The sequence below is a fragment of the Epilithonimonas zeae genome, assembly GCF_900141765.1.
GTDB classification, from domain to species: Bacteria; Bacteroidota; Bacteroidia; order Flavobacteriales; family Weeksellaceae; genus Epilithonimonas; species Epilithonimonas zeae.
The window spans coordinates 519,043-576,713 of sequence record NZ_FSRK01000001.1 but is presented as its reverse complement, the minus strand read 5'-3'; the positions used below and the strand labels follow the sequence as shown (position 1 = coordinate 576,713).

45 protein-coding genes (1 of these 45 running past the window's edge) are annotated in these 57,671 nt (G+C 36.6%); 8 read left to right on the top strand and 37 right to left on the bottom strand.

The genetic code is table 11. The features are described from left to right. Nucleotides 1–180: 180 nt before the first annotated feature. On the top strand, nucleotides 181–1,182 hold the full coding sequence (gene recA, locus BUR19_RS02530) for a recombinase RecA (protein WP_074233359.1): 1,002 nt from the start codon (nucleotides 181–183) through the stop codon (nucleotides 1,180–1,182). Nucleotides 1,183–1,218: 36 nt separating this feature from the next. Here the strand turns inward: recA and BUR19_RS02525 are convergent, their stop codons facing one another. From BUR19_RS02525 to BUR19_RS02490, 8 genes are all read right to left on the bottom strand, one after another. Then, a complete protein-coding gene (locus BUR19_RS02525) occupies nucleotides 1,219–1,878 on the bottom strand; it encodes a porin family protein (protein WP_074233358.1) in 660 nt (219 codons plus the stop codon). A gap of 107 nt (nucleotides 1,879–1,985) precedes the next feature. Beyond that, on the bottom strand, nucleotides 1,986–2,858 hold the full coding sequence (sucD, locus tag BUR19_RS02520; RefSeq protein ID WP_074233357.1) for a succinate--CoA ligase subunit alpha: 873 nt from the start codon (nucleotides 2,856–2,858) through the stop codon (nucleotides 1,986–1,988). 109 nt (nucleotides 2,859–2,967) lie between these two features. Next, complete coding sequence (locus BUR19_RS02515; RefSeq protein ID WP_074233356.1) at nucleotides 2,968–3,870, bottom strand: LpxD N-terminal domain-containing protein; 903 nt, start codon at nucleotides 3,868–3,870, stop codon at nucleotides 2,968–2,970. 223 nt (nucleotides 3,871–4,093) lie between these two features. Beyond that, nucleotides 4,094–4,657, bottom strand: coding sequence for an elongation factor P (gene efp / locus BUR19_RS02510; protein WP_027384968.1), 564 nt, complete (start codon nucleotides 4,655–4,657; stop codon nucleotides 4,094–4,096). Nucleotides 4,658–4,687: 30 nt separating this feature from the next. Next, nucleotides 4,688–5,476, bottom strand: a complete 789-nt coding sequence (gene lpxA / locus BUR19_RS02505; RefSeq protein WP_074233355.1) for an acyl-ACP--UDP-N-acetylglucosamine O-acyltransferase — start codon at nucleotides 5,474–5,476, stop codon at nucleotides 4,688–4,690. A gap of 3 nt (nucleotides 5,477–5,479) precedes the next feature. After that, nucleotides 5,480–6,874 (bottom strand): bifunctional UDP-3-O-[3-hydroxymyristoyl] N-acetylglucosamine deacetylase/3-hydroxyacyl-ACP dehydratase, encoded by a 1,395-nt coding sequence (locus tag BUR19_RS02500; protein ID WP_074233354.1) that lies wholly within the window; start codon nucleotides 6,872–6,874, stop codon nucleotides 5,480–5,482. 48 nt (nucleotides 6,875–6,922) lie between these two features. Beyond that, complete coding sequence (gene lpxD, locus BUR19_RS02495) at nucleotides 6,923–7,942, bottom strand: UDP-3-O-(3-hydroxymyristoyl)glucosamine N-acyltransferase (RefSeq protein WP_074233353.1); 1,020 nt, start codon at nucleotides 7,940–7,942, stop codon at nucleotides 6,923–6,925. Nucleotides 7,943–8,015: 73 nt separating this feature from the next. Beyond that, the gene (locus BUR19_RS02490; protein WP_074233352.1) at nucleotides 8,016–9,230 is read right to left on the bottom strand and encodes an HD domain-containing protein; all 1,215 of its coding nucleotides are present in this window, start codon (nucleotides 9,228–9,230) and stop codon (nucleotides 8,016–8,018) included. A 235-nt stretch (nucleotides 9,231–9,465) separates the two neighbouring features. Here BUR19_RS02490 and BUR19_RS02485 point away from each other — a divergent pair, with 235 nt between their 5' ends. Continuing rightward, entirely contained in the window at nucleotides 9,466–10,020 is a 555-nt protein-coding gene (locus BUR19_RS02485; RefSeq protein ID WP_074233351.1) for a hypothetical protein, read from the top strand. Nucleotides 10,021–10,023: 3 nt separating this feature from the next. On the opposite strand, the gene BUR19_RS02480 is transcribed toward BUR19_RS02485, so the two are convergent. The 4 genes from BUR19_RS02480 to gyrB form a co-directional block, all read right to left on the bottom strand. Then, on the bottom strand, nucleotides 10,024–10,872 hold the full coding sequence (locus BUR19_RS02480; protein ID WP_074233350.1) for a diacylglycerol/lipid kinase family protein: 849 nt from the start codon (nucleotides 10,870–10,872) through the stop codon (nucleotides 10,024–10,026). Nucleotides 10,873–11,062: 190 nt separating this feature from the next. Then, nucleotides 11,063–11,512: a DUF6526 family protein gene (locus tag BUR19_RS02475; RefSeq protein ID WP_074233349.1), complete on the bottom strand. Its 450-nt coding sequence runs from the start codon at nucleotides 11,510–11,512 to the stop codon at nucleotides 11,063–11,065. Between the two features lies 1 nt (nucleotide 11,513). Then, nucleotides 11,514–12,299 carry an RsiV family protein gene (locus BUR19_RS02470; RefSeq protein WP_074233348.1) on the bottom strand — a complete coding sequence of 262 codons (786 nt, stop codon included), beginning with the start codon at nucleotides 12,297–12,299 and terminating at the stop codon, nucleotides 11,514–11,516. A gap of 217 nt (nucleotides 12,300–12,516) precedes the next feature. Next, entirely contained in the window at nucleotides 12,517–14,451 is a 1,935-nt protein-coding gene (gyrB, locus tag BUR19_RS02465) for a DNA topoisomerase (ATP-hydrolyzing) subunit B (RefSeq protein ID WP_074233347.1), read from the bottom strand. A 420-nt stretch (nucleotides 14,452–14,871) separates the two neighbouring features. On the opposite strand from gyrB, the gene BUR19_RS02460 reads away from it, so the two are divergent. Next, entirely contained in the window at nucleotides 14,872–15,261 is a 390-nt protein-coding gene (locus tag BUR19_RS02460) for a hypothetical protein (protein ID WP_074233346.1), read from the top strand. Nucleotides 15,262–15,336: 75 nt separating this feature from the next. Here the strand turns inward: BUR19_RS02460 and BUR19_RS02455 are convergent, their stop codons facing one another. From BUR19_RS02455 to BUR19_RS02420, 8 genes are all read right to left on the bottom strand, one after another. Continuing rightward, nucleotides 15,337–16,770 (bottom strand): glutamate synthase subunit beta, encoded by a 1,434-nt coding sequence (locus BUR19_RS02455; RefSeq protein ID WP_074233345.1) that lies wholly within the window; start codon nucleotides 16,768–16,770, stop codon nucleotides 15,337–15,339. Next, a complete protein-coding gene (gene gltB / locus BUR19_RS02450) occupies nucleotides 16,770–21,302 on the bottom strand; it encodes a glutamate synthase large subunit (protein ID WP_074233344.1) in 4,533 nt (1,510 codons plus the stop codon). The genes BUR19_RS02455 and gltB overlap by 1 nt, the downstream gene beginning before the upstream one ends. A 543-nt stretch (nucleotides 21,303–21,845) precedes the next feature. Beyond that, a complete protein-coding gene (lysS, locus tag BUR19_RS02445; protein ID WP_074233343.1) occupies nucleotides 21,846–23,546 on the bottom strand; it encodes a lysine--tRNA ligase in 1,701 nt (566 codons plus the stop codon). Between the two features lie 70 nt (nucleotides 23,547–23,616). Then, entirely contained in the window at nucleotides 23,617–24,369 is a 753-nt protein-coding gene (locus tag BUR19_RS02440; RefSeq protein WP_074233342.1) for a hypothetical protein, read from the bottom strand. A gap of 5 nt (nucleotides 24,370–24,374) precedes the next feature. Continuing rightward, nucleotides 24,375–24,860 carry a T9SS type A sorting domain-containing protein gene (locus BUR19_RS02435; protein ID WP_074233341.1) on the bottom strand — a complete coding sequence of 162 codons (486 nt, stop codon included), beginning with the start codon at nucleotides 24,858–24,860 and terminating at the stop codon, nucleotides 24,375–24,377. 152 nt (nucleotides 24,861–25,012) lie between these two features. After that, nucleotides 25,013–25,936 (bottom strand): 23S rRNA (adenine(1618)-N(6))-methyltransferase RlmF, encoded by a 924-nt coding sequence (gene rlmF / locus BUR19_RS02430; RefSeq protein WP_074233340.1) that lies wholly within the window; start codon nucleotides 25,934–25,936, stop codon nucleotides 25,013–25,015. Further along, nucleotides 25,936–28,074 carry a glucoamylase family protein gene (locus tag BUR19_RS19090; RefSeq protein WP_074233339.1) on the bottom strand — a complete coding sequence of 713 codons (2,139 nt, stop codon included), beginning with the start codon at nucleotides 28,072–28,074 and terminating at the stop codon, nucleotides 25,936–25,938. The genes rlmF and BUR19_RS19090 overlap by 1 nt, the downstream gene beginning before the upstream one ends. Nucleotides 28,075–28,178: 104 nt before the next feature. Then, entirely contained in the window at nucleotides 28,179–28,556 is a 378-nt protein-coding gene (locus BUR19_RS02420; protein ID WP_074233338.1) for a c-type cytochrome, read from the bottom strand. Between the two features lie 85 nt (nucleotides 28,557–28,641). Here BUR19_RS02420 and dusB point away from each other — a divergent pair, with 85 nt between their 5' ends. The 5 genes from dusB (at nucleotide 28,642) to BUR19_RS02395 (ending at nucleotide 35,822) form a co-directional block, all read left to right on the top strand. After that, complete coding sequence (gene dusB, locus BUR19_RS02415; protein ID WP_074233337.1) at nucleotides 28,642–29,631, top strand: tRNA dihydrouridine synthase DusB; 990 nt, start codon at nucleotides 28,642–28,644, stop codon at nucleotides 29,629–29,631. 269 nt (nucleotides 29,632–29,900) lie between these two features. Beyond that, complete coding sequence (locus BUR19_RS02410; RefSeq protein WP_074233336.1) at nucleotides 29,901–31,526, top strand: M1 family metallopeptidase; 1,626 nt, start codon at nucleotides 29,901–29,903, stop codon at nucleotides 31,524–31,526. A gap of 23 nt (nucleotides 31,527–31,549) precedes the next feature. Then, the gene (locus BUR19_RS02405; RefSeq protein WP_074233335.1) at nucleotides 31,550–32,191 is read left to right on the top strand and encodes a GNAT family N-acetyltransferase; all 642 of its coding nucleotides are present in this window, start codon (nucleotides 31,550–31,552) and stop codon (nucleotides 32,189–32,191) included. Between the two features lie 94 nt (nucleotides 32,192–32,285). After that, complete coding sequence (locus tag BUR19_RS02400) at nucleotides 32,286–33,794, top strand: FMN-binding glutamate synthase family protein (protein WP_074233334.1); 1,509 nt, start codon at nucleotides 32,286–32,288, stop codon at nucleotides 33,792–33,794. 414 nt (nucleotides 33,795–34,208) lie between these two features. Beyond that, entirely contained in the window at nucleotides 34,209–35,822 is a 1,614-nt protein-coding gene (locus BUR19_RS02395) for a tetratricopeptide repeat protein (RefSeq protein ID WP_139297246.1), read from the top strand. Between the two features lie 62 nt (nucleotides 35,823–35,884). On the opposite strand, the gene guaA is transcribed toward BUR19_RS02395, so the two are convergent. The 17 genes from guaA to BUR19_RS02305 form a co-directional block, all read right to left on the bottom strand. Beyond that, nucleotides 35,885–37,414 carry a glutamine-hydrolyzing GMP synthase gene (gene guaA / locus BUR19_RS02390; protein WP_074233332.1) on the bottom strand — a complete coding sequence of 510 codons (1,530 nt, stop codon included), beginning with the start codon at nucleotides 37,412–37,414 and terminating at the stop codon, nucleotides 35,885–35,887. 19 nt (nucleotides 37,415–37,433) lie between these two features. Further along, nucleotides 37,434–38,198 carry a methyltransferase domain-containing protein gene (locus BUR19_RS02385; protein ID WP_074233331.1) on the bottom strand — a complete coding sequence of 255 codons (765 nt, stop codon included), beginning with the start codon at nucleotides 38,196–38,198 and terminating at the stop codon, nucleotides 37,434–37,436. Between the two features lie 315 nt (nucleotides 38,199–38,513). Beyond that, a complete protein-coding gene (gene purD, locus BUR19_RS02375; RefSeq protein ID WP_074233329.1) occupies nucleotides 38,514–39,752 on the bottom strand; it encodes a phosphoribosylamine--glycine ligase in 1,239 nt (412 codons plus the stop codon). Nucleotides 39,753–40,044: 292 nt separating this feature from the next. After that, complete coding sequence (locus BUR19_RS02370) at nucleotides 40,045–40,761, bottom strand: pirin family protein (RefSeq protein ID WP_074233328.1); 717 nt, start codon at nucleotides 40,759–40,761, stop codon at nucleotides 40,045–40,047. Nucleotides 40,762–40,963: 202 nt separating this feature from the next. Then, nucleotides 40,964–42,232 carry a threonine ammonia-lyase IlvA gene (gene ilvA, locus BUR19_RS02365; protein ID WP_074233327.1) on the bottom strand — a complete coding sequence of 423 codons (1,269 nt, stop codon included), beginning with the start codon at nucleotides 42,230–42,232 and terminating at the stop codon, nucleotides 40,964–40,966. 105 nt (nucleotides 42,233–42,337) lie between these two features. Next, entirely contained in the window at nucleotides 42,338–43,831 is a 1,494-nt protein-coding gene (locus BUR19_RS02360; protein ID WP_175565858.1) for an ATP-binding cassette domain-containing protein, read from the bottom strand. A gap of 300 nt (nucleotides 43,832–44,131) precedes the next feature. Then, the gene (gene ilvC, locus BUR19_RS02355; protein ID WP_074233326.1) at nucleotides 44,132–45,613 is read right to left on the bottom strand and encodes a ketol-acid reductoisomerase; all 1,482 of its coding nucleotides are present in this window, start codon (nucleotides 45,611–45,613) and stop codon (nucleotides 44,132–44,134) included. Between the two features lie 95 nt (nucleotides 45,614–45,708). Beyond that, nucleotides 45,709–46,299 (bottom strand): acetolactate synthase small subunit, encoded by a 591-nt coding sequence (gene ilvN, locus BUR19_RS02350; protein WP_074233325.1) that lies wholly within the window; start codon nucleotides 46,297–46,299, stop codon nucleotides 45,709–45,711. Between the two features lie 7 nt (nucleotides 46,300–46,306). Then, on the bottom strand, nucleotides 46,307–48,049 hold the full coding sequence (gene ilvB / locus BUR19_RS02345) for a biosynthetic-type acetolactate synthase large subunit (RefSeq protein WP_074233324.1): 1,743 nt from the start codon (nucleotides 48,047–48,049) through the stop codon (nucleotides 46,307–46,309). A 76-nt stretch (nucleotides 48,050–48,125) separates the two neighbouring features. Then, a complete protein-coding gene (gene ilvD / locus BUR19_RS02340; protein WP_074233323.1) occupies nucleotides 48,126–49,811 on the bottom strand; it encodes a dihydroxy-acid dehydratase in 1,686 nt (561 codons plus the stop codon). Next, on the bottom strand, nucleotides 49,804–50,706 hold the full coding sequence (locus BUR19_RS02335; protein ID WP_074233322.1) for a branched-chain amino acid transaminase: 903 nt from the start codon (nucleotides 50,704–50,706) through the stop codon (nucleotides 49,804–49,806). Before BUR19_RS02335 ends, ilvD begins: the two co-directional genes overlap by 8 nt. Before the next feature lie 704 nt (nucleotides 50,707–51,410). Then, nucleotides 51,411–52,790: an MFS transporter gene (locus tag BUR19_RS02330; RefSeq protein WP_074233321.1), complete on the bottom strand. Its 1,380-nt coding sequence runs from the start codon at nucleotides 52,788–52,790 to the stop codon at nucleotides 51,411–51,413. 21 nt (nucleotides 52,791–52,811) lie between these two features. Further along, nucleotides 52,812–53,330 carry a nuclear transport factor 2 family protein gene (locus tag BUR19_RS02325; RefSeq protein WP_074233320.1) on the bottom strand — a complete coding sequence of 173 codons (519 nt, stop codon included), beginning with the start codon at nucleotides 53,328–53,330 and terminating at the stop codon, nucleotides 52,812–52,814. 6 nt (nucleotides 53,331–53,336) lie between these two features. Next, nucleotides 53,337–53,810, bottom strand: a complete 474-nt coding sequence (locus tag BUR19_RS02320; protein WP_074233319.1) for a DUF1572 domain-containing protein — start codon at nucleotides 53,808–53,810, stop codon at nucleotides 53,337–53,339. Nucleotides 53,811–53,882: 72 nt separating this feature from the next. After that, the gene (locus tag BUR19_RS02315) at nucleotides 53,883–55,730 is read right to left on the bottom strand and encodes a glycoside hydrolase family 13 protein (protein ID WP_074233318.1); all 1,848 of its coding nucleotides are present in this window, start codon (nucleotides 55,728–55,730) and stop codon (nucleotides 53,883–53,885) included. Nucleotides 55,731–55,807: 77 nt separating this feature from the next. Next, on the bottom strand, nucleotides 55,808–56,803 hold the full coding sequence (locus tag BUR19_RS02310) for a bile acid:sodium symporter family protein (protein ID WP_074235512.1): 996 nt from the start codon (nucleotides 56,801–56,803) through the stop codon (nucleotides 55,808–55,810). Nucleotides 56,804–57,058: 255 nt separating this feature from the next. Continuing rightward, a protein-coding gene (locus BUR19_RS02305) for a glycoside hydrolase family 97 protein (protein WP_074233317.1) crosses the window boundary here: on the bottom strand, nucleotides 57,059–57,671 show its 3' end. It continues 1,544 nt past the right edge of the window; the window shows 613 of its 2,157 coding nt (coding positions 1,545–2,157); its start codon lies off the right edge, out of view — the gene reads right to left on this strand; its stop codon occupies nucleotides 57,059–57,061.

Here is a 57,671-nt window from a genome sequence, read left to right as displayed (position 1 = left end):
TAAAACTGTTTGTAGTTTCATCATCTTTTAAATTATTTTAGAAAAGTTGGAGGATTATCTAAGAATCACAAAAATTCAAATTTGCATTAAATTTTGATTGACAAATTAAAAGCATCGATCAAAATAATATTGGATTTTGATTTTAAAATTCCGTATTTTTGAGAATAATTTTTTGATATAATGAGTACAAACGACGATAAGAAAAAAGCACTGCAACTGGTGCTGGAAAAACTAGATAAAACCTACGGAAAAGGAACTGTAATGACTTTGGGTGAGGATTCTGTAGATACAACGATTGAAGTAATTCCTTCCGGATCTTTGGGGATCGACCTTGCTTTAGGTGTTGGTGGATATCCAAGAGGGAGAATCATCGAAATCTATGGGCCTGAATCTTCTGGTAAGACAACACTTACTCTTCATGCTATTGCAGAAGCTCAAAAGGCTGGGGGTATTGCTGCTTTTATAGATGCAGAGCACGCTTTCGACAGAAACTATGCTGCTAAATTGGGAATTGATCTTGAAAACTTAATCATTTCTCAACCTGATAATGGAGAGCAGGCTTTGGAAATTGCTGATAACCTGATCAGATCGGGGGCAATTGACATTGTTGTTATTGACTCTGTTGCTGCTTTGACTCCAAAAGCTGAGATCGAAGGTGAAATGGGAGATTCTAAAATGGGTCTTCATGCAAGATTGATGTCTCAGGCTTTAAGAAAATTGACTGCAACCATCAACAGAACAAAATGTACTGTAATTTTCATTAACCAACTTCGTGAGAAAATTGGAGTAATGTTTGGTAATCCTGAAACTACAACAGGTGGAAATGCACTTAAGTTCTACGCTTCTGTAAGGATCGACATCAGAAAAGCAAGTGCACCAATCAAAAATGGAGATGAAGCTGTAGGAAGCAGAGTAAAAGTGAAAGTTGTCAAAAACAAAGTAGCTCCTCCCTTCAAAATGGCAGAATTCGATATTATGTATGGAGAAGGTGTTTCTAAAGTTGGAGAAATTTTGGATACCGCAGTAGATTTGGCTGTAGTTAAAAAGAGTGGATCTTGGTTTAGTTATGAGGATACCAAATTAGGACAAGGCCGTGATGCTGTAAAAGAAGTCTTAAAAGATAATCCAGAATTATCCGAAGAGATTGAAAACAAAATCAAAGAGTTGATTAAACAGAAATAATACGAAAAAAGGCTGTGAAATATTCACAGCCTTTTTTTATTTGAATAAATAAGTCAATCCAAGACTTATAACTTGTTCTGATTTTTTCTTAGCGACGCTAGGATCTCTTGTAAGAATTTCTTCTGGAGAATTTTTCAAATCCGGATAAGCATCAGATAGTCCAATATCGTACTTAAGCGCAATTTCCAATTGACGTTTGTAGCTAAAACCTACACCAGCTCCCAAGCCTAAATTAAATGAATTAGCTTTTCCATAGCTATCAGTCTCATAAGAAACCTTTGCTGAATTTTTTATTTTCTGATTAACCAAGAAATTAAACCTTGGTCCCATCAATCCATAAAATTCAGATTCTGCTTCAGAAAAATAAACTTTAAAATTGATAGGAACACTTAAGTAATTATTAGCGTAGACTGCGTGTTCCCAACCTTTAGCATCTTCGTACTTTCTATCACCGCCTTCTCCTGCACCAACATACAAAGCTTCTGCCTGAATATAATATTGTTCACTAATACCAATTGGTACTTGAGCTGTAACACCTCCTAAAACAGAAATTCTGGCTCCTGAAGGATTGTGTGCATTTCTAACTCTGGAATAAGTACCTCCAGCCACAAGACCAAATTCAGTTGATCTGAAATCTATTTGAGCCTGAGAAAAAAATGACATTAAAAATAGAGATCCGAAAAGGATTTTTTTCATAATCGTGTGTTTATAAATTTTCTGTTTCAAATTTAGATAAAAAAAATGAGAAGCTCTACCCGAGCTTCTCAAAATATATTTTAATAAGTTAATCTTATCAATCCAGCCTATGCTAAAACCGTAGCAACAGTTTTACCGATTTCTGCAGGAGAATCTACAACGTGGATTCCATTTTCTCTCATAATCGCCATTTTTGCTTGTGCAGTATCATCATCTCCACCTACAATAGCTCCAGCGTGACCCATTGTTCTACCTTTTGGTGCAGTTTGTCCGGCAATGAAACCTACAACTGGTTTTGTAGAACCACTCGCTTTATACCATCTTGCAGCTTCAGCTTCCAAAGAACCTCCGATTTCTCCAATCATTACAACTGCTTCTGTTTCTGGGTCGTTGATGAACAATTCCAAAGCTTCTTTAGTAGTTGTTCCGATGATTGGGTCTCCACCAATTCCGATAGCTGTAGAAACTCCGAAACCAGCTTTCACCACTTGGTCAGCAGCTTCGTAAGTTAAAGTTCCGGATTTTGAAACGATACCTACTTTTCCTTTTTTGAAAACGAAACCTGGCATAATCCCGATTTTAGCTTCGTCAGAAGTGATGATACCAGGACAGTTTGGACCGATCAAACGAACATCTCTGTCTTGGATATAATCTTTTACCTTTACCATATCAGCAACAGGAATACCTTCTGTAATACAAACGATTACTTTGATACCAGCCTCAGCAGCTTCCATCACAGCATCTGCAGCAAATGCCGGCGGTACGAAGATAATACTCACATTAGCACCCGCTTTTTCTACAGCCTCTGAAACTGAATTGAAAACTGGCTTACCAAGATGCTCAGTTCCTCCTTTTCCGGGAGTTACGCCTCCAACTACGTTGGTGCCGTAATCGATCATCTGACCTGCGTGGAAAGTACCTTCGTTACCTGTAAATCCTTGTACGATAACTTTAGAATCTTTGTTTACTAATATTGACATTTTTTATTATAATTTATTGATTTTATAAACTTTTGTTACTCGCAAAAATAACGATAATAATTCAAAGATTTCTTGGAATTAGATATTTTTTGAAGATTTAAAATATGATTTACTTCAGATTTTTGATTTTTACTTCCTTTCTAAGATAATCTCTGAATTCTTCTGCAATTGGTCCAAAATAAGTTCCTTTTTTAAGATCTCTATTCACTCCTACCTTGGCAAGAAGAACAGTTCCTTTTTCGATTCTTACACCAGAAGCCATTCCCACTTGTCCCCAAATCGTCACTTCATCTTCAATTATACAGCAGCCTGCAATTCCGGTTTGAGAAGCGATCAGACATCTTTTACCAATAATTGTATCGTGACCAATCTGGATTTGATTATCCAGGACAGAACCTTCTCCAATGGTGGTAGAATCTGTCACACCTCTGTCAATCGTACAGCTGTTTCCAATTTCTACATTATTTTCTATGACAACGTTTCCTACAGAAATTAATCTATCAAAATTACCATTCAGTTTTCTGTAATAGAAAGCATCACCACCCAAAACCGTATTAGCCTGGATAATTACATTATCACCAATAATTGTTCTGTCGCCGATGACAACATTTGGGAAGATATGACAGTTTTTTCCAATTCTAACATCGTTTCCAATAACAGCAGACGGATGAATGGAAGTTCCGTCTCCTACTTCCAAATCGTGAAGTTCTTCTTTGAAATTGGAGATTCTTGTGAAATGTGTATTGATTTTGTTGAAATCTCTGAAAGGGTCATCAGAAACCAAAAGCGCTTTGCCTTCTGGACATTCTACTTCTTTGTCAATTAGAATGATGGTTGCAGCAGAATTAAGAGCTTTATCGTAATATTTGGGATGATTAACAAAAACAATTTCTCCCGGTTTTATCATATGGATCTCATTGGTTCCAAGAACCGGAAAATTCTCGTCTCCGACATATTTTGCGCCAATGATGTCTGCAATAACTTTGAGTGTTTGAGGTTGATTGAAAGTCATAACTAGATGTTATAATTTAAACATTTGATTTAAACTGCAATTCAGTTATTTTGAAATGACGAATTGCACGCAGTCCGACTTGAGCGGAAATCCTTTTTTGCTTGTACAAAAGTTCTATTGAATCTGAAATCTTATGCAAAAAAGATTGGGAGCGGAAGGCGGAAAAGCTGCCATAAAAAAACGAAAGCTGGAAAACTTAATGCTTCCAGCTTCCTGCTATAATTTATTTCACTCTTTCCAAGTAAGAGCCGTCTTCTGTACTGATTTTGATTTTGTCACCTGGTTCGATGAACAAAGGAACCATTACTCTCGCGCCTGTTTCTACGATGGCGTTTTTCAAAGCGTTGGTTGCTGTATTTCCTTTTACACCTGGGTCAGCTTCGATAACTTCTAAGTAAACCGACTGAGGAAGTTCTGCAGAAAGTGGCGTTTCGTCCGCTTCTTTCAGAATGATTGTTACTTCTTCTCCAGCTTTCATCAAGTTAGAGTTTTCAATCATTTCTTTGTTAAGATAAAGCTGAGAAAAATCTTCGTTGTTCATAAAGTGGAATCCATTCTCATCATCATAAAGATACTGGAATTTTCTTGTGATAACCTTTACTTCGTCGATTTTGTGACCAGCGGAGAACGTATTGTCCAATACTTTTCCATTGGTTACAGATTTTAATTTTGTTCTAACGAAAGCAGGACCTTTACCTGGTTTTACGTGTAGAAATTCGATTACTTTGAAAATATCGTTGCTGAATTCTATGCAAAGTCCTTTTCTGATATCGTTACTTGTTGCCATTAGTTATATATAAGCTTGTATTATTTTAAATTATTCTTTTCCGGAGCCGTATCCTTTTACGATACCTCTTGGAGAGTTTTGGATGAATGTTATGATCTCGTCTCTCTCTACTGTCGGAAGCATTTCTTTTTCGATGAATTCAATCGCTTGGGTTGTATTCATTTTCATTTGGAAAATTGCTCTATAGATTTTTTGGATTTCGAAGATTTTATCATTGGTAAAACCTCTTCTTCTCAATCCAACCGAATTGATACCTGCGTAAGAGATAGGTTCTCTAGCTACTTTTACATAAGGCGGAATGTCTTTTCTAATCAATGAACCACCGGACACCATTACATGTTTTCCGATTTTCCCGAATTGCTGAACTGCAGAAAGACCTCCCATTACTACGAAATCTCCAATTTCCACGTGACCTGCGATTCCGCAACCATTGGCGATGATAACATTATCTCCAACGATACAATCGTGTGCAATGTGGGAAGTCGCCATAATCAAACAATTATTACCAACTTTTGTATATCCTAAAGCCTTGGTTCCTCTGTTAATGGTAACACATTCTCTCAGTGTAGTTCCATCTCCAATAATTACCTGAGTATCTTCGCCATCAAACTTCAAATCTTGTGGAACAGCTCCAATCACAGTTCCCGGAAAAATTTTACAATTCTTACCAATCTTCACATTTTCCATAATGGTAACGTTGGGACCAATCCAGGTATCAGAACCAACGGTTACATTCGCTCCAATAGTTGTGAATGGTTCTATGGTTACGTTTTTACCAATTTTGGCACGCGGGTCTACCGCAGTAAGCTGGTGAATCATAAATTATATTTTAGTTTTTGCAACTTGTGCCATCAATTCGGCTTCTACAACTACACTGTCACCAACGTATCCGTAGCCTTGCATATGTACAATTCCTCTTCTGATTGGTTCTATCAATTCAATTTTGAAAATAACTTGATCTCCCGGAACTACTTTTTTCTTGAATTTAACATTGTCCATTTTTACAAAATAAGTAGAGTAATTTTCCGGATCCGGAACATTAGCCAAAACTAAAATTCCTCCTACCTGAGCCATTGCCTCGATTTGCAAAACACCTGGCATCACAGGTTCTTTCGGGAAATGTCCTACAAAGAAAGGCTCGTTCATAGAAACATTTTTAAGTCCAACAACATGCGTGTCGGACAATTCCAAAATCTTATCTACCAACAAAAACGGAGGTCTGTGTGGCAATAATCTCATAATTCCGTTGATATCGAAAACAGGCTCTGCTTTTAAATCGAAATCCGGAACGTTTTTTCTTTTTTGCAATTTGTATTGTCTGTTTAGTTTTTTTGCGAATTGTGTATTCACAAAATGTCCTGGTTTGTTAGCAATTACTCTTCCTTTGATTCTAACGCCAACCAAAGCCAAATCACCAATTACATCCAATAATTTGTGTCTGGCAGCCTCATTGGTAAAATTAAGGTTAAGATTATCAAGAATACCGTTTGGACGGATAGAAACTTCATCTTTACCAAAAGCAACTTTCAATTTTTCTAGAGTTTCTGGTGTTAATTCCTTATCAACATAGACAATAGCGTTGCTGATATCGCCTCCTTTAATCAGATTAGCATCCAAAAGCTGCTCTAGCTCGTGCAAGAAACTGAATGTTCTGGCAGGCGCAATCTCATCTTTGAATTCTGTAAGGTTTTTCATACTGGCATTCTGAGTTCCCAAAACTTTGGTTCCAAAATCTACCATTGTTGTGATTTCGTAATCATCAGCAGGAATTACAGTTAATTCAGAGCCAGTTGCAGGGTCTACGTAATTCATCACTTCTTTGACTACCAAATATTCTCTTGGCAAATCTTGCTCAGAAACCCCTACTTTTTCGATAGCTTCAACAAAGTATTTTGAAGAACCATCTAAAATTGGAGGTTCAGCGCTGTTCATTTCCAGAATAGCATTATCGATATCCATGCCAACTAGGGCTGCCAACAAATGTTCGCAAGTGTGAATTTTGACACCTAACTTCTCCAGAGTTGTTCCTCTTTCTGTGGTGGTTACATAATTAACGTCTGCTTCTACCTGCGGACGTCCCTCTAGGTCTGTTCTTACAAATACAAATCCGGTATTTTCTTTTGCCGGTTTGATTGTCAAATTAACCTCTTTTCCTGTGTGAAGACCTATTCCTGAAAGGTTGATATCTTCTTTGATTGTTTTTTGTTTGTCGCTCATTGTATTAGTTTTGAGGCGGGAAGAAATACTTCTTTAGTCCTGATACCTTTACTCTGATTTTTTATTTTCTAAATCGTTTATTCTTTTCACTATGTCCGTAAAATTACGGAAATGCACATAGTTTCTTCTATAATCGCTGTAATTAATTGCCGGAGAACCGTAAAGTGTATCGCCATCTTTTGCTGATGAATTCACACCACTCTGAGCCTGGATTTTCACTTGATTTCCAATCTTGATATGACCAACAATTCCTACCTGTCCACCAATCTGATTCCAATCTCCAATGACCGTAGAACCGGCAATTCCAGCCTGAGCAGCAATTACATTGTTCTCACCAATCTGAACATTATGAGCAATTTGGATTAAATTATCAATCTTGGTTCCTTTTCCAATCACCGTAGAACCGATAGTTGCACGGTCTATACTACAATTGGAACCAATTTCTACATCGTCTCCAATGATGACGTTTCCTAACTGAGGAATTTTCTTAAATCCTTCTGCCGTAGGTTGGAAGCCAAATCCATCACCGCCGACAACTGTATTGGAGTGAATCACACAATTATCACCTACAACGCAATAATCGTATATTCTTGCACCACTGTCAATTTTGCAATTCTTTCCGATTTCTACTCCTTTTCCAATATAAACGTGAGGGAAAATCTGAGTTCCATCGCCTATTTTAGCTTTTTCTGAAACATAAGTGAATGCGCCAATGTAAACATCCTCACCTACTTTTGCCGTTTCGTGGAAGAAAGAACCAGCTTCGATTCCTGTTTTTCTGCCTTGCATCTCCTGATAAAGATTCATCAGGATTTGAAAAGAAAGATAAGCATCTTCCACAGCAATAATCACAGGTTTGTAATCTCTGTTTTCCAAAATATTTTCAGAAACTATCAACACTGCACAATCTGTACTATCTATGTAATGTGAAAAGCGGCTTTGAGCAACAAAAGACAAATGTCCCTGCTGACCATTTTCTATCGGCGAAACTCCTGTAATAACTGTCTTTTCGTCGCCAATTATTTTCCCGTTTATTAATCCTGCAATTTGTTCTGCGCTAAATTCCATAGTTTGCAAAGATAAATATTTTATTAATTAAGTTTTAATTTTTTATGACGAATCAAAATCAGTTTTACTTTAATTATAAAATCTCTCGTGGAAAATAAATGATATATTTTTTGGTAGCATTCTCCATACATCCGAATAAAATCTGATTCTCAGATTCTTCCAGTTTGAATTTACTTCCAGTTTTATCCATCAGATAAATCGGCTGTTTTTCTGTATCATACGGCAAAAGCGAACGAGAAATCTGTCCCACTAATTCTTCTCCATTTTCAATCTTAAAGTATTGGTTGACTTTTTCGACTTTTTGTTTCAAAAAATCTTCAGAAAATGGTTTTGATGAAATAATACTTTTAGGAAACTCTCTGTAAATAACCGTTCTGCAAAGTTTCGACAAAACAAAATCCTCATTTTCCGTCCAAACTTTGATGGCCTGGAAAACATCCATATCGTCCAACATTGTAAATCTTCTGATATCTTCTTCCGTGGCTTCGTCAAATTTATTTTTAACTAAGAAGTATTTCAAATTAGAAGGCGCTTCCAAATCTACATTTTGAGAAACCAAATATTTGGCTCTATTAAGAATCTGAACCAAAATATGCTCAGCCAAAGCCGCCGTCTTATGATAATAAACCTGCCAATACATAAACATTCTGGCCGTCAGATAATTTTCTATAGAGTAAATTCCTTTTGCATCTATGACCAATTTTTCATCACTCACATTCATCATAGAAATGATTCGTTCGACATTTACGCTGCCTTCTGAAACGCCTGTGTAAAAACTGTCTCGTTTCAAATAATCCATTCTATCAACATCCAGCTGAGAAGAAATCAACTGATTGAAAAACGAACGATGGTATTTCCCTTGGAACATTTCTATCGCCAAATCCAACTTTCCTTTGAACTCTTTATTCAATCGGTTCATTAGCAAAATCGAAATTTTCTCGTGATGCCAATCGTCCATCAACATATTTTCCAAAGCGTGCGAGAACGGACCGTGCCCAATATCGTGAAGCAAAATCGCCAGCATCGCTGCTTTTTCTTCTTCTTTTGACACTTTCACACCTTTCAATTTCAAGGTTTCCAATGCTTTGAACATTAGATTCATTGCACCAAGAGCATGGTGAAATCTCGTATGTTTTGCGCCTGGAAATATGAGTGATAAAAGTCCGGTTTGGGAAATCCTTCTGAGTCTTTGGAAATAAGGATGTTCTATGATATCGAACAAAATCTCGTGAGGAATTTTGATAAAACCGTGAACAGGGTCGTTGATAATCTTTAGTTTATTCTGCACCTTTTATAATTGATGATTGATACAAAAATAGGTAAATTAAAATGGTTTTATGTAATAAATAATACAGCGGGAAATAATTTTCGGATAGTCATTCAGCGATTGAAAATTACGATACGTTTGTATATTTAACTTCAATCAGAGTTAGGTGTATTTTAAATTGGTATTTTTAAATTTAAAACTGAAGTACAATAAGTCTATCACGAAATAAGTTTTAAAATTATCAATTAAACAAAAAATGAAAAAAAGTTTATACCTCTTCTCTACATTATTTTGCATTTTCACAAACGCACAAATCACTCCACCAACATTTAAAACTTCATCTATTACAACATCAGGATTAAAATTAAATTCCAAAAAAAGCATTCTTCTAGAAAAGGAAATCGTTAATCTATCGAAATTCAAAGATTTGAATATTCAAAAAATTATAATGAAAGATGTTGCTGATAGCACAACCGAAACTTCGATAGGAATTATGATGGAGTATGAAACTTTTGACCGTATTTCAAAAAAGACTTTAACGGTTGAGAAAAATGAACTTTCAACTTTGATTCAATCTTTAGAAACTCTTGAACAAAAAGAGAATGAAAAAATCGGAGAATCCAGTAAGAAATACAAATTCACTTTAACAAATAATATTGAAATTGGCGCGGTTTATAAAGAAAATCAGAAAAACTGGGTCAACTATTTTATCTTCCCCACAGAATATTATAGCCACAGCGTGAGTGAATTCAGCAAGGATGAATTGAAAGATTTTATAAAAATTTTGAAAAAAGCTGAGAAGGAATTATAAATATTAAACCAAAATCCTCAAACTCTTCGGCAACACTTTAATTTTAATCGGCGACTTGATTTTCTTGAATTCACCATCAATATGCCATGTTTTCGTATTCACCTTGAATTCGATTTCTGAAACCGGAAGATAAGTGACATAATCATCATCTTTTAAACGTTTGGTGAACATTCTGAAAGCAAAAAACGGCGAATAAGTCAAAGGGAATTTCTTAACCAAAACCAAATCTACCAAACCATCACTTTTGCTCGCCATCGGCGCAATGTATGCGTTGTTTCCAAACTGACGAGTGTTGGCAATATTCAGCATCAGATATTTGCCGTTGTATTGTTTGTAATCTTCTTCTAAGAATTTGATTTTGATTGGCTTGTAATTAAAAAAAGTTTTGATAGAAACTTTGATATAATTCTTAAAACCACGGCTTGTTTTTTCAAATTCCTTTACTACTTTCCCGTCAAATCCAGTTCCTGAAACATTGATGGAAAAATTATCATTCACCATAAACGTGTCAATACTTCTGAATTTTTTCTGGTCTAATTTTTCTAAAAGAACCGAAATATTCTTGTTAAAATTGGTCTCATTGGAAAATCCATTTCCTGAACCTGCCGGAAAAACAGCTAGAATTTTATCTGTATTGATGAGCTTTTGCGCCACAACAGAAATAGTTCCGTCACCACCAACAGCCACAAAAACATCCACTTCATTCCAATATTTTCTGATGAAATCATCTGTATCCTCCAAGGATTTAGAAACGATATAGAGTGGATTTTCAACTTTCTTGGAAAGGCTATCCAAAAAAGGCTGGTAGTTTTTCTTTGCAGAATAAGGATTGATGATGAAAGCAAACTTCATTTTCCAAAAATAAAAATACTCTGAGGATTTCAGAGTATTTTTTTATGAATTATTTTTTATTTGTTGGGCTTCGAGAGCCTCAGCCTGACTGAGATAAAATGACTTCGAGAACTTCAACCTAACAACGTTCGTAATTAAACGTTCATTATTCGAGCTGTCATCCTGAGGCTCTCCAAGGATTTTAAAATTTCTAAATTCTTTTATCGTCCGCTTTCCAGTTTTTGATATTCTGTTTAATTGTTGATGATGACCAATCGTTCTGTGCCGTTTGATGCATCAATTCCATCAAATCTTCATCTTCTGCAAATCTCAAGGCAAAAATCTGAGCATCGGAAAATTGATAAGTTGAATTTTCCAATCTATTTCCAGTAAGAGCAAAATATCGGAATTTAAATTCATTAATAATAATTCTATCCTGAAGTCCCAAAGCATAATGCTGGCGAAGCATAAATGACAAAACAATCATCAAAACTACAACTGCTGAAATTACGCTCCAAATCATTACAAATGAACTGTTATGATTGATATTTTTGAAAACTTGAAATAAAGAAACTATTAACAGGACTAATGAAACAGGATAGAAAATAAAATGATGTAAAGGATAATACTTCCTGTGATTCTTCAAATTTTGATGACTCATTTTACTTGATGTTATATTGTTTGACGAACTCTGGTTTCAATTGGTCTTTGATGTCTTTGAAATTTAAAGTGATGTAAACCACACCCGCTGCATAAGCCGTAATCTCGTATTGATTGTATGCAAATGTGATTTTATTCTGGTCGAAAAAGAAATTATTATTCAGTTCTATTTTATCTACCAAAAGCATTTCTTTTTGCTCAGGTTCATCGAAATGATTTTTCAGAATTTTGTCCCAATTTGCATCTGTTGGATTTTTGAAAATATCAGCTTGAGAAATCACTTTATTATTTTTTAAATCGAAAGCTTTGTAAGCTTCAAAATAATAACCGTGTGCGCCACCAGAATAACCACTTCCGGAATATTGCAATGTCAAAATATCATTCTGATGAGAAATAACCTTCATAGCAGAAGCTTCTTCCCAAGTCTGTTTATATTCGGGCGTATAATCCTGCGATTCATCTTTTTTCAAAGATTCTGTTTTGAACTTTTCAAGAACTTGCGTCAAAGTTTTCTTGGAGTAATCTGCAGAAGTAATATTCGCTGGTTTATAAATACTGTCCAAAATCGTTTTGTTGGTAATACTCGGAAATATTAGAACTTGTTTTTCGAAAGACAAAGTCAATGTTTTTGCGACTTGTAAAGAATCCTGAACTTGGATAGAATCTATAACGAATTCTTTTTTGATTTGCGCACTGTCGGATTTTGAAGTTGAAGTTTCCTTAATTTCCTTCTTATTGCAAGAGAAAAGCAGAATTGCGAAAGATAGAATTGTGATTAGGTTTTTCATAGGTTTATTTTTATTGGTGGTTGTATTTAGTTTAAATTTTAATACAAAGTTCGCAAAGATTTTTTTTAAATCATTAGAAATATTTTAAGATATACAAAGACCTAAAATTGATCAGAGCTCGCAAAATAATTATAAATCTTTTAAAGTTTTAAAACACAATTGGGTACTTAACAAAAAACCTTCCAAAATTGGAAGGTTTGATTTTTATAAAAATGATTTAAACATCGATTCTTGCGTAAACCGCATTTTTCTCGATAAATTCTCTTCTCGGTGGAACTTCGTCGCCCATCAACATAGAGAAAGTAGAATCTGCTTCTACTGCATTATCAATCGTTACTTGTTTTAAAATTCTGTTTTCAGGGTTTAGAGTCGTTTCCCAAAGCTGTTCAGGGTTCATCTCTCCAAGACCTTTGTAACGCTGTACTTCTACTCCTTTTCCGTCCGGAGACATTTCCAAAGTGGTCTGCTCACGCTCTTTCTCGTTCCAAGCATAGACTTTTTTGTTTCCTTTTTTCAATAAGTATAATGGCGGAGAAGCGATATAAATGTATCCGTTCTCAATCAATTCTTTCATATATCTGAAGAAGAACGTCAGAATCAAAGTCGAAATGTGAGAACCATCGATATCCGCATCGGTCATAATAACGATTTTGTGATACCTTAGTTTTGCCAAATTCAAAGCTTTAGAATCTTCTTCTGTTCCTACAGAGACACCAAGTGCCGTGTAGATATTCTTGATCTCCTCGTTATCATAAACTTTATGAACCATAGATTTCTCAACATTCAAAATCTTACCTCTTAAAGGCAAAATCGCTTGGAAATGACGGTCACGACCTTGTTTAGCCGTCCCACCTGCGGAATCTCCCTCCACAAGGAATAATTCTGATTCAGCTGGGTCTTTTGAGGAACAATCGGACAGTTTTCCTGGCAAACCAGAGCCTCCCATTGGAGATTTTCTCTGAACCATCTCTCTTGCTTTCTTCGCTGCTTGTCTAGCTTTAGCAGCCAAAACAACTTTCTGAACGATGATCTTAGCTTCTGCAGGATTTTCTTCCAAGAAATTAGTCAACATTTCTCCAACGATTTTATCAACCGCTCCGGAAACTTCTGAGTTACCCAATTTTGTTTTGGTCTGACCTTCGAACTGAGGTTCCATTACTTTTACAGAAATCACAGCCGTCAAACCTTCACGGAAATCGTCTCCTGTAACTTCAACCTTTTCCTTTGCAGGAAGTCCTAATTCATCGGCATATTTCTTAAGAGTTCTTGTCAAAGCTCTTCTGAAACCTGCTAAATGCGTTCCTCCTTCGTGTGTATTGATATTATTAACATAAGAGTGGAGATTCTCGTTGAAAGACGTGTTATAACGCATCGCCACCTCAACCGGAATATCGTCACGCTCGCCTTCCATAAAGATCACATTCTCCATAATAGACTCACGGTTTCCGTCGATATACTCAACGAATTCTTTCAACCCGCCTTCCGAATGGAAAACTTCTGTTCTGAAAGTCCCATCTTCCAATTTTTCTCTTTCGTCCGTTAAAGTAATCGTGATCCCTTTATTAAGGTATGCCAACTCTCTAAGACGGTTTGCTAATGTATCGTAGTTATAAACTAATTCAGTAAAAATAGAATCATCCGGTTGGAAAAACTGTTTTGTTCCTCTTTTGTCGCTATTTCCGATTTCTTCAACGCCTGTTTGCGCTTTTCCTCTCGAATAAACCTGCTGATAAACGTTTCCGTCTCTGTAAACGGTAGTGATCATCTCGTTGGAAAGTGCATTAACACACGAAACACCAACTCCGTGAAGACCCCCGGAAACTTTGTAAGAATCCTTGTCAAATTTACCTCCAGCTCCGATTTTGGTCATTACAACCTCTAACGCAGATTTCTGCTCCTTCTCGTGAAAATCTACAGGAATACCACGTCCGTTATCCATAACTTCTACGGCGTTCCCTTCTTTTATCGCGACAGTAATCGTATCACAATATCCTGCCAAAGCCTCATCGATAGAGTTATCCACTACTTCATAAACCAAATGGTGGAGACCTCTGACTCCTACATCACCAATGTACATTGAAGGACGCATACGAACGTGCTCCATTCCTTCCAATGCCTGAATACTACTTGCTGTATATTGTTTTTGACTCATATTGTAAAAGATTCAAGATATAAAACTCAAATTTTCAAATAGTTAGCTTGAGAATTTTCCTTGTTATTTTTCTGTTAATTATTTTATTAAAGCTTACAAATATCGTTAAAATAATCGAGATATGAAAGGGTTGAAATGAGTCAAAAAAGATAAGTTTTTAACAGGGATGTAAAACTGGAAATTAAAAAATTTGATAAAAACTGAAATTATTTTTGAATAACAAATACAGCATTACTAATTTTTCATATTCAATCATAGATTAATACCATTACAATTTAAACAATAATTCTGTTTCAGATTGAACTAATTCATAATCAAAAATCACAGCAAAGAATCTGATTTACATTAATTTACCCATTAAACAGTAGGCCAGTTAAATAAAATAATTACTTTTATAAAACTAAACAAAAATCAATTTTCATGAAAAAATCAATTTTTATTTTGGGTGCTTTTGTAGCACTAACACTAAGCTCTTGTAAAAAAGAAGAAGCTAAAACGCCGGAAGCCGCTGCAACAGAAAAAGCCGCTGAAAAAGTAACTGATGTAGTTGAATCATCTGATGTTCCAAAATTCAGTGACCCTGAAATCACAAAATTCGCAGAGGAATACAACACTTATGTTAAAGATATGATAGCAGCAAGCAAAGCTCAAGATGCAAAGAAAATCCAAGAACTCTCTGCAAAAGCACAGGAATGGGCTACTAAATCACAAACAGCAATGGCCAAAATGACTGCCGAAGACCAAAAACTTTGGACAGATTATTACACAAAATTGGCTCAGGATATTACCAACGCTGCAACAGCTAAGTAATTAAACTTTCTGTAAAACATAAGCGAGTTCAAACATGAACTCGCTTTTTTTATTTAAAAAATTTAGAATAACATTCTATTTATCAACACTCAAAAACTCATCCACTTTATTTGCACACTTCCGCCCTTCCGCTATAGCCCAAACGACAAGACTCTGCCCTTTTCTGGCATCACCGCAAGAAAAATATTTTGCTTTGTTCGTTTTGAATTCTTTATCATTTCCGATAAGATTTCCTTTTGGATCGAGGGTGATGTCCAAATCTTCCACCAAACCTTTATGCTCCACGTGCGTGTACCCTAACGCAATGAAAGCCAAATCACAATCGATAACAAATTCTGAATTCGGTTTTTCTGTATAGAGATTCCATTGCCCATCTGCATCTTTTGTCCATTCAGCTTCCACAAGACGAAGGCCAATAAGATTTCCGTTTTCATCTTTTACAAATTCTTTGGAATTAACAGACCATTTTCGTTCACAACCTTCCTCATGAGAAGATGTAATATGCAAAGTCATCGGCATTGTCGGCCAAGGCATTGTTCCGTCGCGTTCTGTCGGTTGAATTGGCTTGTAATAAATTTGATAAATAATTTCTGCGCCTTGTCGGTTAGAAGTTCCGATACAATCTGCACCCGTATCACCTCCACCAATCACAACCACTTTTTTCCCTTTAGCATTAATATCTTTTTCACTGAACGGAATTCCACTCACTTTTTTATTACTCTGAGAAAGAAAATCCATTGCAAAATGAACACCTTTTGCATCCCTATTTGGAATCATCAAATCTCGCGGAACTGTACTTCCCAAAGCCAAAACAACCGCATCAAAATTCCTATCCAAATCTTCCACAGAATAATTAACTCCGACATTGACATTAGTTTTGAATTCAATTCCTTCCTGTTTCATCCATTCCACACGGCGTTCGATGATTTTTTTATCCAATTTGAAATCCGGAATTCCGAAACGCAACAAACCACCAATTTCTGGATCACGTTCAAAAACTACAACCGAATGTCCCATTTGATTCAGCTGATAGGCCGAAGCCAAACCAGCAGGCCCAGAACCGACGACTGAAACTTTTTTTCCAGTTCGGGTTTGAGGAATAATTGGTTTTGCAAATCCTTTTTCGAAAGCAATTTCGATAATATTTTTTTCCACTTCTTCGATTGCGACAGGCAAATTATTAATTCCCAAAACACAAGCACTTTCGCACGGCGCAGGACAAATCCGACCTGTAAACTCGGGGAAATTGTTGGTTGAAATCAATAATTCATAGGCCTTTTCCCACTGTTCTTTATAAACCGCTTCATTGAATTCCGGAATCATATTCCCAAGCGGACAACCACTTTGGCAAAACGGAACACCACAATCCATACACCGCGACGACTGCTTATGAAGGTAATCTTCCGCAATTGGCACATAAAATTCTTTATAGTTACGAATCCTTTCCTCTACAGGAAATTTCTTTGGCAACTCTCTATTGTACAATAAAAATCCATCTGTTTTTCCCATTACTTCAACTCATTTATCTTATTTTCCATCGCCATTTTATAATCTCTCGGATAAACTTTGATGATATGTTTCAAATTATTTTCAAAATCACTTAGAAGATACGACGCTAATTCGCTCTTCGTCATTTCCAAATGTTCATTAATCAAATCTTTGATGATTGATTTATCTTTTTCTGTAATCTCTTCCAAATCTGCCATATCAGGATTAAAATTAGTTTCCAAAGACCTTTCCAAGTCCCACACGTAAGCTATTCCACCACTCATTCCAGCTCCAAAGTTTCTTCCGACTCCGCCAAGAATCAAAACTGTTCCTCCTGTCATATATTCGCAACCGTGATCACCAACGCCTTCTACAACCGCCATTGCACCAGAATTACGAACCGCAAAACGTTCACCCGCCATTCCGCACACAAAAATCCTCCCAGAAGTCGCACCATACAAAGCCACATTTCCGATGATGCTATTTTGATGCGCCTTGATAACTGATTCTTTATTCGGAAAAACCACCAAATTAGCTCCGGAAAGACCTTTACCAAAATAATCATTAGCATCGCCTTCAAGAATCATCGTGATTCCTTTATTGCAAAACGCTCCAAAACTTTGTCCCGCCGTTCCTTTAAAATTAAATTTCAGAGAATTGTCAAACATTCCTTCCGAGCCATATTTTTTGGTAACTTCGTGAGAGAGGATTGTTCCGATTGTTCTATCAGTATTTTTGATATTAAATTCAGCTTCAACCGTTTGATTTTCATTAATAGCATTTTGTGAAGCCTCCAACATTTTCCAAGACAAAGAATCGGAAATCCCGTGATCTTGGTCTTCACTTTTAATAATCGGCAAATCAGTTTCGGACTTAAAGAAAATAGGACTCAAATCTATTTGTTTGTGTTTCCAGAATGAAACATCTTTTTTCGTAGTCAAACATTGGGATTGCCCAACCATTTCATCAATCGTTTTAAAGCCTAAACTCGCCATAATTTCCCTAACTTCCATTGCCAAAAAAGTGAAATAACTAACCAAATGCTCAGGTTTTCCTTTGAATTTTTTCCTCAGTTCTTCATTTTGAGTAGCAATACCAACCGGACAAGTATTAAGGTGACATTTTCGCATCAAAATACAACCTTCAACAATCAACGCAGAAGTCGAAATCCCCCATTCTTCCGCCCCAAGCAAAGTTGCTATGACGATATCACGACCTGTTTTCACCTGACCATCAACTTGCAAAGCCACACGATGACGCAGTTTATTTTTGATTAATGTTTGCTGAGTTTCCGCCAATCCCAATTCCCACGGTAAACCTGTATGCCTTGTAGAACTTAAAGGCGAAGCTCCGGTCCCACCGTCGTAACCTGAGATCAGAATATGATCAGCTTTTGCTTTTGCAACGCCGGAAGCAATCGTTCCTACACCTGCTTTTGATACTAATTTAACCGAAATCCTGGCGTGGCGATTGGCATTTTTCAAATCAAATATCAATTGCGCCAAATCCTCAATCGAATAAATATCGTGATGTGGTGGTGGCGAAATCAAACCAACACCCGGCGTAGAATGTCGGGTTTTTCCAATCCATTCATCCACTTTGAAACCAGGCAATTGCCCACCTTCGCCCGGTTTTGCACCTTGTGCCATTTTGATTTGAAGCTCTTCTGCTTCCGCCAAATATCTCGCTGTAACACCGAATCTTCCCGATGCCACTTGTTTAATTGCCGAGCGCAAATTATTTCCATTTTCATCCAAAACATAACGCTTCTCATCTTCTCCTCCTTCGCCCGTATTGCTTTTTGCACCAATTCGATTCATCGCAATTGCTAATGTAGAATGCGCTTCATAAGAAATCGAACCAAAAGACATCGCGCCCGTTGCAAAACGTTTTAAAATATTCTCTACCGGCTCAACTTCATCAATAGAAATCGATTGTCTGTCGTTTTTAAAATCCATCAAACCGCGTAAAAGTGAAGCTTTCTCTGAAAGTTGATTGACCGTTCTTGAATATTTCTTGAATATATCATAACGATCATTCCAAGTTGCCTGTTGCAAAAGATGGACAGATTGCGGATTGAACTGATGATATTCGTTCTCCGGTTTCCATTGATAAATGCCGCCCGGCTCTAAGATTTGTTGAGGTAATTTCCGACCAAACGCATTGAAATGTTTTGTCAAAGCTTCTTTTGCAATTTCATCAAACCCAATTCCATCTATTCTTGAAATCGCTCCGGTGAAACACGTATTAACAACCGCTTTATTAAGACCAATAATCTCAAAAATCTGAGCGCCGTGATAAGACTGCAATGTAGAAATTCCCATCTTTGAAAATATCTTCAAAAGTCCATCTCCAACCGCTTTTCTATAATTATTTTTTAATTTTTCTAATTCTATTTCGCTTCCGAATTCATTTTTATGGAACATTTCGCGGATACTCGCCAAAGCCAAATAAGGATTGATAGCCGTAGCTCCAAAACCCAGCAAAGCCGCAAAATGATGAACTTCCCAGACATCGCCAACCTCCATCACAATTCCAATTTTTCGACGAACACCTTTTCTTATCAAATGGTGATGAACCGCAGAACACGCCAAAAGAGAAGGAATTGCCGCATGACCAGAATCCAAAGAACGGTCGGAAAGCACAATAACCTCAAACCCGTCATCCACAGCATCTATCGCATAACGACAAATCCTATCAATTGCCTTTCTCAAAGTTCCTTCCTTCTCATCCGTCTTAAAATAAGTATAAATGGTTTTCGATTGAAATTTCCCCGTATCTACACTTCTCAACTTTTCCAATTGTTCATTATTCAGAATCGGGTCATCTAATTTTATAGAATGGGCGAAGTTTTTATCTTCTTCCAAAAGATTACCGCTTCCGCCAAGAATTGTAGTCAAAGACATCACCAACTTTTCCCGAATCGGGTCGATAGGTGGATTTGTCACCTGAGCAAATAATTGTTTGAAATAAGAACTGAGATGTTGCGGTTTTTCACTCAGAACAGCCAAAGGTGCATCAAAACCCATAGAACCAATTGGTTCTTTTCCCTGCTCCGCCATTTCTTTGATAACGACATCCAAATCTTCTCTGGAATACCCGAAAGCTTTTTGATATTTGAAAATATCTTCAGACTGTAATTTGTTAAAACGGATTTTCGGACTTGGCAATTCGTTGATATTAATCTTCATTTTATCCAACCAATCTCTATACGGCCGAGAAGTACAAATCTCTTTTTTCAGCGCTTCATCACTTATGATTTCGCCTTTCTTCATATCAACCAAGAACATTTTTCCAGGTTGAAGGCGACCTCTTTTTATGACCTTTTGTGGATCTACAGGCAAAGCACCCGACTCCGAAGCCATAATAACGCGGTCATCAGAAGTAACGCAATATCGTGAAGGCCGAAGTCCGTTTCTATCCAAAGTCGCCCCAATCATTTCGCCATCTGTAAAAGAAATAGAAGCAGGACCATCCCAAGGTTCCATCATACAAGCGTGAAATTCGTAAAAATCCTTCTTGTAATCTTCCATTTGCTTGTGACCATCCCAAGCCTCAGGAATCAGCATCATCATTGTATGCGGAAGCGAACGGCCCGAATGATAAAGCAATTCTACCATATTATCAAGGTAGGAAGAATCGGATTGTCCTGGTTTTGTGATTGGCAAAATCATATCCATTTCCTGAGCAGTAAAATTGGAACTTTCGAATGTTTTTTCTGAAGATTTCAACCAATTCAGATTCCCTCCAATCGTATTGATTTCGCCATTGTGAGCCAAAAAACGAAACGGTTGCGCCAAACTCCACGTCGGATTTGTATTGGTTGCAAAACGTGAATGCACCATTCCGAAAGCCGAACGCAATCTCGGGTCTGACAAATCCTTGAAATAGTTACGAATCTGAACCGAACGCAACTGACCTTTGTAAATCAGCTTTTTACAGGAAAAAGAAGCGACGTAAAAACCAATTGGGTCATTGCTTGTTACGCTCGTAATCTGATGTGAAATATAATTTTTGAAAACGAACAATTTTCTCTCAAAATCTTTATCAGTTTCTATATCAAAAGGGCGCTCTACAAAAAGCATTTCCATCACAGGTTCTACGCTTTTTGCCAAATCTCCTAAATCTATATTGCTAACAGGAACAGGACGATAACCCAAAATTTTGAGTCCTAACTTTTCCGCCGATTGCTCAATAATCTCTTTACATTCTTGCCTGATGAAATTATTCTGAGGAAAGAAAAGCATCCCAACACCATATTGTCCAGGTTCGGCAATATCAATTCCATACTTTAAGGCTTCATCGAAAAGCAATTCGTGTGGTAGTTGGATTTGAATTCCTGCGCCGTCACCTGTATTACTTTCATAACCTGTAGCACCACGATGCTCCATATTTTCGAGCATCGTAATTGCATCGCTGACAATTTTGAAACTTTTGAGTCCTTTTATATTAGCCACAAAACCAACTCCGCAGGAGTCAAATTCTGTCTCTGGTAAATAAAGTCCTTGATTTTTGGAAATGGATTTTTGGGAAGTTCCCCTTGCTCTTTTCATCTACATCAATTTTGTATACTAACAAACTTAATGAAAAAAGAGTCAAAAATGATTTTAAATTACCGAATCAGCAATTATAAAAACTACAAATAAGATTTAAAACAAATAAAACATCTTTTATTTGCCGATAATTTACATTAATTTAACATTGGGCAAAAAGTTGTTAAAACTGAATTAACATATAAAATAACCAAAGTATTAACAATCAGACAATTAATCAAAATATACATTTCAATAAGGATTGGAAAAACGTAGAATTAAATCTAATCTTTCTAAAAATATGATATTGAGTTAAAATCGAATATAAAACAAAAACACCCCTAAAAAATTTAGGGGTGTAATATTTTAAATTCAGTTTCAAACCAAAACAATATTATGTTTTGATAAAGTTATTTATTTAAAAGGGTTTTTAATTATTTAGAAATTAAAAAATAAAAAGCAAATTTAATTTTAAAAATTTATCATCATTAATTAAATTTATTTAAATAATTAATAAATTTAATTTTATTATAAATAATTTTCAATAACAATTTAAAGAAAACATTAAATCAACTTCATTAATAAAACCTCATCAATTTTCTCAACTTTTACCAAATTATTTTTAGTTAAAGTTTTAGAAGCTTTGTCCCATTTTTTTCCGGAAAGCTGAGAACGGGTTTTTACTTCATTCAATTCCAGCGCATCTTCTTGAGAATTAAGAATCTCGAGGATTACTTTTTCATCTTCTCCTAATTCAACGGTTGGAGTTTTCTTTTCTGGTCTCATTTGAGGGAAGAAAAGAACTTCCTGAATTGATGGATTATTGGTCAAGAACATTATCAATCTGTCCATTCCTACGCCTAAACCAGAAGTTGGAGGCATTCCGTATTCCAAAGCTCTAAGGAAATCTTCATCGATAAAGCCTGTTGCTTCATCGTCTCCTTTTTCTGATAATAACAATTGATGTTCAAAACGTTGTCTTTGGTCAATCGGGTCATTCAATTCCGAATAAGCATTCGCGATTTCTTTTCCGCAAACCATTAATTCGAAACGCTCTGTCAAACCTTCCTGGCTTCTGTGTTTTTTGGTCAAAGGCGACATCTCAACAGGATAATCTGTAATGAAAGTTGGCTGAATGAAGTTCCCTTCGCACTTTTCTCCAAAAATCTCATCAATCAATTTTCCTTTGCCCATTGTTTCGTTCACTTCTATTCCGATAGATTTTGCGAAGTCGAATAACTCCTGCTCAGATTTTCCAGTGATGTCAAATCCTGTATATTTCAAAATCGCTTCTGTCATAGAAACCCTTGGATAAGGCGCTTTCCAGTTGATTTTGTGTTCGCCGAAAGTTGATTCCGCAGAGCCGTTCACGGAAGTTGCACAGAATTCCAGCAATTTTTCTGTGAAATCCATCATCCAGTTGTAATCTTTGTAAGCTACATAGATCTCCATTGCTGTAAATTCCGGATTGTGCGTTCTGTCCATTCCTTCGTTTCTGAAGTTTTTCGAGAATTCATAAACGCCATCAAATCCACCAACGATTAATCTTTTCAGATATAATTCGTTGGCAATTCTAAGATATAAAGGAATATCCAAAGCATTGTGATGAGTAATAAATGGTCTCGCTGCTGCTCCACCAGGAATTGATTGCAAAATCGGCGTCTCAACTTCAAAATATCCGGCATCGTTGAAGAACGTTCTCATCGCATTGAACAATTTTGTTCTTTTTACGAAAATTTCTTTCACGTGAGGATTCACGACCAAATCTGCATAACGTTGTCTGTAACGCAATTCTGCATCTGTGAAACCATCAAAAACATTACCTTCAGCATCTACTTTTGGAAGTGGAAGCGGACGAAGAGATTTTGTCAACAATGTGAAATTCTTCACCATTACTGTCATCTCTCCAACCTGAGTTTTGAACAATTCACCTTCGATTCCGATGATATCACCGATATCTAGAAGATGTTTGTAAACCTCATTATATAAAGTTTTGTCTTCACCAGTACAAATCTCATCACGGTTAAAATAAACCTGAATTCTACCTTCAGAATCCTGCAATTCTGCAAAACTTGCCTTCCCCTGGATTCTTCTGGACATCAATCTTCCGGCAATCACCACCTTCTTCCCTTCTTCGAAATCCTGTTTTATAGATTTTGTGGAATCTGTGATTTTGTATTCAGCGGCTGGGAATGCATCGATTCCCAAATCGGTCAATTTCTGTAGTTTTTCGCGACGGATAATTTCCTGTTCTGATAATGACATTTTAATTCAATTTTTTTGGAACTGCAAATTTATGAAATTAAAATATGTAAAAAATTGAAAGTAAAAATATTTATTCAATCTTATCAAAAATAACTGACGATCCACTTGATCCAAAAAAAGTAATTTTACTTCCTTCAAAAACATTTGGTTGTAATTGCGAAGGAATCCAAGTTGGATTAGCGTTACTGCTAAGAACAATATTAAACCAAATATTTTTAGCGGAATAATTATTTACATTTTCCACATCGCCAATCATAGATATAATATCCTGAGAATAAGCTCCTGTACTTATATTTTGAGAGTAGAATATATCACATTTAATTTTTTTGGGACTAAGATACTGAATTATCATATAATATATATTACTTGGTAAACTACTATTATAAATACCCTTATATAAACCAGAAATCGTAGCAGCAGGATTTGATAGTTCTCTAGCCTTATCCGCATAATTAGCAAATGGAACATTTAGTAGTTCCGTATTACTAACTATACTATATCCCCAACCATTCAATATATCTGTCTCAATCTTTAAAAAAAGATTTCCTTGACTCCAATCGATATTGCTAAAATTCCCTGATTCAGCTACACCACCTCCAACTTGTAAATTAAACAAACCATTATCATTGGTTTTTGGCAAGTGAACTTCCGAATAAACTGCATTATTCCCAATTAGGATACTTGCTCTTACTTTTAAATTGTGATTTTGCAATAACCCATTAAGCGCATCTCTAACAACAGCTTGATATCCAAACTTGTTTGATGTTTGTCCAAAAATTGATACAGAAACAAACAAGATTAAAATTTGTAAAAAAGTTTTCATAATTTTTATTTTTTGATGATTTTGTAAGTATTAATAGTTATCCCAAACTGGTTGATCTCCAGAATATAATTGCCTATTGATAGATTTTGTAGATTGAGAATATTTGCGGTTTCTCTTAATTCTCCTTTAATAATCAATCTGCCATTTAAGTCAAAAATTCTATAGTCGTATTTTTCTTTTTTATAATCCTGCGAAAATTTCACAGAGACATTTTCAGAAAAAGGATTTGGATAGATTTTGATATCAATATTTTTATTTTTGATATCTACAACACTCAAATGCATAGAAATTTCGTACGGTTGCTGGCTACCAGACGAAACTGTGTAAGACCCATTCCAGGCAACGGTAGCTGGCGAAAGCCCTATAGAAGAAGAGATACTTCCTCCTGAACTACTTTCGGATTCCCCTCCGGAAAGCGTGAGGCTTTGTGATTTAACATTCCAGATAAATGAAAACAACAAAAGCCCTGAAAAATAAATTTTAGATTTCATAAACTATAATTTTATAAATCCAAAGTTAGATTTCATTATTGACAAGTAAAATACCTCAAAAGGAGTATTTTTCGCATAAAAAAAACCTTTCACAGATTGAAAATTTGAAAGGTTTTGAATATTTTAAACTACTTTAAAAAAGCTATTAGGATCTAAAAGAAAATCTTCCGATTATTTTTCGGTACAAATGTCCAAGCCAAAATCCGGCTGATTTTCTGACCTTGTGCCATATCGATGGTTCTGAACTCTGGGACTTTGAGGTTTTTTAATAAAGTCGTCAGCTGATGCAGGTTGTCTTTTTTGGAAACCAAAGTGGTGAACCACAAAACCTGGGATTTGAACTGCACACTTTCGTTTATCATTTTCTTGATAAAAGCTTCCTCGCCACCTTCGCACCAAAGCTCGGATTGATTTCCGCCGAAGTTGAGAATTGGTTTTTGAGCTTTGTTGTGTCTAAGATTTTTGGTTTTTCTGCGATTGCCTTGCAATGCATCTTCTGCAGATTCGTGGAAAGGCGGATTGCACATCGAGAATGTGAATTTGTCATCGGACGACAATATATTTTTAAAGATAAAATCAGAATCTGGTTGGAATTTCAAATGAATATTTTCTACCAAATCCGGATTGCTGTCTAAAATCTTCTGAGCATTTTCCAGAGAATCTTTATTAATGTCTGTTCCCAAAATATTCCAGCCGTACGAACTATTAGCAATTAGCGGATAAACTAAATTTGCACCAGTTCCGATATCCAAACCTTTCACTGAATTTCCAGTTGGAATCTCGCCATTTTCTTCCGCTAACAAATCTGTCAAATAATGCACGTAATCTGCACGTCCAGGGATCGGTGGACAAAGATTGCCTTCCGGAATGTCCCAATCTTTGATATTGTAATATTTCAAAAGCAAGGCTTTGTTGAGCAATTTCACAGCTTGCGGAAGACTGAAATTAATAGTCAATGTATCGTAATCATTTTTGAAAACGTAATGTTTGAGTTCGGGAACCGAGGCAATCAATTCTTCGAAATCATAGGAATTTCGGTGGATATTTCTGGGATGAAGGCTGGATTTTTCGGTCATTATTTTTCTTTCTCTAATTTTTGGATTCCGGTTTTCACATCCGGATGGCTCATAAATAAGTTCCAAATCAAGCTGGTTCTGTAGTTTTCTATCATCACGGTCATTGGCGCTTGATTCAGCCCCATAAAGATTGGCGAACACCAATTGTTATTCAAATCAAATGAATCGCGGAAACCATATTCACCCCAAAGGAAATCGCCGTAATTGAGGTAGAAATTTTTCAGAACTGCCATAGATTCGGTTGGTGTGTACGGAAAAGATGCGATTGCACCAGTTGGTGTCAGTTTTCCTGTATCTTCTCTTTCTACAGGTTCATCCGGATTATAGCCATTTGGTCCGTCGGAAGCCGTTAGACCCCAACCATCTTTGCCGTAACCTTTTTGTTTTTTCGGATTTTCGACGCAATATAGATAATTAATTTTGGCAATGTTCTGATTATTCTTGAAGTAGTTGGTATATCTGTCCGTCAAACCGTGCGGGTCGTAGCCCATAAAGGAATAATGTGCGAAAAACAACGGACCACCTTTGTTGACACCGACATCCAGCTTGATTCCGTAATAAGTATTTCCGTTGGTGTACATTGCGCCTTCATTAGAATTTCCCCAATCTTTTCTGTAATCCTGCGCAATTTTATCCTGACTTGCCCAACCCGAATAATACAGACTTGCTGGCACAGAATGCGTTGGAGAAGCGATTGCCATCAGGTAAGTGACCATCGTCTCGTTCCAGCCAATCAAATTATGGTTAATTACCCAACCCTGGTCAGGCGACCAGTGCCAATAGAGATATTTGCTATCCGGTTTTTGTTTAAACCAATTCCACTCGATTCCTTTCCAGAATTTATCAATCTTTTGTCTGATGTTTTTTTCTTCGGCATTGTCTTTATTGAAATATTGATGAGCAGCGAGCAAGCCTTGAACTAAAAAAGAAGTTTCCACCAAATCCGCTCCGTTATCTTTTGTTCCAAAAAAAGGTTCGGTTTTCCCTGTTTTTCCATCGATGAAATGAGCAACTGCGCCGTGATATTTGTCGGCTTTTTCGATGAAGTTCACGATTTTTGTAAAACGTTCAACCGATTCTTTTCTTGAGATAAAAGCTCTTTCTGTTCCTGCAATCAAAGCCATAATTCCGAAACCTGAAGCGCCTGTTGCAATCATATTCTGTCTTCCGTTCGTATTTTCTTTTGACAAACCGCTTTCCGTTTCTGCGCCATCCCAATAATAATTGAAAGAAGCTTCTTGAACCATCGTCATCAATTCCTCATCCGACATATTTTTGGTTTCGGTAGAAATAATTTCTGATAATTTGGATTCATTGAAAAGCTTGTCTAGGAAACTTATTTTATAAGAATATACCTTTCCTGTTTCATTGGTAAAATCTGCAAATCTGTCAATATAAGAATCCTGAATTCCGATCGGTTTAAAGTCTTTACCATTTTCTGAGCGGTAGATTTTTACGTATCGGACATTGTCATTTGTTAATGGATTCCATTTCAGGTCAACGTGTTTCATATAACCTTTCGCTGATGAAATCTTAGGCGTTTCAGAAATGATTTTCTTTTCTTTTGAATCGATGAAGGCAATATCATCAAGCCAAATTTTATTATTTGATTCAGAATTTTCGGGTTGAGAGAAAATGACGGCTTTTATTAATCTTGGGTTATTTATAACAGAAATATCAAGGTTTGAAATATCGATTAGAATATTTTCCCATTGATTCTTTTTCGTCAACTTAAGTGTAATTGGTTTTGAAAAAGTCCCATCTGTTTTTTGAAGTTTTACAGTTGGTAAAATATTAGAATCATTCTTTTCAGATTTAATCCAAAAACTTAGAAAATTAGCTTTGTTGAAAAAATCCTTTCCTCTTACTTCTTCATATTCTATAGATGCTTCCCATTTTCCGTCTTTTGCATTTTTATAATCCAGCAAGATAGAATTTCCCGGAGAATGGAATTCATTTCTATCAACCAATAATTTATTGTTCTGATTTTTGACAGAAGAGCTTCCGGAAGACTTTATATTTCCATAAAAGAAATTATCTTTCATCAAACTGTTCGTGAAAAAAGTATAATCATATTGATGTTCCTGAGCACATAACAATGCGGAAAGAAATAAAGCAGAATATAAGATAGACTTCATTAGATTTTGTTTTTGAAAAGATAATCAAATTCTCCGAAAGAGACATAAACAGGAAAAGACAGTTAAAAAACTGCCTTTAATTCTTATATTCAGAATATATAATTCTATTTCGAGGACAAAATATATTGCGCCATAAATTTCGCATTTTCTTTACTAAATCCGTGAGCCGGCATCGGAACATCGCCCCAAACGCCAGAACTTCCTTTGAGGATTTTCTCTGCCAGCATTTCTACATTTTCCGGTGTATTCTCATATTTTTCTGCAACTTCTTTGTAAGAAGGACCAATCATTTTTTCATCCAATTTGTGACAACCTAAACAATCTGAACCTTCAATTAAAGATTTCCCCTCTGCGATTGGGTCAGTAACAACTTTTGGCGCTGGTTCTGGCTCAGAAGTAATTACATTTTGGTTACCAGAATTATCATTCTTGGAACAGGAAAACATTACCGCTAATACAGCTGCTACAAATACTCTTTTCATATTGATTATTATATCACAAATTTATTAAATAAGGAATTAAGACTGATTTTAAATTAGTCCGAACAGGAATTATTATCTTTGCAGAATGGTAAAAATTGGCAACATAGAACTTCCGGATTTTCCACTTTTGCTGGCGCCGATGGAAGATGTAAGTGACCCACCTTTCAGAAAACTGTGCAAAATGCACGGCGCAGACTTGATGTATTCGGAATTTATTTCTTCGGAAGGCTTGATTCGTGATGCGATTAAAAGTCGTAAAAAGCTCGATATTTTTGATTATGAAAGACCGGTTGGAATCCAGATTTTTGGCGGCGATGAAGAAGCAATGGCAATGTCAGCAAGGATTGTGGAGACTGTAGAACCAGATTTGGTGGATATCAATTTCGGGTGTCCTGTGAAAAAAGTGGTTTGTAAAGGTGCCGGAGCAGGCGTTTTGAAAGACATCGATTTGATGGTCAGATTAACAAAAGCTGTCGTGAGTTCTACACATTTACCTGTTACTGTAAAAACCAGATTGGGTTGGGATAATGATTCTATTAATATCGATGAAGTTGCAGAAAGATTACAGGATGTTGGTATCAAAGCATTAACAATCCACGCCAGAACACGTGCTCAAATGTACAAAGGTGAAGCAGATTGGGAACATATCTCAAGAATTAAAAATAATCCAAATATCGAAATTCCGATTTTTGGAAATGGCGATATTGACTCTCCTGAAAAAGCTTTGGAATATAAAAACAAATACAACTGCGACGGAATAATGATTGGTCGTGGTGCGATTGGTTATCCTTGGATTTTCAACGAAATCAAACATTTTTTTGAAACTGGAGAAATTTTACCAGAACCAACCATTTCTGAAAGATTAGACGCTGTGAAAAATCACGCACTTTGGTCTGTGGAATGGAAAGGCGAACGTCCCGGAATTGTGGAGATGAGACAGCATTACAGCAATTATTTCCGAGGAATTCCACATTTTAAAGAATTCAAGACTAAGTTTCTTCAGGCTTTAACACTTGAACAAATTGACGAAATTATCGAAGAGACGAAGCATTTTTATGTTGAGAATGTGAATTAATAAACATTCGCAATACAATTTATGAAACCCTTTCAGAGTTTGAAACTCTGAAAGGGTTCTTTATTTCATATTGAAATACAAGAGTTGATTGACTGACAAATCCTATAGCCCCGATAGTAGCGGCATCCTTTTTCTTTTTTTGGCAAAAAAAAGAAAAAGATATAGTGGATAGCGGGATTAAGCTCATAATAATAATTTTGTAAAATACTTTTATTTAATTTTGTAACGTTTCATTTCATCAGCGAAACTAATTCTAAAAAAAATTAAAAATGAAAAAATTATTACTTCTCTCCATATTAATCTCCGGAGTTTCACAAGCTCAGTTTTTTGAGGATGCAAAGCCTACAAAAACAGACACGCTGAAAGGTTCTAATACAAAATTCAGGAACTTTTGGGATGTCAAGAAATATGATATTGTCCTGGAGCCGAATTTTGAAGCGAAAAGCATCAAAGGAAGTAATAAAATCAGTTTGACGATTGAGAAAGATGTTTTGAATCCTGTTTTTCAAATCGACCTTCAAAGTCCTATGAAAGCTGATAAAATAACAGCCAGTTTCCCTATCGTTGATAAAAAAGTAGAAGGTGATTTCATTTTTATTTCTGCAAAAAAGAAATTCAAAAAAGGAGAAAAATATACGATTGATATTGAGTATTCTGGAAATCCTGTGATTGCAAAACACGCACCTTGGGACGGTGGATGGATTTTCACTAAAGATAAAAACGGCAATCCGTGGATCACAGCTGCTGACGAAGGAATTGGAGCAAGTATTTGGCTTCCCGTGAAAGATATCTGGAGTGACGAGCCTGATAACGGTATGACTTTCAAAATCATTACGCCAAAAGATTTGGTTGGCGTTGGCAACGGAAGATTAATCAAAGAAGAAAATCTGGGCGATAAAAAATCCTGGCTTTGGGAAGTGAAAAGTCCTATTAATGATTATTCTATCATTCCTTCGATTGGAAAATATGTGAATTTCAAAGATACTTTTGACGGCGAAAAAGGAAAATTGGACTTGGATTATTGGGTTTTGGATTACAATCTTGACAAAGCTAAGAAACAATTTGAGCAAGTGAAACCCATGATGAAAGCTTTCGAGCATTGGTTTGGACCTTATCCTTTTTACGAAGACTCTTACAAATTGGTAGAATCGCCACATCTTGGAATGGAACATCAAAGCAACGTGGCTTACGGAAACAAATATCAAAATGGTTACCTCGGAAGAGACCTTTCCGGAACAGGAATTGGCCTGAAATGGGATTACATCATCATCCACGAAACCGGACACGAGTGGTTTGCGAACAACATCACGGCAAAAGATCAGGCCGATATGTGGATTCATGAGAGTTTTACAACTTATTCTGAAACCTTATTTGTGGATTATGTTTTTGGAAAAGCTGATGGGAACAAATATCTGCAAGGATTAAGAGGAAATATTCAGAACGACAAGCCGATTATCGGAACATACGGTATCCGAAATGAAGGCAGCGGCGATATGTATCCAAAAGGCGCCAATATGATTCATACGATTCGTCAGGTTATTAATAATGATGAGAAATTTCGTAAAATACTGAGAGGTCTGAACAAAGATTTCTATCATCAAACGGTAACTACAAAACAGGTTGAAGATTATTTTATCCAAAAATCCGGAATTGATTTGCAATCGATTTTTGACCAATATCTGAGAACGGTAAAAATCCCGACTTTGGAATATAAGCAAAATGGAAATCAGTTGACTTTCAAATGGACGAATGTGGTTCCGAATCTGAAACTTCCAATCCGATTGGCTGATGGACAAGAATTGAAACCAACAGAACAGAATCAGACCACGACTTTGAAATCTGACAAACCGGTTGAGTTCGATAAAAACTATTACGTTGTATACAGTAATAAGTAATTTTTTTCAGGATTGATTTTTTAATGAAAAATTCTGTATCGAAAGACATCATTGAAAAATGGCTGACCGCTTGGTGCTTATCAAGAGAACTTCCATTACCAGTGAAATATAAGTCAGGATTCAAGGTAGATGTTGGTTTTGAAAAACAAAAATTCCGTTATGTTTTTCCGGAAATCAATGAAGATATTATTCAACTTTCAAAAGAGATTACTGAGCCTTGGATTTATTTAAAGTTTTGTGGTCTTCCGGAAAAAATTCAGAATAAAGTTCCAGACAGATGGAAAGTTCAGCCACAAGGTTTTATGATGCATTGTACAACTCCAATGAAAATTCTAAAGACTGAGTTAAATCCAGCTTATAAATTTGAAATTGAAAATTATAATTCAACAGCTGTCATTAGAATTCTGACTCAGAACAATGAACTTTGCGCTGAAGGAAGAGTGATTATTGTAGAAGACATTGCTCTTTACGACCGCATCTTTACGGAGAATAAGCATAAACGTAAAGGTCTTGCAACTTTTTTGATGAAAGAATTAGAAAGTATTGCATTATCAAAAAAGATTTATACCAATTTTTTAGTTGCGACAAGTGAAGGTAAACTGCTTTATAAAAACTTAGGTTGGGAATTATATTCCTATTATACATCAATAGTTATAGAAAAATAACTATTTTTAAATTAAGATATTAGTTTTAAAGCCATTTCAAATCTATCTTTGAAATGGTTTTATATTTAAACAATTATAAACTCAAAAATCTATTATGAGAAATAAATTCATTCTTTGGGGAATCGTTATATTAATCTTGACTTGGACCACGGCTCTGCTCATCAAAGCGCATTACTGGATTCCGATTTTCCTGACTTTCCTTTATATTTTAGGCATCTACAATACGTATCAGACCAAACACGCGATTCTCAGGAACTTCCCTGTTCTTGGTTATTTCCGATATATTTTTGAAGAGATTTCGCCAGAGATTCAGCAATATTTTATTGAGAGAGAGACCGATGGGAAACCATTTCCAAGACATCAAAGGTCAGCAGTTTACAGAAGGTCAAAAAACCTGAGTGATACTGTGCCTTTCGGGACTCAGTTAGAAATCAACCATAGAAAATATGAAGGTATCAAACATTCTATCTACGCCAAACATCCAAAAGAAGAGCTGCCGAGAGTAACCATTGGAGGCAAAGATTGTAAACAGCCTTATAACGCATCACTTTTTAATATTTCTGCAATGAGTTTTGGTGCGTTGAGTGACCGAGCGCAAATGGCTTTGAACCGAGGTGCGAAAAAAGGAAATTTCTATCACAACACGGGCGAAGGTGGTATCTCTCCGCATCATTTGGAAGGCGGCGACCTTTGTTGGCAGATTGGAACCGGATATTTTGGTTGCAGAAATGAAGACGGGAAATTCGATGCCAAATTGTTTACAAAATACTCGAATCTGGATAATGTGAAAATGATTGAAATCAAATTGTCTCAAGGTGCAAAACCAGGTCACGGCGGTGTTTTACCGGCTGTAAAAAATACGCCGGAGATTGCCAAAATCCGACACGTCCCACCTGGCGTTACGATTCTTTCGCCACCATCACATAGTGCTTTTTCTGACGCGGAAGGTTTGTTGAGATTTGTGCAGCAATTGCGTGAGCTTTCTGGCGGAAAACCAGTTGGGTTCAAGCTTTGTATCGGCGACACCAAAGAGTTTGAAGACATCTGTGAACAGATGAATATCCTGAATATCTATCCAGATTTCATCACCATAGATGGTGCAGAAGGTGGAACGGGCGCTGCGCCACCAGAGTTCTCAGACGGTGTTGGGATGCCATTGGAACCTGCATTGATTTTTGTGAATAAGACTTTGATTAATTATGAATTAAGAGATAAATTAAGAATCATTGCCAGCGGAAAAGTTTTGACTTCCTTGGATATTCTAAGAGCTGTTGCAATGGGTGCCGACCTTTGTAATAATGCCCGAGGTTTTATGTTTTCTCTCGGCTGTATTCAGGCGTTGAGATGCAATACGAATACTTGCCCAACCGGCGTTGCAACGCAAGACAAAATGTTAATTAAAGGACTCGACACCAATGATAAAACAGAACGGGTTTATCAGTTTCATAAAAATACTTTGCATACTTGCAACGAGTTGATTGCTGCCGCAGGAAGAGAGTCTTACGACCAGGTGAACGCTTCTATGTTTATGCGAGGTGACGAGTTCGAACATCTTTCGGACACTTATTTTCCTGATATTTTGGAGAATGTGAGGAAACGATAATTATTAATTTTGATCGATATTTAAAATAAAGACCTATTCGAGAAATGAATAGGTCTTTTGGCTTTTAGAAATTCATTTTCTTTTTTTGAGATGAAATGAAAGCCCTTATGGTTATTATGCTAATCAAAATTAGAATTTAAAGAAAATAAAGCAAAAAAATGGGATGGACATCGGGTGGACAAATGATTTTACAATTTAAACAAACTATCTATCAAACTGTTACATTTTTAGTTTTTTGAATTTAATAAAAAGCAATATTGGATTTAGCCTATAAAATCTAGGTTTTTTGTAATTTGCATAGACATAAATCATTATTTGAAGCAGATTTACATTTTTATAATTCTATTTTTCTTCTCCGAAAATATTTTTTCGCAGCAGATTGTCATCAATAGAAATCAAGATTCAAAGAAAAAAATGGAATCTGTTATCCTTCAAAACAAAAATTTTGGGAAGGATACAATTGCACTTAAAACATTTCTCGCTCCACTTTTAAAATCGGATAGAGATCTAAAAATCATTTATTACAATCTTCTCGCAAGCGGTTTTGCCTCGGCAAGTGAAGGCTTGAATTCTAAAAGTAATCAGTATTTTTCCAAGGCTCTGGAATTAGCAAAGGCTAAGGATAATCATGGGTTGGAAATTTGGGCTTTATGTAATTATGCCTTTTATCTTTACGATTACAAAAAAACTTCGGAAGCACTTCAGGTCTATTTGGATGCGGATAACAAAATCAGACAAACCGATGCAAATGACATTGTTCTGCCCAGTGATTGTTTTAAAAAGATTGGTTTTTTTATGGGAACGATTGGTGACACCAGTGAGGCAATCGATTATCTAAAAAAAGCAGAACAATTTGCAGAGCCTGATTCAAAAGAATTAGCTTCCATTCAGGATAATATTGGATTTTATTATCTGGAATTAGATCAATTTGACAGCGCTAAAAATTATCTCTCAAAGGCAGGAACACTTTCAAAAAAAATCAACGACCAAATCCGATATGCAAAAGTTTTGGGAAATTTGGGTCTATTGCAATTTAAAAACGGAAATCTTGATAAAGCTATTCAATTGTTGAATCAGGATCTTGTAATTTCTAAAAAACTTCACAGTGATTACAATACCAATTACGCCCGAATATTATTAAGCAAAATTCTCATCGCTAAAAATCAAATTGCTGAAGCCAAAAAAGTATTGACGGAAGCGGGAAAATTTGCAGAATCCAAAGTTCATCTCAAAAAAGATGTCTTTGATATTGAACAGCTTAATTTGAAGATTGCCCAAAAAGAAAACGACACGCATCAGGAATTGGTTTCATTAAGAAAACTAAATATTCTGGATGCGGAACTGATCAATTCTGACAGCGAAAAGAATCTTGAACGCAGCAATATTCTTGCGCAAAAAGAAAGATATGCCAGCAAACTAAGTCTTGCGAATGCCCAATTTGAGAAGGAACAATTAAAGAACAAAGCAATTGTTGTTGTGTCTGCACTGTTGTTTTTCATCATTATTTTATTGATTATTTTCAATCGCAAGCAACTCAAATCAAAAAAAGATCAATACGACAAAACGGTTCTGAAATTAGAATTAGAAAAAATAAAATCTGAACAAAAACTCTCCGAAACCAACAAAACTTTATCTTCCTACAGCACTTACCTTTCAGAAAAAAATGAGCAAATCGAATTGCTGAACAAGGAACTTTCCAAGATCAGAAATTCCTCCTCTTCTTCTATTGAAAAGGAAAAGCAACAGCTGCAAAAATTGTTGGATTCTCACCTGATGACGGACGAAAACTGGATGAATTTCAAAAATGCTTTTCAATATGAATATCCAGATTATTTTCAGACTTTGATAAGGGACTTTCCGGATCTTACAGAATCGAATCTTCGAATTATTACATTAATGAAACTGGGATTATCCAATCAGGAAATCTCATCATTACTGGGAATTACTATTGAAGCTGTGAAAAAATCCAAGCAAAGATTGAGAAAAAGATTTGGAGAGAAATATGAGGATCTGTTTTTGGGAAATTGATTTACAAAAGAAAATCCAACAAACAATTGCTGGATTTATCTTTTATAATTTATTAATGATTCTTATTCCCACTCAATCGTCGCAGGTGGTTTTGAACTAATGTCGTATGCGACTCTATTAATTCCACGAACTTCATTAATGATTCTGCTGGAAACGGTGTCCAAAAACTCGTAAGGCAATCTGCTCCAAGTTGCAGTCATAAAGTCAATCGTATTGGCAGAACGAACCACTGCTGTGTATTCATAAGTTCTTTCGTCGCCCATTACACCAACAGATTTCACCGGAAGAAGAACTACAAATGCCTGAGAAACTTTCTCGTACAAATCGTTTTTATATAATTCTTCGATGAAAATATCGTCTGCTTCTTGCAGGATTCTTACTTTTTCTGCGTCCACTTCGCCTAAAACCCGGATTCCTAAACCTGGCCCTGGGAAAGGATGCCTGTAAACCAACTCGTGTGGAATCCCCAATTCCTCTCCTACTTTTCTCACCTCATCTTTGAACAATTCTCTCAAAGGTTCCAACAATTCGAATTCCATTTCTTCCGGAAGTCCACCAACGTTATGATGTGATTTGATTACCGCTGAAGGTCCTTTCACAGACTGAGATTCTATAACATCTGGATAGATTGTTCCTTGCGCAAGGAATTTTGCACCTTCTATTTTTTTGGATTCTTCATCGAAAACGTAAACAAATTCGTTGCCGATGATTTTTCTTTTTTCTTCGGGGTCACCAACGCCTGCCAATTTGGAAAGAAATCTCTCGGAAGCTTCTACCAATTTGATATTCATATGGAAATGCTTCCCGTAATTTTCCATTACTTTTTTGCCTTCGTCTTTTCTCAAAAGTCCAGTATCAACAAAAATACAGTTCAGTTGGTCACCGATTGCTTTATGGATTAAAACCGCCGCTACTGAAGAATCTACGCCTCCGGAAAGTCCAAGAATTACTTTTTGAGTTCCTACTTTTTCTTTGATTTCCGCAACGGTTTTTTCAATATAATTGGTCAATAACCAATTTTTATCGGCTTTACAAATTTCGAATACGAAATTTTCCAACATCTTTCCACCTTCTTCTGAATGCGAAACTTCCGGATGAAACTGAACGCAATAGATTTTTTTCTCTGGATTCGAAATCGAGGCGATAACGCCGGATTTTGCATTGAGTTCGAAACCTTGTGGCAATTCTGCAACCTCATCAAAATGGCTCATCCAAACAATGGAGTTTTGGTAAACGCCTTTCAGCAATTCGTTTTCTTTAACGATTTCCAGGTGTGCTTTTCCATATTCGCCTTTTTCGCCTTTTGCTACTTTTCCGCCCAAAAGGTGTGCAGTCAACTGCATTCCGTAGCAGATTCCCAAAACTGGGATTCCTTGCTCATAAAGTTCTTTTTCTACAAGGTGCGCATTTTCTGCATTTACAGAACTTGGTCCTCCGGAAAGGATGATTCCTCTTGGTTTTTTTTCAAGAATTTCTGATAATGGAGTGTTGAATGGTACTATTTCCGAATAGACTTCCATTTCACGGATTCTTCTTCCAATCAATTGGTTGTACTGTGAACCGAAGTCTAAAATGATAATTCCGTTTTGCATATAATGTTGTAATATTTTTTTAAAATTGTGCGTAAATAAAGGTTCTTTTGAATGGATAAAATACCGGCGAACCTCTGAAAACTTTTCTAAGTTCTTTTTTATAATCTTGTTTGTATTGCTCTTTCAACTCTTCCGGAAGTTTTTCCACAAAAGGAATCATTGCGGTTCCAGATGCCCAGTCATAAACCGCATCCGCATCTTTCATAATGTGCGGATAAACTTTTTCAAAGACGTTGATTTTTCTTCCTCCGTTGTCTGACAGAATCTTAGCGTAATCTTCTATATTAAGAACCGAATATTCTCTTTTCCAGCCGTTAAAATGCTTCTGATAAAAGTCGTGTTCCGCAACGACTGATAATAACTGATGAACTATGAAATTATGATTCGATGGAACTTGGACGGCTAATTGTCCTTCTAGATTAATTTTTGAAATTAATTTTGGGAAAAGTTCCTGATGATTCTGACACCATTGCAAAGATGCGTTGGCAATAATTAAATCAAATTTTTCATCCAGCTCCATTTGTTCTTCAACGCTTCTTTTGAAAAACTGCAGTCTTTTGGTTTCGAATTGTTCTGCCTTCTGAAGCATTTCACCAGAAGAATCGATTCCGATGATTTGAGAATTGGGGATGAGATCCAAAAGTACTGCAGTGGGCTCTCCTGTTCCGCAACCTAAATCGACAACGGACATATTGGATTCTATTTCCACCAATTTTATTAAATCAAAATAAGGTGCTGAACGTTCTTGCTTGAACTGGTCGTATACATCAGGATTCCAAGGCATTTTTGTAATTATTAATTATGAGTTATTAATTATGAGTTGGACACTTCGACAATCCATCGAAAACCTCAGGATGACAAAATGTGACAAATCTAATAGTAAACGTTTTATTTTCAGCGCTGTCAGGCTGAGGCTCTCGAAGCCTTTCTATTAAATAAACTTCCATATCTAAGTTTCCGAATTGCAAACTAGCCCCGATTGTAACGGATACCCCACAGCAAGCGTTGGCAAATTGCGGCTGCGCGAGGAGTATGAGTGGAAAGCGGGAAACAGCTTCTAAAAAAAAGAGACATTGGTCGCCCAACATCTCTGTATATTTTAGAATTTCGCAATATCTTCTCGGTAAAATCCGTAGTCGAAATCTACAGCCACCGCATCTTCATAAACTTTTTTGCGAGCTTCTTCGAAAGTGTCTCCAAGCGCCACTAAGTTCAAAACTCTACCGCCCGTGGAAACGACTCTGTCGCCTCTGTAATCTGCTCCTGCATAAAGCAATTTGCTACCTTTCACTTTTTCTGCGCCTGTAATCTCGTAGCCAGTCTCGTGATTCTGAGGATAGCCTCCCGAACAAACCACTAAACAAACTGCTTTTTTATTTTTGAATTTCAAATCCAAGTCTTTGCCATGAAGACAATCCTCGATAACATCTACCAAATTGTTTTCCAGCAACGGCAAAAGAACCTGAGTTTCCGGATCGCCCAATCTCATATTGTACTCCAGAAGATAAGTTCCATTTTTGGTAATCATCAATCCGAAGAAAATAAATCCTTTGAAGCTAAGACCTTCTTTTTTAAGACCTTCCACCGTTGGATTCATAATATGTTCTACAAAATCCTGATGATGTGCGTCTGTAAATTCCGGACTTGGTGCCGCAGAACCCATTCCGCCCGTGTTTGGACCTTTGTCGCCGTTTCCTACTTTTTTATAATCTTTTGCAGAAACGAAAGGGAAGATTTTTTCGCCATTGGAAACTCCGATAATTGAAGCTTCGAAACCCTGTAGAAACTCTTCGATAATTACCTGAATCCCAGAATCTCCGAAGATTCTCTTAATCATAAAATCGTGGATTGTGCCTTCTGCTTCTTCCAAATCTTCGGCAATCACCACGCCTTTTCCGCCAGCTAAACCGCTCGCTTTGATTACCAAAGGATATTCTTGTTTTTGAAGATATTCTTTAGCATCAACATAAGAATCAAATGTCACAGACTGTGCCGTTTTGATTCCGTAAGTTTTCATAAACTTTTTAGAGAACGCTTTGCTGCCTTCCAAAGAAGCTGCTTTTTTTGAAGGACCAAAAACTTTCAAATCCACTTTTTTGAACTCGTCCACAATCCCTTCAACAAGAGGCGCTTCCGGGCCAACGATTGTCAAATCGACTTTGTTTTTAATTGCAAAATCTCTAAGCGCAATGATATCTGATTCGTTTATATTTTCTCCTAATTTTTCTGTCGTGGCGTTGCCAGGCGCGAAAAACATTTTCGTAATTCTGTTATCCTCGCTCAATTTAGTTGCTAAAGCCGAAGCACGGCCGCCATTTCCAACAATAAGTAATCTCATCTGTAAATATTAATGTTTTTGTGGATAAAACGCTTGAAATCTTTCTATTTCCGGAGAACTTTCGTTTGTAGCGTTTCGTCTGTTTTCAGTTTCACTTTTTAAAGTGCCAAATTTAAGATTTTTCAATGACAATACTCATACCGAGTTGGACGTAATTTTCTTAAAAAAATATTAAAAAGTTAAATCACAAAAGTCACAAAGGAAAATATTGGATATTAGAAGATGTTGAAAAAATAAAAATGTCTTATTTTTATCTTTATAGTTTAGACTTCTGTGACTTTTGTAGTTATAATTATCTTGATAATTCCATTGGAACTTCCATCAATAATATTTCTGAGTTTTCCTGAGATTCTAGAGTGAAACTGTTTGTATCCCAAATCCCCAATCCATCTCTTTCATTCAGAATTTGGTCTCCGATTTTTGCTTTTCCTTTAATGACAAAAGCATAAACACCGTTTCCAGATTTGTTGATTTTATATTCCTTAGAAAATCCTTTATCAAATTTTGCCAAATTGAACCAAGCATCCTGATGAATCCAAACACCAGCGTCATCTGCATTTGGGGAAAGAATTTGCTGAAAATCATTTTGAACCGATTTTTCCTCGATGTTGATTTGATCGTATCTTGGTGTGACGTCGGTTTTGTTTGGGATAATCCAAATTTGTAGAAATTTCACTGGTTGCTCAGTTGCATTTTCTTCGCTATGCATAATTCCGGTTCCTGCTGACATCACTTGAATATCGCCTTTTTTGATAATTCCGGAATTGCCCATATTATCGCCGTGACGCAAATCGCCTTCCAACGGAATAGAAACAATCTCCATATCGCGGTGTGGATGTCTCCCGAATCCCATGCCACCTTCTACGAAATCGTCATTCAAAACTCTCAAAACACCGAAATGGGTTCTTTCCTGATTGTGATAATTGGCAAAGCTAAATGTGTGATGACTTTTCAACCAACCGTGGTTGGCGTAACCTCTACTATCTGCGCTGTGATATACTGTTTTCATTATAAATTGGTTTAATTGTTAGGCTTTTTTTGTTAATACAAATTTCCTGCTTTGAAAACTTCTATACATTGACGTAGGATAAGAACGAAAAAACTCCGACGGTGGTCGGAGTTGTAGATTTTAACACGAAGGCACTAAGATTATTTTTCAATCTTTGTGTTTTAAAGCACGAGGATTAACTTCGTTAATTTAAATTTATTAATTAAACAAGCATACTCAACACATCAGGATTATCATTCAAATAAGATTCGAAATAACCAAGCTCTTTCATTCTTTGTTTCAAACCAATAAAATCAGAAATATTGGAAAGTTCGATTCCGACGATTGCCAAAGCGGTTTCCCTTGAATTTTTCTTGGTATATTCGAAATGAGTGATGTCGTCATTTGAGCCCAGAACATTCAGAACGAAATCTTTCAGAGAACCTGGACGCTGCGGAAATTTGACCATAAAATAATGTTTCAAACCATTGTAAAGCAAAGCGCGTTCTTTGATTTCCTCCATTCTCGTAATGTCGTTGTTACTTCCACTGACGATGCAAACCACATTTTTTCCTTTAATCTGATTTCGATATTGTTCCAAAGCGGAAATAGAAAGCGCTCCGGCAGGCTCCAAAACAATTGCGTCTTTGTTATACAACTGAAGAATCGTATCACAAACCTTCCCTTCATCCACAGGAATGCAATCTGCAAGCGAGTTTCTGCAAATCTCAAAAGTCAAATCTCCTACTCTTTTAACTGCTGCTCCATCAACAAAACTATCGACTTCCGACAACTCTGTATTGATATCATTTTGAATGGACAATCTCATCGAAGGTGCGCCTTTTGGCTCTACGCCAATCAATTTAGTTTCTTTTGACAATTTACCAAAAACCGTTGCAATTCCGGAAGCCAAACCGCCGCCGCCAATTGGAATGAAAACATAATCTATATTTTCTTTTTGTTGTTCCAAAATTTCCAAAGCCAAAGTTGCCTGACCTTCTATAATCTGAACATCATCAAAAGGATGAATAAAAGCAGCCCCGGAAGTTTCCGCAAACTCAAAAGCCGCCGTTTTTGACGCGTCAAAAGTATCGCCAACCAATCGGATTTCAGCGTAATTTCCACCAAACATTTCGACTTGTTCCAATTTCTGCTTTGGCGTCGTGACCGGCATAAAAATCGTTCCTTTAATTTGAAGTTGTTTACAGGAAAAAGCCACACCTTGAGCGTGATTTCCCGCACTTGCACAAACTATTCCTTGTGAAACTTTGCCTTCATTAAATAGAGTTTTGATTTTATTGTAAGCACCTCGCAACTTGTACGACCTTACAGGTTGCAAATCTTCTCTTTTCAGGAAAATATTTGCACCAAATTTTTCCGACAATCGAGAATTGTATTGCAAAGGCGTATAATTCACGACATTTTCTATACTTTTTCGGGCTTCTTTTACCGCTTCCAAGGTTGGAAATATCAGCGTTTCATTCATCTTCATTTATATTACAGATTCTTTGGTTTTGTTTTTAAACTTAATTGTTTTAATAATTTTTAAAATTCTTGCAGATTTTGCTGATTGGGCAGATTTAAAATTGTTAATCTGCTAAATCTGCGAGAGTAAATTATCCTTCAATACTTTTAATTCTACTCGATTATTAATTTTCATTATTCCGTTTTCCAGAACAAGTTTGTGACTGAGTTTTTTTGGTAATTGAGATTCAAAATGTCCGACGTAAATCAACGATTGTCCCTGAATTGACAAATCATCAATGACTTGATTGAAATATTGCGTCTGTTCGTTATCCATTCCCTGACAAGGTTCATCCAGAATCAGAAGTTTTGGTTTTTTAATCAATGTTCTTGCGAGTAAAGCCAAACGTTGTTTTCCAAGTGGTAAAGTATTTAACTTCTTATTTTTATCTTCTTTTAAATCGAAGAAATAAAGAATCTGATCTAATTGCTGTTGCTGATTAAAACTCAGTTTCTGATATAATGACATCGAATCAAAAAAACCGGAAGCAATGGTTTGTCCGACATTCGCATTCATATCAAAATACCAGTGTAATTCGGGCGAAATCATTCCGATTTTTTCTTTGATATCCCAAATACTTTCACCACTTCCCCGCTTTTTTCCGAAAAGATATATTTCATTGGAATAAGCTTGAGGATGGTCGCCATTTAACAAACTCAACAAAGTAGATTTCCCCGAACCGTTAGGACCTTGCAACAGCCATCGTTCACCCATATTGACTTCCCAATAGATATTTTTAAGGACTTGTTTTTCGCCGTAAGAAATATTGATATTTTCTAGTTTGATGAGACTTTCCTGTTCGTTTTCCTGATTATTTTGAAGAAAAAAAGGAAGCGATTTTGGTGTTCTTTCTTCGCCTTTTGAAAAGTCTTTTGGTGAATTTTTGTGAATTAATTTCCCATTTTCTATTTCAACAAAATACTGAACACTTTCCGGATATTCGTCATCATTATTAATTAAAATCAAAATGACATTTTCTTTAATTAAATTATCAAAAGCCTGATTCAAAAACTGTCTTGATTTGACATCCAAACCTGTGTAAGGCTGGTCTATAATCAAAATCTGAGGTTTTAGCCAAAGTGCTTTTAACAATTGTAATTTCTTGTGTTCGCCACTCGACAATTCTATTAATTGCTGATTTTTAAAATTTTCAAATCCAAACGGTTCTAAATAAGATTCTAATATTCTGAAATCCAGATTTTCTTCTTTTCTGAAATGATTCATTTCTGCAAAAACAGTTAGTGTATCATTTTTAGCGAATTGATTATATCGCTGTTGATAATAAAAATTTCGGTCACCTTCCAGATTGCTGAACTGAAACCAATTGGAAGCATACAGAACTTTCTTTGGTAACTTTGAATTTTCATTAAAATTAATCTCAACTTTTCCTTCAAAATTCTTGATTTCTCCTGAAATAATTTTGGCTAAAGTCGTTTTTCCACTTCCGCTTAATCCGCCTAACATCCAACATTCTCCGGAAGATATTTCCCAGTTTAAATCTTTCAGTATGACTTGGTCGCCGTATTGAAAATTGAGGTTTGAAATTTTTATTATTGGAGTTGACATTATTTTATTTTCTAAACGCAAAGGGTGTAAAGGTTTTATAATCTTATTAAAAATATTTTAAGTTTCGCAAAGTCGCTTCGCTTAGCAAAGAATAAACATTCAATTTGTCATTCCGTAGGAATCTTAGCAGTTATAAACCACTTCGTCAGGTTTTCTATGGAATGACAAAATTTGAATTTTGGACAACTTTTCTTTTACACTGAATCTGCAACCCGACTTGAGCGGAAATTCTTTTTACGCAACGTAGTGGAGTGAAAAAATTGGGAGCGGAAGGCGGATTAAGTTGCCCAAATAATTATTTTAAACTGTTTTAATAGACTTCATCGCGGTCATTGCCTGACGCAATTTTCTGCCAACAATTTCTACGGGATGATTTCTCAAAATATCGTTCACGTGAACCAATTGGGCGTTGTCAACCGAAGCTTTTTTGCCTTCGTTATAGTTTTTACCTACCAAATTTGTATCGACTGATTTCATAAAATCCGCCAGCAAAGGTTTGCAAGCCTGGTCGAAAAGGTAACATCCGTATTCTGCGGTGTCGGAAATCACACGGTTCATTTCGAACAATTTTTTTCTGGCTATGGTATTGGCAATCAAAGGGGTTTCGTGAAGTGATTCGTAATAAGCGGATTCCGGTTTGATTCCGGCTTCAATCATTGTTTCGAAAGCCAGTTCAACACCCGCTCGGATGAAGGCCAACATCAAAAGATAATTGTCAAAATAGTCCTGTTCATCTATTTTCACATCTCCAGCAGGTGTTTTTTCGAAAGCAGTTTCTCCTGTTTCCGCTCGCCATTTCAAAAGGTTTTTATCGCCGTTTGCCCAATCTTCCATCATTGTTTTGGAAAATTCGCCAGAGATGATATCGTCTTGATGTTTTTGGAAAAGTGGACGCATAATGTCTTTCAATTCTTCTGACAATTCAAAAGCTTTAAGCTTTGCAGGATTGGAAAGTCTGTCTAACATTCCGCTCACGCCGCCGTGTTTCAAAGCTTCTGTGATAACTTCAACACCGTACTGAACCAATTTGGAAGCGTAACCTGCATCGATTCCTTTCTCCACCATTTTGTCGAAAGAAAGGATTGAACCCGTTTGCAAAAGTCCACATAAAATGGTCTGCTCGCCCATCAAATCGGACTTCACTTCTGCTACGAAAGAGGATTTCAAAACGCCGGCTTTGTGACCGCCAGTTCCTACGCAATAAGCTTTTGCTTCTGCCCAACCTTTTCCTTGAGGGTCATTTTCTGGGTGAACGGCAATCAAAGTTGGAACACCAAAACCACGCAGATATTCGGCGCGAACTTCGGAACCCGGACACTTTGGAGCAACCATAATTACCGTGATATCTTTACGAATTTGCATTCCTTCTTCCACGATATTGAACCCGTGAGAATAGGACAAAGTTGCGCCCTGTTTCATCAAAGGTTGAACGGCATTGATTACTGAAGTATGCTGTTTGTCGGGTGTTAAATTGATAACCAAATCCGCAGTTGGAATCAGTTCTTCATAAGTGCCTACTTTGAAATTATTGTCGGTTGCATTTTTCCAGGAATCTCTCTTTTGGTCGATTGCTTCTTGACGCAAAGCATAGGAAACATCCAGTCCGCTGTCTCTTAGATTCAAACCTTGATTCAGACCTTGAGCGCCACATCCTACAACCACAATTTTTTTCCCTTTCAAAGCGGAAACACCATCAGAAAACTCTGAACTGTCCATAAAATCTGCCTGTCCTAACTGGTACAACTGGTCTCTGAGTGATAAGGTATTGAAATAATTTGCCATTTATTTTGTCTTGATTTTGTTTAATTTTTATATCGTAATAATGTGCTTTGATAGCATTACATCCTATCTTTTAATAAATCGTCCGTTGGGACTTTTTACATTGTGAAAACGTCGTCTCGTTTGTCGAGATATTCATTCTCTATAAGTTCAGGAGAAGGTTCTCTCCTTTCGAACTCGAGGACTTTGTCGTGGATTCCTCTGCTGTTTTTGATGATGGCGATTCTTGCACCTCGTACAAATTCTATGAGACCATATTTGTTGAGTTCTTCCGTTAATCGGTCAATTTCTTCACGATGACCAGCGGTTTCGAAAACGATATAATCCTGACGAATCACAACTGTGGATGCGCCGTACTGACGAAGCAATCTTTCTACATAAACTTTCTCTGTAATCACATTTGCGGGGACTTTGTAAAGTGCCTGCTCTTGCCAGACAATCTCATCATCTGTATTGAAATAAGCCTTCATAATGTCAATCTGCTTCTCGAGCTGTCGACAAAGTTTTCTTACGACTTCTTTAGTTTCATTAATGAGAATTGTAAATCTATGAATGCCTTCCACTTCCGAAGGAGATGTATTCAAACTCTCAATATTGATTTTTCTTCGTGAAAATATCCCTGAAATTCTGCCGATTAATCCAACAGAATTTTCGGTGTATAATGTGATGGTAAATTCTTGTTTTTCCATTTGTATTTTATTTAAGTCTGATTTCTGAAACCGAAGTTCCTTGTGCTACCATTGGAAAAACGTTATTTTCTTTTCCAACCATTACTTCCAAAAGATAGGCGCCGTCGTGATTTAGCATTGTTTCCAAAGCAGGTTTTAAATTTTCTCTTTCAGAAATCCTTTGTCCATCGATGTAATAAGCTTTGGCAACTGCAACGAAATCCGGGCTTGTAATATTCACGAAAGAATAGCGTCTTTCGTTGAACAATTGCTGCCACTGTCTTACCATTCCAAGGAATTCGTTGTTTAGAATCATAATTTTGACCTTGGCTCCAAACTGCATAATGGTTCCCAATTCCTGCAACGTCATTTGGAATCCGCCGTCTCCGATAATGGCAACAACCGTTTTTTCAGGTGCACCATACCAAGCTCCAATGGCTGCCGGCAAACCAAATCCCATTGTTCCCAAACCGCCCGATGTTACGCTGGATTTTGAATTATTGAATTTCGCATATCGGCAAGTGACCATTTGGTGTTGACCAACGTCTGTTGCAATGATGGCGTCGCCATTAGTCAAATCATTCAGAACTTTGATGACCTCTCCCATAGTCAAAACTTCAGATGTGGGATTGAGTTCTTCCTGAATAACTTCTTTGATTTCTTCTTTTTCCAGTTCTCGAAATTCATTTAACCAAGCTGAATGGTCACTTTCGTTAAGAAGCGCAGTTAACATTGGTAAAGTCTTTTTGCAATTTCCCCAAACCGGCACTGTGGTTTTCACATTTTTATCGATTTCGGCTGGGTCAATATCCAGGTGGATAATCTTTGCTTGTTTCGCATATTTGTCTAACCGTCCCGTAACTCGGTCATCGAAACGCATACCGACGGCAATCAGAACATCACATTCGTTGGTCATTACGTTTGGTGCATAATTGCCGTGCATTCCTAACATTCCTACGTGTAATTTATGATTGGTTGGAAGAGCACTCAATCCCATTACAGTTGCTGCTGCGGGAATATTTGCCTTTTCAATAAACGCTTTAAATTCTTCTTCCGCTTTCCCTAAAATCACACCTTGTCCGAAAACAACAAATGGTTTTTTTGCTTGATTAATTAGTTCCGCCGCTTGCTCAATATATTCGGGTCTGATTTCCGGTTCGGGACGATAACTTCTAATATGATTACATTTTTTATAACCCAAATATTCGAATAATTGTATTTGAGCATTTTTAGTAATATCAATCAAAACCGGTCCGGGACGACCTGTGCTTGCGATGTGAAATGCTTTGGCAATCGCTTCCGGAATTTCAGTAGCATCAGTCACCTGATAATTCCATTTTGTGACTGGCGTTGTGATGTTAATGACGTCCGTTTCCTGAAAAGCATCAGTTCCTAAAAGTGAGGCAAAAACCTGACCTGTAATACAGACAATCGGATTGCTATCTATCATAGCATCAGCCAAACCTGTTACTAAATTGGTAGCGCCCGGACCACTTGTTGCAAATACAACGCCTGTTTTTCCGGAGCTTCTAGCGAATCCCTGAGCTGCGTGAATTGCGCCTTGCTCGTGACGAACCAAAATATGTTTCAGTTTTTCGGAATAGTCATATAAAGCATCGTAGATTGGCATAATTGCGCCACCCGGATAACCGAAAACTGTTTGTACATTTTCTGCTAGCAATGCTTCTAAAACGGCTTTGGAACCAGATATTTCTATGGTTTTCCGCTGTTCTAATTTTGTATTTTCTATTTGTGAAATGGTATTACTCATACTAAATGTTTTAAATTTTGGCTAAAGCCCAATAATTTTTGCTGAAGAAAACGGGCTAAAGTCCGTTCTTATTGATTTATAAATCAGTTACACAACCTTGTGATGCATCGGCTACAGACTTGGCGTATTTGTACAGTACGCCACGTTTCACTTTGTATTCCGGTTGTTGGAACTCAGCTTTTCTTTTAGCGATTTCTTCGTCCGAGAGAAGTGCATTAATGGTATTTTTCTCTGCATCCAATTCAATCATATCACCGTCTTTTATTAAACCAATCAAACCTCCGGAAAAAGCTTCGGGTGTAATGTGACCAACCACGAAACCGTGTGTTCCTCCAGAAAATCTTCCGTCTGTAATCAATGCTACATTTTTACCTAAGCCTGACCCCATTAAAGCGGAAGTTGGCTTTAACATTTCCGGCATTCCGGGTGCGCCTTTTGGACCTTCATTTTTGATTACAACCACATTTCCTTCCTGAATTTTTTTATCTTCAATTCCTTTGATGAATTCTTTTTCGCCGTCAAAAACGATTGCTCTTCCTTTGAAATAATCGCCTTCTTTGCCTGTGATTTTCGCAACAGAACCTTTCTCGGCAAGATTTCCGTACAAAATTCTGATATGTCCGGTTGGTTTGATTGGGTCTTTGATATCGTGAATGATATTTTGTTCTCTGTCGATAATTGATGTGACGTGCTCCAGATTTTCGGAAATCGTTTTTCCTGTTACTGTCAAGCAATCGCCGTGAAGTAAGCCTAAATCCAACAGATATTTCATCACCGCAGGAACACCGCCAACGTTATGAAGGTCTTCCATCAGGTATTTCCCGCTTGGTTTAAGGTCAGCCAAAAATGGTGTTTCGTCACTTATTTTTTGGAAATCATCTAAAGTCAAATCGTATCCGATAGATTTTGCAATCGCAATAAAATGCAGAACCGCATTGGTACTTCCACCTAAAATCATAATTAACCTCAATGCATTTTCGAAAGCTTTTGGCGTCATTATATCGGATGGTTTGATGTCTTTTTCCAAAAGGATTTTCACGTAATGACCGGCGAATTTGCATTCTTCATTTTTCTCTTTGCTTAAAGCCGGATAAGATGACGAATACGGCAAACTCATTCCGAGCGCTTCGATTGCGGAAGCCATTGTGTTTGCTGTGTACATTCCGCCACACGCTCCGGCGCTTGGACAGGAATTTTTTATCACACCTTTGAAATCTTCGTCAGAAATTTTCCCTGCGATTTTATTTCCCAAAGCTTCGAAAGCAGAAACGATGTTCAAATCCTGACCTTTGTAATGTCCGGGCGCAATACTTCCGCCATAAACCATTATCGAAGGACGGTCGAGACGAGCCATTGCCATCAAAGAACCCGGCATATTTTTGTCGCAACCCGGAACGGTAATTAATCCATCGTAATATTGTCCTGCACAAACGGCTTCGATGGAATCTGCAATAATGTCGCGACTTACCAGCGAATAACGCATTCCGTCTGTTCCATTGGTCATTCCGTCGCTGATACCGATAGTGTGGAACATCAATCCTACTAAGTTTTGTTCTTTGACTCCTTTTTTTACAATCTCCGCCAAACCATTAAGGTGCATATTACAAGTGTTGCCATCGTAGCCCATACTTGCGATTCCAATTTGCGCTTTGTCGAAATCCTCTTCTTCAAAACCGATTCCGTAAAACATTGCCTGAGTTGCAGGTTGTGTCGGGTCTTTTGTGAGGGTTTTGGAATATTTGTTCAGTTCTACGTTACACATATTGCAAGTTTGATTTCAAGTATGAATAATCTTCTTCTAACACCAAATGACGGTAAGCTGTTTGAATTTTTGATGCTAAACTCTCTTCCCAATTCAGTTTGAAAGGAACGTCATCAAGCGAACCTAATGCTACGATTTCGGCCGCTGTTCCGCAGAAAAAACCAGCGTCTGCGCCTTTCATTTCTTCCGGTTTAAAGAATTTTTCCTCGTAAGGAATTCCCAGTTGGTTGCAGATTTCGAAAACTGTTGCTCTTGTGATTCCTGGAAGAATACTTCCTTTTGCAGGTGTGAAAAGTTTTCCGTCTTTCTCGAAGAAGATATTGGCGCCGGAACTTTCTGCCACATTTCCGTCAGCGTCAAGAACCAAAGCTTCATCAAAACCTTTGTCTTTTGCTTCCTGACAAGCCAAAATTGAGTTCACATAATGACCGCTTACTTTTGCTTCAACCTTGAAAGCTTTTGGATTTGGACGTTCAAATGATGACGTCATAATTCGCATTTGATTGGCCATATAACCATTATCCCAATTCCAAACCTCGATAACGAGATAACTTTTTTGTCCTTTTGACAGAGCCATATTTGGAGAACAAATGACCAACGGGCGAATGTATGCGTTTGATAAATTATTAATTTCCAATAATTTGTACGTTGCTTCAACCATTTCTTCGGTCGAATAATCGAAAGGCATCATCATCGTTTGGGCAGACCTTCTTAGTCTGTCGTAATGTTCTTCTGCTTTGAAAATCTTGGTTCCGTTCGCAGTTTTGTAAGATTTAATTCCTTCGAAAACAGCATATCCGTAGTGTAACGATTGACCGTACAAGTCGGTCTTGGCTTCTTTTGCTTTTACATATTCCCCATCAAAAAAGAGAACACTGTCGTCATTGTAATACATTTTGTATTGATTTTATATTTGTTTGTTAGATTTAGGAAAATAAAAAACCATCCTCGTGGTGAGAATGGTCTGTATTATTTCAATTCAATAATTATCACAAGCCATCACTCACCACCGGAATCCGATAATGACAGAAATGACAAGAATAATAATTGTGTTATTCATCTGTTTGTTTTGAACGGTACAAATGTAGAAACTAATTTTCATAAACATTGGTTTTTTCGCAAAAAATTCTTTTCATATCTATCAAAAACATATAGAATATAGATATTTTTACGATATTCATCAAAAAGAAAACTATACATAAGGCATTGGTTTTCAACTTATGAAAGATGAAAAAATTACGACGCCTAAAATTTTACTTTGAATCTTATATTTTGGTGTTATATTTTAATTTTTTGTCAAATTCTATTTAAGAAAAACGAAAAATCCACCGATTGGTGGATTTTGTATTAATAAGAAAAATAGATTCTAATATTATTTCGGTTTCTTTATTACTGCTAAAATTATAGAAATAAAAAATAAAATAATTCCTAAAATCAAAGCCGGCAACCAAAAAGCAAAACTGATTTCTCCCAATTTAATAATTATCGGATTCAGTTGGTTTCCTGTATAAGCAAAAAAACTAACTCCGACTATAAACATTATTACAGAAAGAATTATCAGTAAAATACTTGATATTAGAATCTTTTTATAAACCATCATTAAAAATGAACCTGCTGGATTTCTTCTTCGATTTCTTTTGGAGTTTCGTCTTCTGATCTAATGAAAACCATCGTTACGACAGCACCGATCAACATACAAACTCCACCAACAACAACATAATCAATCGCCATTTTTCCAAAAATGTTCGATACAATTGGTCCACCGAAAATTCCATTAATGATTTGAGGAATTACAATGAAGAAATTAAAAATTCCCATATAAACCCCCATTTTTCTCTGTGGAATTACTTCTATCAACATTGCATATGGCATTGCTAAAATGCTTGCCCAGGCAAATCCCAATCCTATCATCGAAATCCAAAGCAACGACGTATCTTTTATAAAATACATCGATATCAATCCCAAACCTCCTGAGAACAAAGCCAAAGCGTGGGTTTGCTTTTTACCAAGGAATTTAGCAATTGGTGTCAATAGAAAAGCAAATGGAATTGCCCAAAGATTATACATTCCGAATAATTTCCCAGTCAGATCTCCAGCATTGTTAAACGCTTCCGAATGTGTATCGTCCGGCGATAATCCAAAATGATGCGTTGCCAAAGCACTTGTTGTGAAAACCCACATTGTAAATAGTGCAAACCAAGAGAAGAACTGAACAATGCCCAATCTTTTCATCTGAGTCGGAATATTCGCAAAATCCTTGAATATATCTGAAAATTTGGAAGGTTCTGCAACTTCTTTCCCATCTTCGAAAGCTGCAAATTCTTCCGGAGAATATTCCTTAGTTGTGAAAATCGTGTAAAGAATGGTCAGAATCAAAAATCCTGCACCAACATAAAAAGAGAAAATTACGTTATCCGCTACAAATCCCTCTGGAGCAACATTCGAGATTCCTAATTTGGTCAGCCAATCCGGAAGATAAGAACCGATTACAGCTCCGATTCCAATCAAAATTGTCTGAACAGAAAACCCGATTGTTCCCTGATGTTTCGGAAGCATATCTCCAACCAAAGCGCGGAAAGGTTCCATTGCAACATTGATAGAAGCATCCATCATCGCTAAGAAAATTACCGCAAGTAATAATACATTTGCAGCGATAAGATTAGTCACAGAAGCAGCGTTTGGAAGTAAAACTAATCCAATCGCACACAGCACTGCACCAATCAAAAAATATGGTTTTCTTCTTCCCAATGGACTCCAAGTGTTATCTCCCATATGTCCAATAATCGGCTGAACGATTAATCCTGTAACAGGCGCAACCAGCCAAAACCAAGATAGTTCGTGAACGTCCGCTCCAAGATTTGCCAAAATTCTGCTGGCATTACCGTTCTGTAAACCAAAAGCCATTTGAATTCCCAAAAATCCCATACTCATATTGATAATCTGAGCCATTGAGAGATTTGGTTTTATTTTTTTTGTCATTTATTTTTAAGGTTTTATATATTATTTTAATTTCTGAATCAAAGCATCTTCAATTGGCGTTTTGATTTTGGTGACTTCATCTATTACTTCATTTGGGATTGTTGCGGAAAGAACGTATTGTTTGATTTTCCATTTTCCACCAATTTTTTCTACTACACCTGAACCTCTGCAGATTTTCATTTGTGTGCCGAGGATTTCATCAAACCAAGCGTAATTTCCGTCTTTGCTGAAATAGATATTTCGTTTTAAAGATTTGAAGTTCCAAGTTGTTTTTTTGTCGAAAAATGGTTTTGCCCAATCTTTGAATTCTTTTTTATTCCAGACTTCGGTCGCGTCTGTTCCGATGAAAGTAGATTCTTCTGCAAAGCAATCAAAATATTTATCAAAATCTGCATCAGCTGCAAACGTATTGAAATCATCTAACAGTTTGTTGATATTCTTTTTCTGAACATTCTCATAAAAGCCTTTTTTCTGAGCCAGAACTGAATTGGAAAATATTAAGAACGATGACAGTAGAAAGAGTGAAATTATTTTCTTCATTTGATTTTATTTTTGAGTTTCTATAATTTTTTTAATTAACACAATCTGACCAAGGTGATAGTAGCTATGTTCTATCATTCCATCAATGTTTCTGATATAAGTTCCATACTTTTCATCAACAAAATCTGCATCGAGTTTTTCATCAGGTAAATTTTCTATCAATTTTGCAAATTCCTCAGAATCGTTCCAAAAACCATCAAGAAAATTGTCCCATTGCTCTTGAGATTCTAGAGGTGGAAAATCGAAACTGAATTTATCTCTTATTTCCAAACTACCACCAAGCAAAACGTTTTTGATTCCTTTGATATAATAATGAATATGCTGTGCAAGAACAGAAATCGTATTTAGATTCTGAAACTTAGCCGTAGACATTTTATAATCCAAATTTTCCAATTGGTCTTTAAAATTCGTGTTCGCAATCCAAGTTCCATTCAGGATGACTTCCCTGAAACGATTTGCCAGTTGTAATTGATTTTTCATATCTGAAATATATTAAACTAATGTAAAAATTTGTTCGGAAACTCAATTACATTTTCTTGGTTTGGGAAGTTATTATTTCAATTCTAAAATTAATGAAGATTTTCCAGCGACAGATAAATTTGTTTTCAAATCAAAATCTTTGTCAGAGATAATATCTTTTCCTGTTCTAAAATTCTTTAAACCTTCAGAAAAACGTTTCAAATCCAGATTTTGAGTTTCTTTATTGTTATTGATGACAACCATTACTCTTTTGCTATCCGTATATCGGAAGTAAACGTAAACATTGTTGTTCGGGATGTAATGCAAAGTTTTTCCGGTGTGAACTGCTTCGTTTGTTTTTCTCCAGTTCAGAAGTTTTTTGGTAAAATCAAAATATTCGTTTTGAGATGCTGTTCTTCCTGATTTCGTGAATGCGTTATTTGCGTCGCCAGGCCAGCCTCCTGGAAAATCTTTACGGATCTCGCCATCGCCGCCGTTATTCTTATCTCCAGCCATTCCGATTTCGGAACCGTAATACAACTGTGGAATTCCACGAACGGTCAAAATCAAGCTCATTGCCAGTTTGTAATCTTCAACTTTAGGGAAAATCTGATTAAATCTATTCGTATCGTGATTCTCGGCAAAAACCAAAATATTATTGATATTAGGGTAAAGAAAATCGTTTGCAAAATTGTCATAAACTCTCTGCATCCCGGAATCCCAGCCAGAATCTTCGCGGAAAACCTGCCCCAGAGCATCGTGAAGCGTAAAATCCATCACAGATGGCAGATAAGAATTGTAACCTTCTATCGCTGCAATCTTGGAATCCTTCTGCCAATAAGACATCTGCGCCTGGTCGTGCATCCAAACCTCTCCAACAATATTGAATTTCGGATACTCGTCAGTAATACGTTTTGTCCAATCTGCAATTCCTTTTTTGTCGTTGTAAGAATACGTATCCACACGGAAACCGTCCAAACCAGCATATTCTATCCACCAAATCGCATTCTGGGCCATATAATTAACAACCATTGGATTACTTTGGTTCATATCCGGCATTGTGGTATCGAACCAGCCATCCATACAAGCTGCTTCGTCAACTTTTGCGGCGTTTGTGTCAAACTGGGTTGTCATTCTGTAATTACTTCTCTGGAAACCATTTTCCTGTCCATTCCAATAATGAATCCAATCCTTCGCTGGTAAGTCTTTGATAATCCAGCTTTTTGAACCCCAGTGATTGGTCACATAATCCATCACGAGTTTCATTTTTCTTTTGTGAAGTTCGTCAGCCAGATTTTTGTAATCATCGTTGGTTCCGTAACGCGGGTCTATCTTGTAATAATCGCTTTGGGCATAACCGTGGTAAGAATAACTTGGTTCGTTATCCTCCAGCAAAGGTGTGTTCCAAAGTGTTGTAACACCTAATTCGCTCAGGTAATCCAGATTTTTTACAATACCCGCAATGTCTCCACCGTGGCGTCCACCGTTTTTCGTTCTGTCCGATTTTTCGGCTGTATCAGGTGTATTGTCATTCTTTGGGTTTCCGTTGGCAAATCTATCCGGCATTATCAGATACATTACATCCGAAGAAGTGTAAGAATCTCTGTTTGCTGAGTTTTGTTGTCTTTGCTTGAATTCGTAATCGATGGTTTTGACGGTTTTGTTTCCGTTTTTGAAATTCAGTTTTGCTTTTTGTGGCTGAACGCCGTTTGTGTCGATGGTTACAAAAAGGTAATTCGGGTTTTCGACTTTTTTAACTTCTTTTATTTTGATTCCGTTTGAGAATTCTGGCTGAAGATTTTGGATATCTTTTCCGTAAACCAACAATTGTAGTTCAGTATTTTTCATTCCGCTCCACCAAAATGCCGGTTCTACTTTCTGAACCTGAGAATAGAAAATAGAAGAAAATACTATGGAAGAAATCGTGAATATTTTTTTCATAAGGTTAATTTATTTTAAGGTCTATATATTAAATTTAAATAAATTTCTGATGATTGATTATCAATTCAATTATAAAATTAAATCTCGTTAACATCTGTTCTTTTTGCGATTTTATTTGCTAGCCAACTTACATAGAATAATTGAAAACTATGATATATCATTACTGGTAACAAAAACAAAACTTTCTGGTCATCCTGAATTCCTAAAACCAAGAGAAACAAACTCCCGTGAACTAAGGATTTTTTTGAACCACAAAAGGTTGTTGTGATTACATCTTTCTTTTTAAAATTCAGTTTTTCTGCTATGAATTTTAGAATGTAGTAAGTTGCAAAAAACAAAAAGACTACACTAAAAGCCAATGCAACAAACACAAATGAAGGCACGGCTACAAAAATATTCTCAATAAACGCTGTTGAAAAACTTTCGTAAACGATGAGCAAAATAATCAGCCGGTCAAATTCTGCGATGACATTCGCATATTTGGCTACCCATTTTTTGAAGATTGGATTGAGTAAAATTCCTAAGATGATTGGGAGCAAAACTTTCAATAATAATTGCTGGATGATTTCCGATTGATTGCCTCCTTCTCCGTCTGATGTCAGGAAAAAACTCATCAAAAGTGGCGTCATTACAATTCCGATAATTCCTGAAATCGATGCGTTGAAAATTGCTGAAGTGACATTTCCTTTTGCGATGGAAACCATTACGACTGACGATGAAACCGTGGATGGCAAACAAGCTAAAAAGAAAACTGAAAGCCAGATATTTTCATAATTTGTGTCTTTCAAAAAAGGATAAAACATCAATGCAAGAAATGGAAAAATAATGAAAGTTCCAGACTGAATCAGCAAATGCAGTTTCCAGTTGGAGACATCTTTTACGACTTCTTTCAGATTAAGTTTCAGTCCATACAATAGAAAAATTCCGGCAATTCCCCAATCTATAAATCCGGCCAGATTGAAATATTGGTTGTAGGATTCGTGGAAGGGAATGACTTTCGCCAAGATGACCATTCCTATCAGTAGGAAAAGAAAGATATTTTGTTTGTTGAAAAGTTTGGAAATCCAATTCATATCAGAGGATTTTGAAAAAAAAATTAAGAAAAACTTTGTCAAAGCCTTAACCTTGACAAAGTTTTGATTGAAGTGGAAACCTATAGCCCCGATAGTAGCGGCATCCTTTTTTGTTTTGTTGAAATCTGGATTTGATGACAAAACTTGATAAAACAAAAAAGATATAGCGGATAGCGGGATTAAGCTCCTAAAAAAACTACCCCCGATTTTCGAACAAGTTCGAAAATCTCCCCTTCAGGGAAGGGGAATTTTTTATTATTTTATGGGTTTCAGGGAAATGGCGTAACCACCGCTTCTTACCAAATGGATTGGAAGTTTGGTTTTGCTGTCCACTGTCTTTTTGTAGATTTTGTAACTCTGCGGATTGTTGATGTAATCGGCATCTTTACCGTCTTCGTAAACTGTTGCTTCGTACTTTTTGCCTTTGTCGAGGAAAGAGAAATCTACGGTGTAATCTCTTGGATTTTCGTCGGTAACGCCACCTACGAACCAGTTTTCAGTTCCTTTTGCTTTACGCGCCGTGTGGATGTAGTCTCCAGGTTCCGCGGAAAGGATTTTGGTGTCGTCCCAATCTGCAGCAACGTCCTTAATGAACTGGAATGCGTCCATATGCTTTGCGTAATTCTCCGGTAAATCTGCCGCCATTTGAAGAGGCATATACATCACGACGTAAAGCGCCAATTGTTTTGCCAAAGTCGTCTGAACGAAACGTTTGTCACCCGGGAAATAGTAATCTAACTTAGTCTGGAAAATCCCCGGCGTGTAGTCCATAGAACCGCCCATCCAACGTGTGAAAGGCAAAATCGTCTGATGGTCTGGTTTGTTTCCACCGAAAGCTTCGTACTCTGTTCCACGAGCTGCTTCTGCA

Bases quoted from the DNA above. Each gene is read 5' to 3' on its own strand.
- recA (WP_074233359.1), top strand. From the start codon at position 181: ATGAGTACAAACGACGATAAGAAAAAAGCACTGCAACTGGTGCTGGAA.
- BUR19_RS02525 (WP_074233358.1), bottom strand. From the start codon at position 1,878: ATGAAAAAAATCCTTTTCGGATCTCTATTTTTAATGTCATTTTTTTCT.
- sucD (WP_074233357.1), bottom strand. From the start codon at position 2,858: ATGTCAATATTAGTAAACAAAGATTCTAAAGTTATCGTACAAGGATTT.
- BUR19_RS02515 (WP_074233356.1), bottom strand. From the start codon at position 3,870: ATGACTTTCAATCAACCTCAAACACTCAAAGTTATTGCAGACATCATT.
- efp (WP_027384968.1), bottom strand. From the start codon at position 4,657: ATGGCAACAAGTAACGATATCAGAAAAGGACTTTGCATAGAATTCAGC.
- lpxA (WP_074233355.1), bottom strand. From the start codon at position 5,476: ATGATTCACCAGCTTACTGCGGTAGACCCGCGTGCCAAAATTGGTAAA.
- BUR19_RS02500 (WP_074233354.1), bottom strand. From the start codon at position 6,874: ATGAGCGACAAACAAAAAACAATCAAAGAAGATATCAACCTTTCAGGA.
- lpxD (WP_074233353.1), bottom strand. From the start codon at position 7,942: ATGGAATTTAGCGCAGAACAAATTGCAGGATTAATAAACGGGAAAATA.
- BUR19_RS02485 (WP_074233351.1), top strand. From the start codon at position 9,466: ATGAAAAAAAGTTTATACCTCTTCTCTACATTATTTTGCATTTTCACA.
- BUR19_RS02480 (WP_074233350.1), bottom strand. From the start codon at position 10,872: ATGAAGTTTGCTTTCATCATCAATCCTTATTCTGCAAAGAAAAACTAC.
- BUR19_RS02475 (WP_074233349.1), bottom strand. From the start codon at position 11,512: ATGAGTCATCAAAATTTGAAGAATCACAGGAAGTATTATCCTTTACAT.
- BUR19_RS02470 (WP_074233348.1), bottom strand. From the start codon at position 12,299: ATGAAAAACCTAATCACAATTCTATCTTTCGCAATTCTGCTTTTCTCT.
- gyrB (WP_074233347.1), bottom strand. From the start codon at position 14,451: ATGAGTCAAAAACAATATACAGCAAGTAGTATTCAGGCATTGGAAGGA.
- BUR19_RS02460 (WP_074233346.1), top strand. From the start codon at position 14,872: ATGAAAAAATCAATTTTTATTTTGGGTGCTTTTGTAGCACTAACACTA.
- BUR19_RS02455 (WP_074233345.1), bottom strand. From the start codon at position 16,770: ATGGGAAAAACAGATGGATTTTTATTGTACAATAGAGAGTTGCCAAAG.
- gltB (WP_074233344.1), bottom strand. From the start codon at position 21,302: ATGAAAAGAGCAAGGGGAACTTCCCAAAAATCCATTTCCAAAAATCAA.
- lysS (WP_074233343.1), bottom strand. From the start codon at position 23,546: ATGTCATTATCAGAACAGGAAATTATCCGTCGCGAAAAACTACAGAAA.
- BUR19_RS02440 (WP_074233342.1), bottom strand. From the start codon at position 24,369: ATGAAAACTTTTTTACAAATTTTAATCTTGTTTGTTTCTGTATCAATT.
- BUR19_RS02435 (WP_074233341.1), bottom strand. From the start codon at position 24,860: ATGAAATCTAAAATTTATTTTTCAGGGCTTTTGTTGTTTTCATTTATC.
- rlmF (WP_074233340.1), bottom strand. From the start codon at position 25,936: ATGACCGAAAAATCCAGCCTTCATCCCAGAAATATCCACCGAAATTCC.
- BUR19_RS19090 (WP_074233339.1), bottom strand. From the start codon at position 28,074: ATGAAGTCTATCTTATATTCTGCTTTATTTCTTTCCGCATTGTTATGT.
- BUR19_RS02420 (WP_074233338.1), bottom strand. From the start codon at position 28,556: ATGAAAAGAGTATTTGTAGCAGCTGTATTAGCGGTAATGTTTTCCTGT.
- dusB (WP_074233337.1), top strand. From the start codon at position 28,642: ATGGTAAAAATTGGCAACATAGAACTTCCGGATTTTCCACTTTTGCTG.
- BUR19_RS02410 (WP_074233336.1), top strand. From the start codon at position 29,901: ATGAAAAAATTATTACTTCTCTCCATATTAATCTCCGGAGTTTCACAA.
- BUR19_RS02405 (WP_074233335.1), top strand. From the start codon at position 31,550: ATGAAAAATTCTGTATCGAAAGACATCATTGAAAAATGGCTGACCGCT.
- BUR19_RS02400 (WP_074233334.1), top strand. From the start codon at position 32,286: ATGAGAAATAAATTCATTCTTTGGGGAATCGTTATATTAATCTTGACT.
- BUR19_RS02395 (WP_139297246.1), top strand. From the start codon at position 34,209: ATGGAATCTGTTATCCTTCAAAACAAAAATTTTGGGAAGGATACAATT.
- guaA (WP_074233332.1), bottom strand. From the start codon at position 37,414: ATGCAAAACGGAATTATCATTTTAGACTTCGGTTCACAGTACAACCAA.
- BUR19_RS02385 (WP_074233331.1), bottom strand. From the start codon at position 38,198: ATGCCTTGGAATCCTGATGTATACGACCAGTTCAAGCAAGAACGTTCA.
- purD (WP_074233329.1), bottom strand. From the start codon at position 39,752: ATGAGATTACTTATTGTTGGAAATGGCGGCCGTGCTTCGGCTTTAGCA.
- BUR19_RS02370 (WP_074233328.1), bottom strand. From the start codon at position 40,761: ATGAAAACAGTATATCACAGCGCAGATAGTAGAGGTTACGCCAACCAC.
- ilvA (WP_074233327.1), bottom strand. From the start codon at position 42,232: ATGAAGATGAATGAAACGCTGATATTTCCAACCTTGGAAGCGGTAAAA.
- BUR19_RS02360 (WP_175565858.1), bottom strand. From the start codon at position 43,831: ATGTCAACTCCAATAATAAAAATTTCAAACCTCAATTTTCAATACGGC.
- ilvC (WP_074233326.1), bottom strand. From the start codon at position 45,613: ATGGCAAATTATTTCAATACCTTATCACTCAGAGACCAGTTGTACCAG.
- ilvN (WP_074233325.1), bottom strand. From the start codon at position 46,299: ATGGAAAAACAAGAATTTACCATCACATTATACACCGAAAATTCTGTT.
- ilvB (WP_074233324.1), bottom strand. From the start codon at position 48,049: ATGAGTAATACCATTTCACAAATAGAAAATACAAAATTAGAACAGCGG.
- ilvD (WP_074233323.1), bottom strand. From the start codon at position 49,811: ATGTGTAACGTAGAACTGAACAAATATTCCAAAACCCTCACAAAAGAC.
- BUR19_RS02335 (WP_074233322.1), bottom strand. From the start codon at position 50,706: ATGTATTACAATGACGACAGTGTTCTCTTTTTTGATGGGGAATATGTA.
- BUR19_RS02330 (WP_074233321.1), bottom strand. From the start codon at position 52,790: ATGACAAAAAAAATAAAACCAAATCTCTCAATGGCTCAGATTATCAAT.
- BUR19_RS02325 (WP_074233320.1), bottom strand. From the start codon at position 53,330: ATGAAGAAAATAATTTCACTCTTTCTACTGTCATCGTTCTTAATATTT.
- BUR19_RS02320 (WP_074233319.1), bottom strand. From the start codon at position 53,810: ATGAAAAATCAATTACAACTGGCAAATCGTTTCAGGGAAGTCATCCTG.
- BUR19_RS02315 (WP_074233318.1), bottom strand. From the start codon at position 55,730: ATGAAAAAAATATTCACGATTTCTTCCATAGTATTTTCTTCTATTTTC.
- BUR19_RS02310 (WP_074235512.1), bottom strand. From the start codon at position 56,803: ATGAATTGGATTTCCAAACTTTTCAACAAACAAAATATCTTTCTTTTC.